The sequence below is a fragment of the Pantoea sp. E956-1 genome (assembly GCF_982223955.1).
The window spans coordinates 910,274-967,944 of record NZ_CEUYZP010000001.1 but is presented as its reverse complement, the minus strand read 5'-3'; the positions used below and the strand labels follow the sequence as shown (position 1 = coordinate 967,944).

54 protein-coding genes and 1 other annotated feature (2 of these 55 running past the window's edge) are annotated in these 57,671 nt (G+C 52.2%); of the genes, 29 read left to right on the top strand and 25 right to left on the bottom strand.

Annotated elements, in window-relative coordinates; translation table 11 throughout:
• The 15 genes from AC0T7J_RS04840 to gndA form a co-directional block, all read left to right on the top strand.
• A protein-coding gene (locus AC0T7J_RS04840; RefSeq protein ID WP_473792525.1) for a glycosyltransferase crosses the window boundary here: on the top strand, positions 1 to 1,168 show its 3' portion. The gene continues 56 nt to the left of window position 1, outside the view; the window shows 1,168 of its 1,224 coding nt (coding positions 57-1,224); the start codon falls outside the window, past its left edge; its stop codon occupies positions 1,166 to 1,168.
• On the top strand, positions 1,165 to 2,505 hold the full coding sequence (locus tag AC0T7J_RS04835; RefSeq protein WP_031591354.1) for a lipopolysaccharide biosynthesis protein: 1,341 nt from the start codon (positions 1,165 to 1,167) through the stop codon (positions 2,503 to 2,505). Before AC0T7J_RS04840 ends, AC0T7J_RS04835 begins: the two co-directional genes overlap by 4 nt.
• Before the next feature lie 278 nt (positions 2,506 to 2,783).
• Entirely contained in the window at positions 2,784 to 3,686 is a 903-nt protein-coding gene (galF, locus tag AC0T7J_RS04830; RefSeq protein WP_473792523.1) for a UTP--glucose-1-phosphate uridylyltransferase GalF, read from the top strand.
• A gap of 42 nt (positions 3,687 to 3,728) precedes the next feature.
• Complete coding sequence (galE, locus tag AC0T7J_RS04825) at positions 3,729 to 4,742, top strand: UDP-glucose 4-epimerase GalE (protein ID WP_010670976.1); 1,014 nt, start codon at positions 3,729 to 3,731, stop codon at positions 4,740 to 4,742.
• Between the two features lie 547 nt (positions 4,743 to 5,289).
• Complete coding sequence (locus AC0T7J_RS04820) at positions 5,290 to 6,705, top strand: mannose-1-phosphate guanylyltransferase/mannose-6-phosphate isomerase (RefSeq protein ID WP_473792521.1); 1,416 nt, start codon at positions 5,290 to 5,292, stop codon at positions 6,703 to 6,705.
• Between the two features lie 14 nt (positions 6,706 to 6,719).
• Positions 6,720 to 8,096 (top strand): phosphomannomutase CpsG, encoded by a 1,377-nt coding sequence (gene cpsG, locus AC0T7J_RS04815; RefSeq protein ID WP_473792519.1) that lies wholly within the window; start codon positions 6,720 to 6,722, stop codon positions 8,094 to 8,096.
• Between the two features lie 3 nt (positions 8,097 to 8,099).
• Positions 8,100 to 8,897 carry an ABC transporter permease gene (locus tag AC0T7J_RS04810; RefSeq protein ID WP_473792517.1) on the top strand — a complete coding sequence of 266 codons (798 nt, stop codon included), beginning with the start codon at positions 8,100 to 8,102 and terminating at the stop codon, positions 8,895 to 8,897.
• Positions 8,894 to 10,192: an ABC transporter ATP-binding protein gene (locus AC0T7J_RS04805; protein ID WP_473792515.1), complete on the top strand. Its 1,299-nt coding sequence runs from the start codon at positions 8,894 to 8,896 to the stop codon at positions 10,190 to 10,192. Before AC0T7J_RS04810 ends, AC0T7J_RS04805 begins: the two co-directional genes overlap by 4 nt.
• Before the next feature lie 9 nt (positions 10,193 to 10,201).
• Positions 10,202 to 12,391, top strand: coding sequence for a methyltransferase domain-containing protein (locus AC0T7J_RS04800; protein ID WP_473792513.1), 2,190 nt, complete (start codon positions 10,202 to 10,204; stop codon positions 12,389 to 12,391).
• 30 nt (positions 12,392 to 12,421) lie between these two features.
• Positions 12,422 to 14,938, top strand: coding sequence for a glycosyltransferase family 4 protein (locus AC0T7J_RS04795; RefSeq protein WP_473792511.1), 2,517 nt, complete (start codon positions 12,422 to 12,424; stop codon positions 14,936 to 14,938).
• A gap of 21 nt (positions 14,939 to 14,959) precedes the next feature.
• Entirely contained in the window at positions 14,960 to 15,994 is a 1,035-nt protein-coding gene (gene gmd, locus AC0T7J_RS04790) for a GDP-mannose 4,6-dehydratase (RefSeq protein ID WP_473792509.1), read from the top strand.
• Position 15,995: 1 nt separating this feature from the next.
• A complete protein-coding gene (locus tag AC0T7J_RS04785) occupies positions 15,996 to 16,898 on the top strand; it encodes a GDP-mannose 4,6-dehydratase (RefSeq protein ID WP_473792507.1) in 903 nt (300 codons plus the stop codon).
• On the top strand, positions 16,874 to 18,037 hold the full coding sequence (locus AC0T7J_RS04780; RefSeq protein WP_473792505.1) for a glycosyltransferase family 4 protein: 1,164 nt from the start codon (positions 16,874 to 16,876) through the stop codon (positions 18,035 to 18,037). The genes AC0T7J_RS04785 and AC0T7J_RS04780 overlap by 25 nt, the downstream gene beginning before the upstream one ends.
• Positions 18,034 to 19,149 (top strand): glycosyltransferase family 4 protein, encoded by a 1,116-nt coding sequence (locus AC0T7J_RS04775; RefSeq protein ID WP_473792504.1) that lies wholly within the window; start codon positions 18,034 to 18,036, stop codon positions 19,147 to 19,149. Before AC0T7J_RS04780 ends, AC0T7J_RS04775 begins: the two co-directional genes overlap by 4 nt.
• Before the next feature lie 135 nt (positions 19,150 to 19,284).
• On the top strand, positions 19,285 to 20,694 hold the full coding sequence (gndA, locus tag AC0T7J_RS04770) for an NADP-dependent phosphogluconate dehydrogenase (RefSeq protein WP_010248093.1): 1,410 nt from the start codon (positions 19,285 to 19,287) through the stop codon (positions 20,692 to 20,694).
• Positions 20,695 to 20,729: 35 nt separating this feature from the next.
• On the opposite strand, the gene AC0T7J_RS04765 is transcribed toward gndA, so the two are convergent.
• The 14 genes from AC0T7J_RS04765 to hisL all read right to left on the bottom strand — a co-directional run bounded on the left by AC0T7J_RS04765 (position 20,730) and on the right by hisL (position 32,589).
• Complete coding sequence (locus AC0T7J_RS04765) at positions 20,730 to 22,028, bottom strand: succinylglutamate desuccinylase/aspartoacylase family protein (protein ID WP_473792501.1); 1,299 nt, start codon at positions 22,026 to 22,028, stop codon at positions 20,730 to 20,732.
• Positions 22,029 to 22,134: 106 nt separating this feature from the next.
• Complete coding sequence (locus AC0T7J_RS04760) at positions 22,135 to 22,926, bottom strand: ABC transporter substrate-binding protein (RefSeq protein ID WP_039391545.1); 792 nt, start codon at positions 22,924 to 22,926, stop codon at positions 22,135 to 22,137.
• 66 nt (positions 22,927 to 22,992) lie between these two features.
• Entirely contained in the window at positions 22,993 to 23,469 is a 477-nt protein-coding gene (locus tag AC0T7J_RS04755; protein WP_473792499.1) for a YbaK/prolyl-tRNA synthetase associated domain-containing protein, read from the bottom strand.
• Positions 23,456 to 23,788, bottom strand: a complete 333-nt coding sequence (locus AC0T7J_RS04750) for a helix-turn-helix domain-containing protein (RefSeq protein WP_473792497.1) — start codon at positions 23,786 to 23,788, stop codon at positions 23,456 to 23,458. Before AC0T7J_RS04750 ends, AC0T7J_RS04755 begins: the two co-directional genes overlap by 14 nt.
• Entirely contained in the window at positions 23,785 to 25,101 is a 1,317-nt protein-coding gene (locus tag AC0T7J_RS04745; protein WP_473792495.1) for a type II toxin-antitoxin system HipA family toxin, read from the bottom strand. The genes AC0T7J_RS04750 and AC0T7J_RS04745 overlap by 4 nt, the downstream gene beginning before the upstream one ends.
• A gap of 113 nt (positions 25,102 to 25,214) precedes the next feature.
• Complete coding sequence (gene hisIE, locus AC0T7J_RS04740; protein WP_473792493.1) at positions 25,215 to 25,826, bottom strand: bifunctional phosphoribosyl-AMP cyclohydrolase/phosphoribosyl-ATP diphosphatase HisIE; 612 nt, start codon at positions 25,824 to 25,826, stop codon at positions 25,215 to 25,217.
• A complete protein-coding gene (gene hisF, locus AC0T7J_RS04735) occupies positions 25,820 to 26,596 on the bottom strand; it encodes an imidazole glycerol phosphate synthase subunit HisF (protein WP_010670962.1) in 777 nt (258 codons plus the stop codon). The genes hisIE and hisF overlap by 7 nt, the downstream gene beginning before the upstream one ends.
• On the bottom strand, positions 26,578 to 27,315 hold the full coding sequence (gene hisA / locus AC0T7J_RS04730; protein WP_473792491.1) for a 1-(5-phosphoribosyl)-5-[(5-phosphoribosylamino)methylideneamino]imidazole-4-carboxamide isomerase: 738 nt from the start codon (positions 27,313 to 27,315) through the stop codon (positions 26,578 to 26,580). Before hisA ends, hisF begins: the two co-directional genes overlap by 19 nt.
• A complete protein-coding gene (hisH, locus tag AC0T7J_RS04725; protein ID WP_473792490.1) occupies positions 27,315 to 27,905 on the bottom strand; it encodes an imidazole glycerol phosphate synthase subunit HisH in 591 nt (196 codons plus the stop codon). The genes hisA and hisH overlap by 1 nt, the downstream gene beginning before the upstream one ends.
• Positions 27,905 to 28,972, bottom strand: a complete 1,068-nt coding sequence (gene hisB, locus AC0T7J_RS04720) for a bifunctional histidinol-phosphatase/imidazoleglycerol-phosphate dehydratase HisB (RefSeq protein WP_010670960.1) — start codon at positions 28,970 to 28,972, stop codon at positions 27,905 to 27,907. The genes hisH and hisB overlap by 1 nt, the downstream gene beginning before the upstream one ends.
• On the bottom strand, positions 28,969 to 30,045 hold the full coding sequence (hisC, locus tag AC0T7J_RS04715; protein WP_473792488.1) for a histidinol-phosphate transaminase: 1,077 nt from the start codon (positions 30,043 to 30,045) through the stop codon (positions 28,969 to 28,971). Before hisC ends, hisB begins: the two co-directional genes overlap by 4 nt.
• The gene (gene hisD / locus AC0T7J_RS04710) at positions 30,042 to 31,346 is read right to left on the bottom strand and encodes a histidinol dehydrogenase (protein WP_064703702.1); all 1,305 of its coding nucleotides are present in this window, start codon (positions 31,344 to 31,346) and stop codon (positions 30,042 to 30,044) included. The genes hisC and hisD overlap by 4 nt, the downstream gene beginning before the upstream one ends.
• Before the next feature lie 3 nt (positions 31,347 to 31,349).
• A complete protein-coding gene (gene hisG / locus AC0T7J_RS04705) occupies positions 31,350 to 32,249 on the bottom strand; it encodes an ATP phosphoribosyltransferase (RefSeq protein WP_004571317.1) in 900 nt (299 codons plus the stop codon).
• A 196-nt stretch (positions 32,250 to 32,445) separates the two neighbouring features.
• Positions 32,446 to 32,566, bottom strand: a sequence feature (His leader region).
• Positions 32,542 to 32,589, bottom strand: a complete 48-nt coding sequence (hisL, locus tag AC0T7J_RS04700) for a his operon leader peptide (RefSeq protein WP_100396937.1) — start codon at positions 32,587 to 32,589, stop codon at positions 32,542 to 32,544. Its footprint overlaps the feature before it by 25 nt.
• A 179-nt stretch (positions 32,590 to 32,768) precedes the next feature.
• On the opposite strand from hisL, the gene AC0T7J_RS04695 reads away from it, so the two are divergent.
• A complete protein-coding gene (locus tag AC0T7J_RS04695) occupies positions 32,769 to 33,596 on the top strand; it encodes an SDR family oxidoreductase (RefSeq protein ID WP_473792485.1) in 828 nt (275 codons plus the stop codon).
• 168 nt (positions 33,597 to 33,764) lie between these two features.
• Here the strand turns inward: AC0T7J_RS04695 and AC0T7J_RS04690 are convergent, their stop codons facing one another.
• From AC0T7J_RS04690 to puuD, 3 genes are read right to left on the bottom strand one after another with little or no spacing between them, the layout of a single operon-like run.
• On the bottom strand, positions 33,765 to 35,042 hold the full coding sequence (locus AC0T7J_RS04690; RefSeq protein WP_473792484.1) for an NAD(P)/FAD-dependent oxidoreductase: 1,278 nt from the start codon (positions 35,040 to 35,042) through the stop codon (positions 33,765 to 33,767).
• Between the two features lie 17 nt (positions 35,043 to 35,059).
• On the bottom strand, positions 35,060 to 35,617 hold the full coding sequence (puuR, locus tag AC0T7J_RS04685; protein WP_010670955.1) for an HTH-type transcriptional regulator PuuR: 558 nt from the start codon (positions 35,615 to 35,617) through the stop codon (positions 35,060 to 35,062).
• Complete coding sequence (gene puuD, locus AC0T7J_RS04680; RefSeq protein WP_473792482.1) at positions 35,610 to 36,377, bottom strand: gamma-glutamyl-gamma-aminobutyrate hydrolase; 768 nt, start codon at positions 36,375 to 36,377, stop codon at positions 35,610 to 35,612. Before puuD ends, puuR begins: the two co-directional genes overlap by 8 nt.
• 204 nt (positions 36,378 to 36,581) lie before the next feature.
• Between puuD and AC0T7J_RS04675 the strand changes: the two genes are divergently transcribed.
• Complete coding sequence (locus AC0T7J_RS04675; protein WP_010670953.1) at positions 36,582 to 37,997, top strand: glutamine synthetase family protein; 1,416 nt, start codon at positions 36,582 to 36,584, stop codon at positions 37,995 to 37,997.
• Between the two features lie 405 nt (positions 37,998 to 38,402).
• On the top strand, positions 38,403 to 39,761 hold the full coding sequence (locus tag AC0T7J_RS04670; RefSeq protein WP_473792479.1) for an APC family permease: 1,359 nt from the start codon (positions 38,403 to 38,405) through the stop codon (positions 39,759 to 39,761).
• A gap of 48 nt (positions 39,762 to 39,809) precedes the next feature.
• Here AC0T7J_RS04670 and ygbI read toward each other — a convergent pair whose 3' ends face one another.
• On the bottom strand, positions 39,810 to 40,571 hold the full coding sequence (ygbI, locus tag AC0T7J_RS04665; RefSeq protein WP_033758363.1) for a DNA-binding transcriptional repressor YgbI: 762 nt from the start codon (positions 40,569 to 40,571) through the stop codon (positions 39,810 to 39,812).
• A gap of 267 nt (positions 40,572 to 40,838) precedes the next feature.
• Here ygbI and ltnD point away from each other — a divergent pair, with 267 nt between their 5' ends.
• From ltnD to AC0T7J_RS04640, 5 genes are all read left to right on the top strand, one after another.
• Positions 40,839 to 41,744, top strand: a complete 906-nt coding sequence (gene ltnD / locus AC0T7J_RS04660; protein WP_473792477.1) for an L-threonate dehydrogenase — start codon at positions 40,839 to 40,841, stop codon at positions 41,742 to 41,744.
• On the top strand, positions 41,744 to 43,006 hold the full coding sequence (gene otnK / locus AC0T7J_RS04655; RefSeq protein WP_473792476.1) for a 3-oxo-tetronate kinase: 1,263 nt from the start codon (positions 41,744 to 41,746) through the stop codon (positions 43,004 to 43,006). Before ltnD ends, otnK begins: the two co-directional genes overlap by 1 nt.
• Entirely contained in the window at positions 42,999 to 43,643 is a 645-nt protein-coding gene (gene otnC, locus AC0T7J_RS04650) for a 3-oxo-tetronate 4-phosphate decarboxylase (RefSeq protein ID WP_473792474.1), read from the top strand. The genes otnK and otnC overlap by 8 nt, the downstream gene beginning before the upstream one ends.
• Complete coding sequence (locus AC0T7J_RS04645; RefSeq protein ID WP_473792472.1) at positions 43,643 to 44,428, top strand: HPr family phosphocarrier protein; 786 nt, start codon at positions 43,643 to 43,645, stop codon at positions 44,426 to 44,428. Before otnC ends, AC0T7J_RS04645 begins: the two co-directional genes overlap by 1 nt.
• Positions 44,429 to 44,554: 126 nt before the next feature.
• On the top strand, positions 44,555 to 45,913 hold the full coding sequence (locus tag AC0T7J_RS04640) for a GntP family transporter (protein ID WP_143990375.1): 1,359 nt from the start codon (positions 44,555 to 44,557) through the stop codon (positions 45,911 to 45,913).
• Positions 45,914 to 45,971: 58 nt separating this feature from the next.
• On the opposite strand, the gene sbcB is transcribed toward AC0T7J_RS04640, so the two are convergent.
• Positions 45,972 to 47,399 (bottom strand): exodeoxyribonuclease I, encoded by a 1,428-nt coding sequence (gene sbcB / locus AC0T7J_RS04635; protein WP_473792469.1) that lies wholly within the window; start codon positions 47,397 to 47,399, stop codon positions 45,972 to 45,974.
• Between the two features lie 508 nt (positions 47,400 to 47,907).
• On the opposite strand from sbcB, the gene AC0T7J_RS04630 reads away from it, so the two are divergent.
• On the top strand, positions 47,908 to 48,102 hold the full coding sequence (locus AC0T7J_RS04630) for a hypothetical protein (RefSeq protein ID WP_473792468.1): 195 nt from the start codon (positions 47,908 to 47,910) through the stop codon (positions 48,100 to 48,102).
• A gap of 155 nt (positions 48,103 to 48,257) precedes the next feature.
• A complete protein-coding gene (locus AC0T7J_RS04625) occupies positions 48,258 to 48,569 on the top strand; it encodes a hypothetical protein (RefSeq protein WP_473792466.1) in 312 nt (103 codons plus the stop codon).
• 3 nt (positions 48,570 to 48,572) lie between these two features.
• Here the strand turns inward: AC0T7J_RS04625 and AC0T7J_RS04620 are convergent, their stop codons facing one another.
• On the bottom strand, positions 48,573 to 49,055 hold the full coding sequence (locus AC0T7J_RS04620) for a DUF4225 domain-containing protein (RefSeq protein ID WP_473793181.1): 483 nt from the start codon (positions 49,053 to 49,055) through the stop codon (positions 48,573 to 48,575).
• 14 nt (positions 49,056 to 49,069) lie between these two features.
• Positions 49,070 to 49,363, bottom strand: coding sequence for a hypothetical protein (locus AC0T7J_RS04615; protein ID WP_473792464.1), 294 nt, complete (start codon positions 49,361 to 49,363; stop codon positions 49,070 to 49,072).
• Positions 49,364 to 49,919: 556 nt separating this feature from the next.
• On the opposite strand from AC0T7J_RS04615, the gene dacD reads away from it, so the two are divergent.
• The 3 genes from dacD (at position 49,920) to tmaR (ending at position 52,896) form a co-directional block, all read left to right on the top strand.
• The gene (dacD, locus tag AC0T7J_RS04610) at positions 49,920 to 51,083 is read left to right on the top strand and encodes a serine-type D-Ala-D-Ala carboxypeptidase DacD (RefSeq protein WP_022624996.1); all 1,164 of its coding nucleotides are present in this window, start codon (positions 49,920 to 49,922) and stop codon (positions 51,081 to 51,083) included.
• Positions 51,084 to 51,350: 267 nt separating this feature from the next.
• The gene (locus AC0T7J_RS04605; protein ID WP_010670945.1) at positions 51,351 to 52,409 is read left to right on the top strand and encodes an FUSC family protein; all 1,059 of its coding nucleotides are present in this window, start codon (positions 51,351 to 51,353) and stop codon (positions 52,407 to 52,409) included.
• Positions 52,410 to 52,569: 160 nt separating this feature from the next.
• Positions 52,570 to 52,896 carry a PTS system regulator TmaR gene (tmaR, locus tag AC0T7J_RS04600; protein WP_004571340.1) on the top strand — a complete coding sequence of 109 codons (327 nt, stop codon included), beginning with the start codon at positions 52,570 to 52,572 and terminating at the stop codon, positions 52,894 to 52,896.
• Between the two features lie 102 nt (positions 52,897 to 52,998).
• Here tmaR and AC0T7J_RS04595 read toward each other — a convergent pair whose 3' ends face one another.
• From AC0T7J_RS04595 to AC0T7J_RS04580, 4 genes are all read right to left on the bottom strand, one after another.
• On the bottom strand, positions 52,999 to 54,060 hold the full coding sequence (locus tag AC0T7J_RS04595; RefSeq protein WP_473792460.1) for a LacI family DNA-binding transcriptional regulator: 1,062 nt from the start codon (positions 54,058 to 54,060) through the stop codon (positions 52,999 to 53,001).
• A 129-nt stretch (positions 54,061 to 54,189) separates the two neighbouring features.
• Positions 54,190 to 55,104: a ketopantoate reductase family protein gene (locus tag AC0T7J_RS04590; protein ID WP_473792458.1), complete on the bottom strand. Its 915-nt coding sequence runs from the start codon at positions 55,102 to 55,104 to the stop codon at positions 54,190 to 54,192.
• A gap of 185 nt (positions 55,105 to 55,289) precedes the next feature.
• Positions 55,290 to 56,063 (bottom strand): phosphate/phosphite/phosphonate ABC transporter substrate-binding protein, encoded by a 774-nt coding sequence (locus AC0T7J_RS04585; protein WP_473792456.1) that lies wholly within the window; start codon positions 56,061 to 56,063, stop codon positions 55,290 to 55,292.
• Positions 56,056 to 57,018 carry a fatty acid desaturase gene (locus AC0T7J_RS04580; RefSeq protein WP_473792454.1) on the bottom strand — a complete coding sequence of 321 codons (963 nt, stop codon included), beginning with the start codon at positions 57,016 to 57,018 and terminating at the stop codon, positions 56,056 to 56,058. The genes AC0T7J_RS04585 and AC0T7J_RS04580 overlap by 8 nt, the downstream gene beginning before the upstream one ends.
• Before the next feature lie 208 nt (positions 57,019 to 57,226).
• Between AC0T7J_RS04580 and AC0T7J_RS04575 the strand changes: the two genes are divergently transcribed.
• Positions 57,227 to 57,671, top strand: the 5' end (the start) of a protein-coding gene (locus tag AC0T7J_RS04575; RefSeq protein ID WP_010247994.1) for an LLM class flavin-dependent oxidoreductase. Its footprint extends 578 nt past the window's final position; 445 of the gene's 1,023 nt are visible here — the first part of the coding sequence; its start codon is at positions 57,227 to 57,229; its stop codon lies off the right edge, out of view.

Genomic DNA, 57,671 nt, shown 5'->3' with positions numbered 1-57,671 from the left:
AAATCAGGTAACCCATTTTATTGATGCCGGTTACGAGGTGGAGATTATTTCAGTCTTTCCCGGCGATTTAGTGAACCGGCATGCCGCTTTTGATGAGTATGGTCTGGCGGCGAAAACGCATTATCTGCTGCCGGAAGAGAAGGTCTCGATTGTCGATAAGCTGAACCAGCGCATTAAGCTGGTGCTGCCAAAAGTGACGAAACCGTCACTGCTGCGTTCGCTGAATGTGCGCCGTTATGGCGCGCAGTCCAGTAAACTGCTGCTGCCGTCGATTGTGGCGAATGCAAAGCAGACCTTCACCGCTGATGTGTTCCTGGTGCATTTCGGCTATGCCGGCGCCCTGGCGAACAAACTGCGTGAGCTGGGCGTGCTCCAGGGTAAACAGGCGACCGTGTTTCACGGTGCCGATATTTCCCGTCGCCACATTCTGGAAGAGCACAAACTCGACTATGTGAATCTGTTCCGCCAGAGTGAGCTGATGCTGCCTATCAGCAATCTGTGGAAGAACAAGCTGATTGAGATGGGCTGCCCGCCGGAAAAAATTCACGTTACGCGGATGGGCATTGAGCCGGAGAAGTTTAACTTCCAGCCGCGCCAGGCGTTTCAGACGCCGCTGCGTATCGTGTCGGTGGCACGTCTGACCGAGAAGAAAGGGCTGGATGTGGCGGTCAAAGCCAGCGCCATCCTGAAGCAGCGTGGCGGTCAGTTTCAGTACACCATTATCGGTAACGGCGATCAGGATGAGATGATGCGTAATTTCATCGCCCGCGAGGGAATGGAAGATTGTGTCAGCATGCCGGGCTTTAAACCGCAGGAGGAGATCCGTCGCGCGCTGAGTGAAGCTGACATCTTCCTGCTGCCTTCCAAAACCGCCGCAGATGGCGATATGGAGGGCATTCCGGTCGCACTGATGGAGGCGATGGCGGTCGGCCTGCCGGTGGTCTCAACCTTCCACAGCGGCATTCCGGAGCTGATTGAGAACAATGTTTCTGGCTGGCTGGTGGAAGAGGACGATCCTGAGGCGCTGGCGGAGACGCTGCTGAAGCTCTCTCAGGGTGAAGTGGATGTGGCGCCTGTGGTTGCCGCGGCACGTCACAAAGTCGAGACTGAATTTAATCAGCATATCGCCTACGGCGAACTGGCACAGATTCTGGAGCGACTGGTGTGAGTGGATTTAAGTCTCAGGCGATTTGGCTGTTCGGCAGCACCTGCTTTTCGGCGGTGCTGCAGGTTGCACAGCTGAGCTTTCTCGCCCGCAAACTGGAAACCCACGAACTGGGGCTGTTAGCCATCATCAACGCCATCCTGGCGGTAGCGGGTGTGCTGCAGGATATGGGGATGAGCAGTTATCTGGTGCATCGCCAGAACATTACCCGTCGTGAGCAGAGCACTATCTACTGGGTGAACGTCTCACTCAGCTTGTGCACCGGTCTGATCATGCTGCTGATCGCCTTCCCGGTCTCCTGGTTCTATCACCTGCCGGAGCTGGTGGGCCTGATCATGCTGACCAGCCTCAACTTCCTGGTGCTGGGGCATCTGTCGCAGTATCAGGCGCACTACATCAAAACCAAGCGGATGGTTTCGCTGGCGAAGATTGAGATGGGCACCAAGCTGTTTGCCTTCCTCTGTGTGGTGGCGATGCTGGAGTTCACCTCGCTCACCGTAGCAGCGGCGATTCTCGGTCTGTTCATCAACGCCTTTACCCGCATCCTCTGCATGATTGCGCTGGGTGAGAAGTCGTGGCGTCCGACCTGGGAGTTCGATAAAGCGACCTTTATCGGCGCGATTCGCTACGGCAGTTATCAGCTCGGCTCGCAGACCATTAACCAGCTGCGTACCCAGGCCGATGCGCTGGTAGTGGGTAAAGTGATGGGCGCCGAGATGCTGGGTGTTTACTCACTGGCGAAAGAGCTGGTGCTGCAACCGCTGAAGCTGGTGACGCCGGTGATTAACCGTCTGGCACTGCCGCGCTTTGCAGAGAAGCAGCACGATGCCGAGCAGCTGAAGAAGCTGTTCCTGAAGGGTACGCTGGGCATCATGCTGTTCAGCAGCGCGATGTACCTTGCGATTGGTATCCTGTCACCCGTCATTGTGCGTGTACTTTATGGCGCGTCGCATGAGCAGGTCTATCATCTGATCCCGCTGATGCTGCTGTTTGGTATGCTGCGACCGATGGGGGGTCTGACCGGCGCGATTTCGCAGGCCAACGGACGAACCAACGTTGAGTTCTACTGGAACATCGTGGCGAGTATTGTGGTTCTGGCGGTGCTGGCAACCACCTTTATCTGGCCGAACGTGCTCTATGTGGCGCTGACGCTCTCCATCTCGCAGATCCTGATCTCGGCACTGGCTCATCCGTTCTTCATCAAGCCGGTAATCGGCATTCGGTTTATTCCCTATGCCCGGCAATGGGTGGCGGTGTCGGTGGTATTTGTCGGCATAATGTTGCTGGTTAATCACTTTAATCTGTTTGTAATGCCGGAGTGGTTTGAAGGCTGGTTGTAATCACAATTGCGTTATATCAACGGGCGGCCTCAGGGTCGCCCGTTTTCATTTATGGCTGGTCTCAGCTGCGCGGCGACCCGGGGTGGAAATAACAGAGGCGATATTCGATTACTGATTGTCTTTATTCAGTTTATGCCGTTGCTGGCAATGGGCAAAATGCCGAATTTCCATGTTATGACAGAGAGTTACTGTCCGATTTTCAGATAAAGATTATACTTGCTCTTCCGGCCGATCCTGCATAATCGACCCACATCTTCATTTTATTAAACGGAATAAATATGACCAAGCTTAAAGCAGTAATCCCGGTTGCGGGCCTCGGTATGCATATGCTCCCTGCGACTAAAGCCATTCCGAAAGAGATGCTGCCTGTCGTCGACAAACCGATGATCCAGTACATCATTGACGAGTGTGTTGCCGCGGGTATTAAAGAGATTGTGCTGGTCACGCATGCATCGAAAAACGCCGTAGAAAACCATTTCGACACCACCTATGAGCTCGAAGCGCTGCTGGAAGCGCGCGTGAAGCGTCAGCTGCTGAGCGAAGTGCAGTCTATCTGCCCGCCAGGCGTTACTATCATGAACGTGCGCCAGGCGCAGCCGCTGGGTCTGGGCCACTCGATTCTCTGTGCCCGTCCGATGATCGGTGACAATCCGTTCGTGGTCGTGCTGCCCGACGTGCTGCTGGATGACTCCACCGCTGACCACATGCGTTACAACCTGGCAGCAATGGTTGCCCGTTTCGAAGAGACCGGCCACAGCCAGGTTCTGGCGCAGCATATGCCCGCGTCCAATCTCTCTGAGTACTCAGTAATCACCACTGAAGAGCCGATCGATCACCCTGGCGACATCAGCACCATTACCGATTTCGTTGAGAAGCCTGAAGATACCGCCGGCCTGGGCTCTGACCTGGCAGCGGTAGGCCGCTATGTCCTTTCTGCGGATATCTGGGCGGAACTGGAGCGCACAGAGCCAGGCGCGTGGGGCCGTATCCAGCTGACCGATGCGATTGCCAGTCTGAGCAAACATAAAACCGTTGATGTTTCGCTGCTGACCGGTCACAGTTTTGACTGTGGTCGTAAGCTCGGTTACATGCAGGCGTTTGTCTCTTACGGCCTGCGCAGCAACGCGCAGGGTCGCGATTTCCGCGAAGCTATCCAGACCATCCTCGCAAAACAACAGTAATTTATTTGCCGCGTCCTGCGCGGCAGATTGAAAGGAGCTCACATGGCAATTTTAGTCACGGGCGGAGCAGGGTATATCGGCTCCCATACGGTACTGGCGCTGTTGCAGCGCGGTGATGATGTTGTGGTGCTGGATAACCTCTGCAATGCCTCACGCGAAGCGATTAACCGCGTTGAGAAACTGGCGGGTAAAAAAGCGACCTTCGTTGAAGGCGATATCCGTGACCGCGCCTGTCTGCGTGACCTGTTTGCCTCCAACAGCATTTCAGCGGTAATCCACTTCGCTGCGCTTAAAGCGGTTGGTGAATCCACGCGTATGCCGCTGGAGTACTACGAGAACAACGTCGCGGGCACCGTGGTGCTGCTGGAAGAGATGCGTGATGCCGGCGTCTGGAACTTTATCTTCAGTTCATCAGCAACCGTTTATGGCGCAGATGCCCCGGTTCCTTACGTTGAGACCACCCCGATTGGCGGTACCACCAGTCCATACGGCACCTCTAAGCTGATGACCGAATTCGTGATGCGCGACTTCGCCAAAGCTGAGCCGAAGTTCAAGGCGATTGCGCTGCGTTACTTCAATCCGGTTGGCGCGCATGAGTCAGGCGAAATCGGTGAAGATCCGGCGGGCATCCCAAACAACCTGCTGCCGTATATCGCGCAGGTTGCGATTGGCCGTCTGGAGAAGCTGGGCGTGTTTGGCGGTGATTACGATACGCCAGACGGTACCTGTCTGCGTGACTACATCCACGTTGTTGACCTGGCGGAAGGGCACCTGAAAGCGCTGGATTATCTGAGCAAAGTTGAGGGCTACACCGCCTTTAACCTGGGCGGCGGCAAAGGCTTCTCGGTGCTGGAGATGATCAAAGCGTTTGAGAAGGCGTCCGGCAAGGCGATCCCGTTTGAGATCAAGCCACGTCGCGATGGCGACCTGCCTGCGTTCTGGGCCGATGCGTCACTGGCAAACACAACGCTCGACTGGCGCGTGACGCGCGGCATCGATGAGATGATGCGCGATACGTGGAACTGGCAGAGCAAGAACCCGGATGGGTTTCGGTAGTCTGCGATGAAATTCAAAAAACCCGGCTCAGGCCGGGTTTTTTTGTGCCTGCGTTAAGAGAAATTGCATATTCCTGCTCACTCTCCTCACCTCAATGCCAGATTGTGACTGAATGATGACTTAATACGGAATTATCCTGGTCTGGCTTCTGTAGCGTTTAATCACAATAGCGGCTTATCCGACTCTGTGAAGAGGCGCAAAGCGCGATTCCCTATACGCTACTATGCTGTTTTGCCAGTGATTACATTAACTCATGCAGAATGAGATCAATGTTTAGTCACTCTTAAGTTTTGTCAGTGGCAATGAAAGATTAGGCATATTATTTTTGCCGCACAAAATGTACTATTTGGTGTTATCCCGAAACCCGTATGCGATTGAATAAAATATAATCAGCGCATCGACAGGCTAACCTGTGAAGGCAAGATTGCTATCACACAGCGCATTGGTTGCTGCAAGCCAGGGGCGGTAGCGTGGCTGTTTATTCATAACGAATAAAAATTGACCCGCTTATATGCATAGCATGTTTAAATTTGTTAGAGGATGTGGAATGTTACTTCCCGTAATCATGGCCGGAGGAACCGGCAGCCGCTTATGGCCCCTTTCCCGCGAACTTTACCCAAAACAGTTCATCTGTCTGCACGGTGAGCACTCCATGCTGCAGGAGACGGTTAATCGTCTGAGCGGCGTCGAAGCGCGCGCACCGATGGTCATCTGTAACGAGGAGCATCGTTTCCTGGTTGCCGAGCAGTTGCGACAAATTAACAAGCTATCTCATAACATTATTCTCGAACCGGTAGGGCGTAATACGGCTCCGGCCATCGCGCTGGCTGCGCTGAACGCCGTAGAGCAGGGTGACGATCCTGTTCTGCTGGTGCTCGCTGCCGATCACGTGATTGAAGACCGTGCTGCGTTTCATCAGGCTATCAAAGTCGCCACCGCCTATGCCAAACAGGGCAAGCTGGTGACTTTTGGTATCGTGCCAACCGGTCCGGAAACCGGCTATGGCTACATTCAGCGTGGCGAAGCACTGCCAGGCGCAGAAAGCGGCCCTTATCAGGTTCAGCGCTTTGTTGAAAAACCGAATCAGAGCACCGCTGAGCAGTATCTTGAGTCCGGTGAATACTACTGGAACAGTGGCATGTTCATGTTCCGGGCTAAACGCTATCTGCAGGAACTGGAAAAATTCCGTCCGGATATTCTGGAAGCCTGCCGTCGCGCCATGGCTAACGTGAAAGAAGGGAATGATTTCATCAGTATTGATAAAGATGATTTTATCGCCTGTCCTGACGAGTCAGTGGATTACGCAGTAATGGAACAGACCGATGCCGCTGTGGTCGTCCCGCTGGCAGCCGGATGGAGTGATGTCGGTTCATGGTCTGCACTGTGGGAAGTAAACGACAAAGACACTCACGGCAACTCGCTGAAGGGCGATACCTTCCTGCACAACACCAAAAACTGCTATATCAACAGTGAAGATCAGCTGGTTGCCGCCATCGGCGTTGAAAACCTGGTCATTGTGAACACCAAAGATGCTGTGCTGGTTGCACGTAAAGACCAGGTACAGGATGTTAAGCGGGTGGTTGAGTTCCTGAAAAGCGAGTGCCGCAGTGAATATCGCCGCCATCGTGAAACTTACTGGCCATGGGGACGTTGCGATCTGGTGGTCAACACTGGACGCTTCAACGTTAACCGCATCACGGTTAAGCCGGGTGAAGCCTTCCAGTTGCAAATGCACTATCACCGCACCGAACACTGGGTGATCCTCTCAGGCACAGCGAAAGTCACTATCCAGGATAAAACCCTGCTGCTGACAGAAAACCAGTCAACCTTTATTCCAATCGGTCATCCGCATACGTTGGAAAATCCAGGCAAAATTCCTCTGGAACTTCTGGAGATCCAGTCGGGTTCTTACCTTGGTGATGACGACCTCATTTTAATTAAACAACAGTTTGCAAGTAAGTAAGGACAGACACGATCATGGCAGCACTGACCTGTTTTAAAGCTTATGACATCCGCGGCGAGTTAGGTACTGAACTGAATGAAGACATCGCTTACCGCATTGGCCGCGCCTATGGTGAATTTATCCGGCCAAAAATGATTGTGGTGGGCGGCGATGTACGACTCACCAGCGAGTCGTTAAAGCTGGCTTTAGCCAATGGACTGCGGGATGCGGGCACTGACGTGCTTGATATCGGTATGAGCGGCACCGAAGAGATCTACTTCGCTACTTTTCATTTAGGCATTGATGGCGGCATTGAAGTGACTGCCAGCCACAACCCGATGAACTACAACGGGATGAAACTGGTACGGGAAGGTGCTCGCCCGGTCAGCGGCGATACCGGTCTGCGTGACGTCCAGCGCCTGGCTGAAGCCAATGATTTTGCTCCGGTAGAAGAGAGCAAACGTGGCAGTTATAAACAGATTTCGGTACTGGATGCTTATGTCGATCACCTGATGGGTTACATCGACCTGAGCAACTTCACTAAACCAATGAAGCTGGTGATCAACTCCGGTAACGGTGCTGCAGGTCATATCATTGATGAAATTGAAAAACGCTTTAAGCAGGCGAATGCGCCAGTAACGTTTATCAAAGTGCATCATGAAGCTGACGGTAACTTCCCGAATGGTATCCCAAATCCACTGCTGCCGGAGTGTCGCAAAGACACTTCTGATGCGGTGCGTGAGCATCAGGCCGATATGGGGATCGCCTTCGACGGTGACTTTGATCGCTGCTTCCTGTTTGATGAGAAAGCAGAGTTCATTGAGGGTTACTACATCGTTGGGCTGTTAGCAGAAGCATTCCTCAAGAAAGAGCCAGGAGCGAAAATCATTCACGATCCGCGTCTGACCTGGAACACCATTGATGTGGTGACCAAAGCGGGTGGTATTCCGGTGATGTCTAAAACCGGTCATGCGTTTATCAAAGAGCGCATGCGTGAAGAAGATGCGGTTTATGGTGGCGAGATGAGTGCGCACCACTATTTCCGTGACTTCGCTTACTGCGACAGCGGTATGATTCCATGGCTGCTGGTGGCAGAGTTGCTGGCAGTGAAAGGGGAGACGCTCTCCGGGCTGGTTTCTGAACGAATGAAGGCGTTTCCTTGCAGTGGTGAGATTAATTCTAAAGTTGCACATGCTAAAAATAAAATTGAAAAGATAAAGCAGCGTTATGCTGAACAGGGAGCGAACGTTGATACGACCGATGGTATCAGTATGGAATTTTCAACTTGGCGTTTCAATTTAAGAACGTCAAATACAGAGCCACTCGTCAGGCTTAATGTTGAAACTGTTGAAAATACAGAATTGATGCTAGAAAAAACTGCTGAGCTAATGGATGCCCTGAATGGTGAGTAACTCATGATTAATGGTTTATTAACTGGAATAAATCGTTACCGCGGATTTATTTTTGATAGTATCAAGCGCGATTTCCAATCGCGCTATCAAAGCAGCTTTCTAGGAGCAATTTGGCTTGTATTACAGCCTGTCGCCATGATTTCGGTTTATACATTAGTGTTTTCTGAACTTATGCGTGCAAAGCTCTCAGGTATGTCATCACCTTATGCATACAGTATCTACTTATGCTCAGGTGTTTTGACATGGGGACTGTTCGCGGAAACACTTAATGGATTAATTAATGTTTTTTTAACCAATTCTAATATATTGAAAAAGTTGAGTTTTCCACGAATCTGTCTTCCTATAATTGTAACATGCTCATCAATATTAAACTTTCTAATTATATTCACACTCTTCTTGATGTTTCTCTTATTAACAGATAACTTCCCTGGATTAGTCATATTGAGTATGTTACCCGTATTAATCATTCAAATGATTTTTACAGTAGGCTTAGGTATCATACTAGGTGTGATGAATGTATTTGTGAGGGATGTAGGGCAATTAACGTCAATATTATTACAATTTTGGTTTTGGTTTACGCCTATTGTTTATGTTAGTGACACTTTACCAAAATGGGTTCAGGGTGCCTTAGCCTATAATCCAATGGCAACAATAATCAAAGCCTATCACAACATTTTTGTTTACAAACAACCACCTGAATGGGCAACTCTTGGGCCAATAACCCTAATATCAATTACCTTGTTCTTATTGGGGTGGGTCATGTTCAGAAAACATGCAGCTGATATTGTGGATGAATTATGACAACAAGTATTTCTGTTAAAAATCTATCGAAAGCTTATAAATTTTATTCATCGAAGTGGAGTCGAGTGTTTGAAAAATTTCTTCCTGATAAAAAGTCTCTTCATGAAAAAAAGTGGGTTCTAAAAAATATTTCATTTGATATAGCATCTGGTGAGTCAGTTGGAATAGTGGGTGTTAACGGTGCCGGTAAAAGCACTCTATTAAAGTTACTGACTGGTACTACTCAACCAACGCTGGGTACTATTTCGACATCAGGGCGAGTAGCAGCACTGCTTGAATTGGGAATGGGCTTCCATCCAGATTTTACGGGTAGGCAGAACGTATTTATGTCTGGTTTGATGATGGGATTAAGTCGAGAAGAGATCTCTGTTTTACTACCAGATATTGAGAAATTTGCGGACATTGGTGCCTATATTGATCAGCCTGTACGTATCTATTCAAGCGGTATGCAAATGCGATTAGCCTTTGCAGTTGCCACGTCCTCAAGACCAGATATATTGATTGTAGATGAAGCCCTATCGGTAGGGGATTCAAGATTTCAGGCGAAATGTTATGCGCGTATTGCCGATTTCAAGGCTCAAGGTACAACATTATTATTAGTATCACATAGTTCAGGTGATATTGTTCGACATTGTGATCGCGCCATTTTTTTAAAAAATGGCGAAATTGCTTTAGATGCATCTGCACGCGAAGTAACAAATCGATATCTTGATGAGCTTTTTGGAAAAGCTGGTATTGAGAAAACTGAGGCTCTGAATGATGATATCTCAATAAGCCTCAATTTGGCTGGTGAAGCCGATAATGATATCTTTCATACACGACCAGGATATAGACAAGAAGAATATCGATGGGGGCAGGGCGGGGCAAAAATAATAGATTATGATATTCAGATAAAAGCAAAAAGCTTTCCCTCGAATATTGTAAGTAATGAAGTAACCGATTTATATTTTAAAGTTATTTTCGACGATGATTATGATAATGTTGTTCCAGGTATTCTGATTAAAACATTAGATGGTCTTTTTTTATATGGTACTAATTCGTTTTTAGCTTCTGAAGGAAAAGAAAATATTTCTGTTAAAAAAGGTGATGTCAGGATATTCAGGTTTACCTTTCCAATGAATTTAAATGAAGGCCAATATTTAATCTCATTCGGTGTTTCATCAGGAAATCCTGAACTTGAAATGATCCCGCTAGATAGACGATATGATTCAATAATTATCCATGTGAGTAAATCCATGCAATTTTGGGGCATTATCGATCTTAGATCATCTTTCGAAAGCTATGACAAAAGGTAAGTTTTAAGAATGAATAATACTCTGCACGACCTTGTAACAGCGTTACCTGAAGTCTATCAAACAATCTTCGGCCATCCTGAATGGGATGATAATGTTTCTCGAAATTGTAACGAGCGACTGGATGTTATTTATGAGGTTTATACAACTCTTTCTAAAAAGCTAGGACGCCCTTTAAAAGTTTTGGATTTAGGTTGTGCTCAGGGGTTTTTTAGTTTGAGTCTCGCAAGTAGAGGAGCGACAGTTAAAGGTATTGATTTTCTTGATAAAAATATCAATGTTTGCCGTGCTTTGGCTAAAGAAAACACGAGTTTTGATGTTGAATTCGATACAGGTCGTATTGAAGATATTATCGAAAAAATTGAGCCTAGGAAGTATGATCTGGTAATAGGTTTAAGCGTCTTTCACCACATCGTTCATGAACATGGCATTGATAAAGTCAGACTCTGGTTATCGAAATTGGCAGACTCAGTTCATGCAATGATTCTTGAACTTGCGTTGAAAGAGGAACCTCTATATTGGGGTCCCTCTCTTCCCGACCAACCTGAAGAATTAATCGAAAATTGCAAGTTTTATAGAATCATTGCTGAATATCAGACTCATTTATCATCAGTGATTCGACCAATGTATGTGGTAAGTAATGATTATCTTATATTATATAATTATTGTGAAGAATTTACATATTCTTCTAGTGTACCATATAAAACCGACGTTGAAGTTCATGAAAATAGCCGGAGATACTATTTTAATGCTGACCACGTTTGCAAATATTATAACTTCAGCAAAGCTAACTTATCTTCATTTGAGCAAGAGCGAAGCAGAAAAGAGCTTCTTCAGGAAATAGATTTTCTCAATTCTCCCCCTTCTGGTTTTTCTGCGCCGCAATTAGTCGATAGTGGTACAGGAAAAAACGACGGTTGGGTTGTTATGGAACGTATTTCCGGCGATCTTCTTTCTGATTTGCTCGAAAAAAACAAAAAAATAGATTTAGACCATATTATTCGCAGTTTACTTGAACAGCTTGTGATCCTTGAAGAGAATGGTTATTACCATGATGATATTCGCTCGTGGAATATATTAATTGACATAAAAAATAATGTTAATTTAATTGATTTTGGTTCAATTTCAAATGATAAAAAAGATTGTGTTTGGCCTGATAATATATTTCTGGCATTTAACATATTTCTTAAAGAAGTTTTAATTCCTCATGAAATTTCTGATGGAGTTTTACGCTCCGCTTCTATCAGCCCGTTTAATCTTCCTGGGAAATATGAAAATTGGTTACACCAATTTTGGAGAAAGCCAGTTCGGGAATGGACTTTCAGATCCTTACTTGATCTTTTTAATAAATTAGACCAGCTTCCTGAGCTTACAGATAAACTGGGTAGTACTGATGAATGGATCAGAGCCCAGGAAAAGTTATTAATGAATAGTCAATCATACATTTATAAACTTTTAGCCGAAAATGAAGCAAATCATTCAAAAATCACACAGATTGAAAATCACATTGAATGTTCAATTGATAATAAGCTAAATGAATTAGAAGTTGAGTTAGAGCTTAACAATCAAAAGACTGAAATTCTTAAGACCAATTTCGAATATTTAATCAATACACTTGAGTTAAAGTTCGAAAACAAATTCAATGAAAATGTTGAAAATGTTAATAGTTTCAGATCAAGTTTCGAACAAACATTGGTTTCTTTAAAAGAGAGTCTAGTTAAAAATGATGGTGAAAAATCAGAGCGTCTTTCTGAAGAGAAACTTATAGGAATGATCGAAGATTTACAGCATAAGTATCATTTACAGGTCAACGAAAACGCTCGTCTTCATGCCCACATAGCAGCAATGACACACAGCAGTTCATGGCGAATTACAGCGGGTTGGCGTAAAACAGGACGATATGTTAAAGCTTTTCGTAGTAATACATTTGGTTCATTATATAAAAAAATAATTAAAATAACTGCATTTAAAACTCTTTCTTATCTAAATGAAAGGCCTCTCTTAAAAACAAAAATTGTATCACTCGCAATAAAGTTTAAGTTTTATGATGCTCTATCTAAAATGTATCGGCGTATTAATTATCGAAAAACAGGTGATGAAAATGGCACGACAGTAGTTAATGAAGATGTCATTGTTTCACAAGCCGATAGCAGTCAGTTACCTGCACCTGTTAAAGAAATTTACTCTAAGTTAAAACGTTAAAATATAAATCAATTTTAAAGGAGTATAACTTTGCACATTTTATTTGATATGCAAAGCTGCCAATCTGAAAGTCGGCTTCGTGGCATAGGGCGTTATTCATTATCTTTGGTTAAAGCTGTTATACGTAATTCTCCTGGGCACAGAGTCAGTATTTTATTAAACGGCCTATACCCAATAGACATAATTAATAGTGTTAGAAAAGAGTTCAAAGGTCTTATCCCTGAAGAGAATATTTATATTTTCTCGGCAACTGGACCGCTAGCATATTGCGATAAGAACAACCATGCTAGAAATAATATTGCTAAAATCTGCCGAGATCTTGCAATTGCAAACATTAATCCAGATGTTATTTGCAACACGAGTTTCAGTGAAGGATTTGTAGATGACTTTTTAGTGTCAATAGCAGATGTTAAAAATAAACCTAAACAATTTTCAATTATTTATGATTTAATACCCCTGCTAAATAAAGATGTATATCTTGTAGATGAGAATTTTAAAAACTTCTACATGAATAAATTACTAGAGCTTGAACAAGCTGATGGGCTACTTGCGATTTCCGAATCAGCGGCAAGAGAAGTCAAAAATAATACAGAAATTAGTCCAGAAAAAGTTACTAATATATCATCAGCAATAGATTCTCATTTTAAAAAAACCATCATTACTCACGATAGGAAGAAAGAACTATGTTTAAAATATAATATTCATAAAGATTTTGTAATGACTATTGGCGTACTGGAGCCCCGAAAAAATATTGAGGCATTAATCCACGCTTTCAGTATTCTGGATGAAGACGTCAGAATTAATCATATGCTTGTGCTGGCCTGTCAAATAAAACCACACGATAAAGAACGGTTGCTTATTATTGCGCGTAAGCATGGGCTAAATGATGATGATATAGCATTTACTGGTTTTATACCTGATGATGATCTTGTTTCACTGTATAACATATGCAAACTTTTCGTTTTTCCTTCAATTCATGAAGGGTTTGGATTGCCGCCGCTTGAAGCTATGTCTTGTGGTGCCGCAACTATAGCATCAAATACTACAAGCCTCCCTGAAGTTATGGGATGGCATGAATCTATGTTTGATCCGCGAAATGTGAATGATATTTCAGCTTTAATGCAAAAGGCTTTAATTGATGATCAATTCCGTCATGCATTAGCCAATAATGCCGAAAAACAAGCCTCTAAGTTTTCTTGGGATATTTCAGCACAAATTGCTATAGATGCTTTCGAAAAAAGTTTAAATAAAATTAGTATCGATGAAAATATTGGTGATAACTCATTAGAGGAAGCCATAGAAAGAATAATAAATAGTCCATCCCAACTAAATGATGACGTTGATGTATTGGGCACAGCATGGTCTCTGGCGAAAAATAATTTTCAAAAACATGAGCGTAAGCTACTAGTTGATATCTCTGTTTTGGTTCAACATGATGCTCGGACAGGGATACAAAGAGTGGTAAGAAGTGTTTTATCAAATCTTATCAGTTCCGGGTGTAATGGATATGTTATACGCCCTGTTTATTGCAGAATGGGTGAACTGTTCCACTATGCTAATGATTACTTAAAAGATAATTATGATATTGATTATGGCAATGATGAACCGGTTTTCTTTAGTAAAGACGACATTCTGCTTGGTTTAGATTTAACCGCACATTTGTTTCCATATCTCAACAATCAAATTAATACAATTAGAAAGAGTGGTGCTTTTGTTTATTATGTGGTTTACGATATTATTCCTTTGTTACACCCTGATTGGACTGATGTCAACGTCCGTGCAGCATTTCCACTATGGTTGAAATCAATTTCCGAAAATGCTGATGGTCTGGTTTGTATATCGCATAGTGTTGCGCTGGAAGTAGATAATTATTTAAATGAACATAAAGATTCAATAAACCGAAATCCTTCACTTGAATTGAAACATTTTCATTTAGGCGCTGATATTTCTGCGAGTAAACCATTTACTTGCCGACCAGATAATGCCGCTGATCTGTTAGATAAATTAAAAATTCAACCTACTTTTCTTATGGTAAGCACCATTGAACCCCGTAAAGGGCATGAACAGGTTTTGCTTGCCTTTGAAAAATTATGGAATGATGGCATACCCTGTAATCTTGTCATTGTGGGTAAAAAGGGATGGGGTGTCGATAATCTGATTGAAAGAATTGAAAATCATGTTCAAAAAGACCGAAATCTCCATTGGCTGAATAATATTGGAGATGACTTTCTTTCAGAATTATACGTTGAGACTAATGCACTTATCGTAGCATCTTATGCAGAGGGTTTTGGACTGCCCATTATTGAAGCAGCTCAGCAAGAATTACCAATCATCGCTCGTGATATACCTGTGCTACGTGAAATTGCAGGCGATAACGCTTATTATTTTAATGGAAGTGATCCTGAGAGTGTTTATTCAACAATTAAAGATTGGATAGAAATGGAAAGGATCGGCACTATTCCCGATTCTAGAAATATTAACTGGTGTACATGGAAGGAAAGTACAGTACAATTACTGCAACAGCTTCCATTAGTAAAACAAAACTGAATGTAGTTATTAGGAGTAGGTATGAATACGGCAGTTATTACAGGCATTACTGGTCAGGATGGCGCATATTTGGCCGAGTTGTTGCTCAATAAGGGTTACAAAGTCTTTGGTACTTATCGTCGTACAAGTTCAGTAAACTTCTGGCGCATCGAAGAGTTAGGCATTAAACAAAATCCTAATCTTCATCTGGTCGAATATGATCTGACTGACCTGTCATCAAGCATTCGTTTACTTCAGGAAAGCAAAGCGACCGAAGTCTACAACCTTGCGGCTCAGAGCTTTGTAGGTGTTTCTTTTGACCAGCCGCTTACCACAGCTGAAATTACAGGTATTGGTCCGGTAAACCTGTTAGAAGCTATTCGTATCGTTAACCCTAAAATTCGTTTCTATCAGGCGTCTACTTCAGAGATGTTTGGTAAAGTGCAGGCTATTCCGCAGAAAGAAGATACACCTTTCTATCCGCGTAGCCCGTATGGCGTTGCAAAGTTGTATGCCCACTGGATGACAATTAACTACCGTGAGAGCTACAACATCTTCGCATCAAGTGGCATTCTGTTTAACCACGAATCACCACTGCGTGGACAGGAGTTTGTAACCCGCAAGATCACCGATTCTGTAGCCAAAATTAAGCTCGGTAAGCTGGATGTGCTTGAGTTAGGTAACATGGACGCTAAGCGTGACTGGGGCTTTGCTAAGGAATATGTTGAAGGCATGTGGCGTATGCTGCAGGCTGATGAGCCAGATACATTTGTCCTGGCGACCAACCGCACTGAAACAGTCCGTGACTTCGTTTCAATGGCGTTCAAAGCGGCTGGCATTGAATTGCGTTTTGAAGGCAAAGATGACCAGGAAGTAGCCATCGATGTCGCCACGAATAAAGTGGTCGTTAAGGTCAATCCTAAGTTCTACCGTCCTGCTGAAGTAGAATTATTGATTGGTAATCCACAGCGCGCGAAAGACATTCTGGGCTGGGAGCCAAAAACTACGCTCGAAGAATTGTGTGCGATGATGGTAGAAGAAGATCTGCGCCGCAATAAACAAGGGTTCTCCTTCTGATATGACTAATGGCAAAAAAGCACTGATCACTGGGATCAAGGGCTTTACCGGCCAATATATGGCAGCGGATTTATCCGCTGCCGGATATGAAGTTTATGGTTTCGGTTCAACTCCTACCCAGCGTTCCTCACACTATTTTCAGGTTGATCTTACCAATGCAGCAGATGTAAAGAATGCTGTAGACAGTATTAAGCCAGACATCGTTGTTCATCTTGCAGCCATCGCTTTTGTTGGTCATTCCGACCCGAATGCGTTCTATAGTGTAAACCTTTGCGGTACGCGTAATCTGTTACAGGCTCTTAGCGAATCCGCAAAAATGCCGGATGCAGTTTTGATCGCCAGCAGTGCTAATGTTTACGGTAATAACACACCGGGAAAATTAGCAGAGTCAGTTCCTGCCAGACCTGCAAATGACTATGCGGTAAGCAAGCTGGCCATGGAGTATATGACCAGTCTGTTTTATGAAAAATTGCCGATTATTATTACCCGGCCATTCAATTACACCGGCGCCGGTCAGGCAGAAAATTTCCTGATCCCGAAAATCGTCAAACATTTTCGTGAGAGAAAAGATGTAATTGAGCTGGGCAACATAGATGTATGGCGTGATTTTTCCGACGTGCGTGACGTCGTTAAAAGCTATTCAGCGTTACTTCATTCCCGCTCATCTGGTCAAACTGTCAATGTCGCTTCAGGTAAAATGCATTCATTGAGGGAGGTCGTTGATCTCTGCCAATCTCTGACCGGCCATGATATTAAGATTGAAGTTAATCCTGATTTTGTCCGGCCTAATGAAATTAAAGAACTTTGTGGCGATATCACTTTGCTCAGTAGCTTAGTCGGTGAGACTTCGTCTAAAATCCCTCTTAGAGATACCCTGAAATGGATGCTGGAAGCAAAGCAATAAACGTCGTTTATTCTACGGACTGTATTAAATATCCTTTAACCGGTATTGGCCGTTATGCGTTTGAGCTTGCTAAACAGCTTCAGGAAAGAGATAACGTCGCGCTGACGTTTCTTCATGGCACTAAGACTCGCGACTCACTAGCAGTCGCGAGTGAGTCTGCTCAATCGGTTCAATCCCTAAAGCGTAAGTTACAAAGAAGCAAAACAGTAAGTGAAATATATCGCCTGACTTTTCCGGTAATGAAAATGATGGCGCTGAGGCATTTTAAGAATCATATATTTCATAGCCCAAACTATTATCTACCTCCTCGCGTGAAACACTGTGTTGCCACCTTTCATGACCTGTCAGTATTCCATTGGCCTCAATTTCATCCGGCTGGACGTGTTCACCTGATGCAAAAAGAGTTAAGGAATACCGTTTCGCGTGCATCGATGTTGATTACTGACTCTTATTACACAAAGAATGAGTTAATTGATTTCTTTGGTATTGAAGATAATAAAATTGCCGTAGCTCCTCTGGCTTGCAATGAACATTTTCATCCTCGAGACGAAGCTGAGACACAACGCGTACTTAAAAAGTATAATCTTAAGTGGCGATGTTTCTTTCTGTATACCGGCACGATTGAACCAAGAAAGAACATTCTGACGCTGTTGCAGGCCTATGACCGTCTGCCTGCACATGAGAAGTCTGCTTTTCCGTTAGTCATTAGTGGGTATAAAGGTTGGGAAAATGAGCAACTCTTTAAACTCTTTGATAAAGGCGAGAGAGAAGGCTGGTTAAAATATTTAGGTTTTGTGCCTGGTAACGATCTGCCGCATTTATTCAGTGCTGCGACGAGTTTTGTATTCCCTTCAATCTATGAAGGTTTCGGCTTACCGGTTCTTGAAGCAATGGCATCAGGAACGCCCGTAATTTGCTCAAATGCAACATCACTTCCTGAAGTCGCCGGAGATGCAGCACTAATGCATGACCCTCAGGATATTCATGCTTTGACAACTTACATCCAGATGATGATTGAAAACGCAGATGTAAAGCGCCGTATGATTGATACGGGATTAGCGCGTGCCCGCGAATTTTCATGGTCACTGTGTGCGGATAAAACCATTGAAGCTTATGAGCAGGTCGCAAAATATATATGATTAAAGTTTTACACTGTTATAAAACCTACTATCCTGATACTTTTGGCGGCATTGAACAGGTTATTTATCAGCTTGCAGAAGGTGGTTTTAAATCAGGTATTGAGTCTATTGTTTTTACTCATAGTCCCCAATTTGAAAACAAAAAAAACACGCTGGATAATCATCAGATTCATCGGGTCAAGACGCAGTGTGAGTTTGCTTCCACCCCATTCTCCTATTCAGCGATAAAAGAGTTCAGGGAACTGGCTCAGGATGCCGATATCATCCATTACCACTTTCCTTACCCATTTATGGACTTCATACATTTTGCCGCTGGAATTAAAAAGCCATCAGTAGTGAGTTACCATTCTGATATTGTTAAGCAGAAAGTACTGTTAAGGCTCTATACTCCATTGATGAACCGCTTTCTCTCCAGTGTGGACCGCATCGTTGCCGCGTCGCCAAACTATGTTGAAAGTAGCCCGGTCCTGCAGCAGTTCAAAGATAAAGTTGAAGTTATTCCTTACGGTCTTGATAAGCAGTTTTATCAAAATAACGATCCTGCCGTTCTGCAAAAATGGCAGGCAAGATTTCCGGATGGCTTCTTCCTCTTTATTGGAACATTTCGTTATTACAAAGGCCTGCATATATTAATCGAGGCGGCAAAGAACAGCCGTTATCCAATCGTCGTGGTTGGTGCAGGTCCCATCGAGGCTGAGCTGAAATCGCAGGCGCAGCAGTTAGGCGTGAACAATATTCATTTCCTGGGTGCGCTGGAAGACAGCGAAAAATCTGCCTTGCTACAGTTATGTACCTGTCTGGTTTTCCCGTCTCATTTACGTTCTGAAGCTTTCGGGATCTCTTTGCTGGAAGGTGCTCTCTATTCAAAACCACTGATCTCCAGCGAGATCGGAACGGGAACAACCTTTATCAATATTGATCGGGTCACAGGTTTAGTCGTCCCTCCCTCCGATCCCGCAGCATTACGACGGGCGATGGATGAAATCTGGCAGAACCCCGAGCTGGCAATGACCTTTGGTGCGGCTGCGCTGGCACGCTTTGAATCCCTTTTCACAGCGGATAAAATGATTCAAAGCTATACAAAGCTTTATAAATCCTTGTTAAATGTGTGATTTATTTTCAGATAATTTCATCTGTGCGACCGCACCATTCATTACCTTTAATCCGCTATCCTGAGTTAACATACTGATCACTTACAAAGTGGTGTTACGGGTAACACCATGCGAGACCACAGACAGGAGTATGTAATGTCCAAGCAACAGATCGGCGTTGTAGGTATGGCAGTGATGGGCCGCAATTTGGCTCTTAACATTGAGAGCCGCGGTTACACTGTTTCTATCTTTAACCGTTCACGCGAAAAGACTGATGAAGTCATCGCCGAGAACCAGGGCAAGAAACTTGCTCCTTTTTACACCGTTGAAGAGTTTGTCGAATCGCTGGAAAAACCTCGTCGCATCCTGCTGATGGTTCAGGCGGGTGAAGCGACCGATAAGACAATCGCCTCCCTGACCCCACACCTGGATAAAGGCGACATCCTGATCGATGGCGGTAACACCTTCTATAAAGACACCATCCGTCGTAACAAAGAGCTTTCTGACCAGGGCTTCAACTTCATCGGTACCGGTGTTTCCGGTGGTGAAGAGGGCGCACTGAAAGGCCCATCTATCATGCCTGGCGGTCAGAAAGAAGCCTACGAGCTGGTTGCACCGATTCTGGATAAAATTGCTGCACGTGCAGAAGATGGCGAAGCCTGTGTGGCTTACATCGGTCCGGACGGCGCGGGCCACTATGTGAAGATGGTTCACAACGGTATTGAATATGGCGACATGCAGCTGATCGCTGAAGCCTATGCTCTGCTGAAAGGCGCGCTGGGTCTGAACAACGAAGAACTGGCTGAGACCTTCACGGAGTGGAACAACGGCGAGCTGAGCAGCTACCTGATCGACATCACCAAAGATATCTTCACCAAGAAAGATGAAGAAGGTAAATACCTGGTTGATGTGATTCTGGATGAAGCAGCGAACAAAGGTACCGGTAAATGGACCAGCCAGAGTTCACTGGATCTCGGCGAACCTCTGTCACTGATCACTGAGTCTGTGTTCGCCCGTTACCTCTCCTCGCTGAAAACCCAGCGTGTGGCCGCCTCTAAAGTACTGAGCGGTCCACAGGCGAAGGCCTTCACCGGTGACAAAGCGGAGTTCATCGAGAAAGTTCGTCGCGCTCTGTATCTGGGTAAAATCGTTTCTTATGCTCAGGGCTTCTCACAGTTGCGTGCCGCGTCAGAAGAGAACAACTGGGATCTGCACTACGGTGAAATCGCGAAGATCTTCCGCGCTGGCTGCATCATCCGTGCCCAGTTCCTGCAGAAGATTACTGATGCTTACGCAGAAGATGCAGGCATCGCTAACCTGTTGCTGGCACCTTACTTCAAAGATATCGCCGATCAGTATCAGCAGGCGCTGCGTGATGTGGTTTCCTACGCGATTCAGAACGGTATCCCGACGCCAACCTTCTCTGCGGCGATCGCTTACTACGACAGCTACCGTTCAGAAGTGCTGCCTGCTAACCTGATTCAGGCGCAGCGTGACTACTTCGGTGCGCATACCTACAAGCGCATTGATAAAGACGGTGTGTTCCACACCGAGTGGTTAGACTAATCACTAAAAAGGGCTTCCCTCGGGAAGCCCTTTTTTTATCCCACCAGTAAATCCCCGCTCCGAATCTCTCGCTCACCTGCCAGCCTCACCACCAGCATGCCTGCCGTCGCAAATTTAGCCCAGTGTCTCGCATAGAGAATACCGCCATGTTCCGCCACCAGCGGAGTGATCTGGTCGGTTATCGGATCAACAATCTCTGCTAACACTTCTCCCGGCCGAATCTTTGCGCCCAGCGGTTTACGGTGCAGGATCAGACCGGATACCGGCGAATGAATGTACTCACAGCCCGCTAATGGCGTAGGTGGATTTTTCAGGGCAGAGGAGGCCGCCGCCGATCCTTCGCTGTGACGCGCTTTGATTACACCAGCTTCTCCCGGTGCTTCAGCGATATCTGGCACGTTTAAACCAATCGGCCCGTCATTGATTGCCACGATATCGTCTCCGCCCGCGCTCGCCGGGACCAGCTCATCGCCGCCAATCACGGGTGCCGCCACCTCCACGGAAATCGCAGGCTCGCTGTAGCCGATATAACCGCCTTCCTGTAGCGCCGAAATAATCGCATCCGCGTCTTTCTCCGCCTGTTCAGGCGAAACATCACGCACGCCCCGCAACTCCAGCGTCACCGGCAGCAATCCGCGTGGCATCGGATAATTTTTGCCAAACCGTTCCGCCAGCGTCAGCCAGGGTTCGCAGCAGGCTTCATCAAACGGCTCACCGCCAGAGATCTGTGCCAGCAGCTGCACCTCACTGCCTAACCATCGTGCAAACGGCTCAATGTCCGGCCAGGCGTGCGGTGTGGTGTAGAGGTGCGGCACGGCTTCCCAGTCACAGTGCATATCAATCATCAGATCGGCCTGACTGGCCATCCGCATCAGTGTATGGCGTTGCGCATCCAGCTCGGTTTTTGGCACGGTATCGCGATAGTGACGATCAATCGCCTCGCGGATCAGGCTCCGGTTCTGCGATTCACTTTGAGTCAGACTGTCAGCCAGGCCCGCCGCCAGGGTAGTGCCCAGTGACGGGAAACGGCGGTTGAAGTCCTGGCCAGAGAGCGTATGGAATCGGCCCAGATGGGTACCATGCCAGTGCTGTCCCAGCGCCAGCGGATTGGCAACCGGTACCAGGGTAAAGGCGGCTTTAAGTTGACCGGCGGACTCCAGTGCCTGCAGTCGCTGCTTTAAAAACCACGCCACTGCCATACCGGGCAGTTCGTCGCCATGCAGCGCAGCCTGGATATAGACCTGACGCTCGTTGTCTTCCGCGAAATGGAAACTGATGATTTCACGCTGGGTGCCTAAAGAGGCGCTTAACAGTGGATGATGTTGTTGATGCATACCGTGTTAATGTCCTTTAATCGGCAAAGGACGACAGCGCGCCGTCCTGAAAAAGTTAAAGTATAGTGCCGGATCGCGTTGAGGACGAAAAAGGGCGACCGCGAGGTTACTGCTGGATAGAGATATCCGTAGCAAAATAGCGCTTCTGAATCTGGTCAAACGTACCGTTCTTTTTGATTTCGACGAAGGCGTTATCCAGTGCGGTTTTCAGCTCGGTATCGCCTTTACGCAGGCCAATCGCCGTGCCGGGGCCGATGATCGGATCCTGAATAATCGGGCCGGCCAGTTCAAAATCTTTTCCCTGCGGATGCTTCAGGAAGCCGATGGCAGCCTGTGCCGCATCGGTGAATACCGCATCCAGTCGGCCTGAAACCAGATCGCTTTCAACCTGTGCCTGATCGCCATAAGGCACCACGGTCACACCGTGAGGCTGCCATTTCGCCAGCGCATAGCGCTCCTGAACCGTTCCCTGTTCTACGCCGACCGTTTTTCCTTTCAGGGATTCAACGGTGGGCAATATGCCAGCACCTTTACGGGCAATCAGCTGAGTGTGGGTGTCATAGAGCGGCGCGGTGAAATCAATCTGCTTCAGGCGCTCTTCGGTAATGCCCATGTCGGACAGAATGGCATCAAATTTACGCGCTTTAAGGGCCGGGATCATGCCGTCAAACTGGCTTTCAACCCAGACACATTTTGCCTGCATCTGAGTACAGAGCGCATTGCCCAGATCAATATCAAAGCCGACCAGCTTGCCTTGTGGCGTTTTCGATTCGAAGGGTGGATAGGTCGGATCGACCGCGAAACGCACCTGTTCGATCTTCGCCTGCGCGCCAAAAGCGCAGCCTGCCATAACCGCCACAGCCAGCGTCTGACGCAGGCGTTGAGTGAAAATGTTCATGATTTTGCTCTTATTCTGTCGTGATGAGTGATTATGCAGAGTATCGCCGGGCTGCCGGGATGGCAATTACTGCGTAATCTTCACCACGTCAGCCGCGCACAGCGCGCGATAATCTTCGGTATTCAGGATCACTGAGCGTTCCAGCAGACCGGCGTTAAAGGCGATCTCCGGATAACGTTCAAACAGCGCGGGGTCAACAACCAGTCTGAGGTCGGGATGAAAGCTGAACGGTGGAATCGCCCCGAATACGCAGCCGGTCACCAGATCGGTTTCCGCCGGACTGGCGAGTGAGGCGCGTCTTCCGCCAACCGCTGCCGCGACTTTGCCCAGATCGGCCTGCTGATCGGCAGGTAAAACCGCCAGTACATGCTGTTTAACGCCGTTGCCTTTCACATGACAGACCAGCGCTTTAGCACCCTGGCCGATTTCGGTGCCGCGTATCGCCGCGACGGCTTCACATTTACCGGTCGCCTCATGCTCCATCAGGCGATAGCGTGCCTGGTGCTGGTCGAGGAGGGCGATTAATTTCTCATGGGTGGTCACGGTTCTTTCCTGAGGTGAGTTGCAGCATCAGCGTCTGCAACATATGCGGTTGACGCGGCACGATGCCGGTTTTCAGACCCAGCGGTTTAAGCGCCCTGTTGAGCGTACTCAGCGTGGTATTTTCCCTGTCCTGCTCGATATCTGACAGTGTCCTTCGGCTGATACCTGCCAGCGCGGCATAACGTTCCTGAGAGAATCCCAGCACGTTTTTGCGAAGCTTCATAAGAAGCTCACCCTGTGACAATTTTTCTTCAAGAAACTGCTGAAGAAGGTTCAGCAGCATTGCCTCGCGTTCAAAAGGTGACAGTGTTTTTTTCATAGCTGCCAGCCTTCAATACGTTGATCCAGATAATCGAATCCCATCGCGGGCATAGTCAGTATCGATTCTGGCACGCCTCGCTGGATCAGGCGCTCTTTGAGTCCGGTAAGCAGGCGAGTGAGTGAGGCCAGTTCAGCCAGTAACCTGTCTGAGGGCACCAGATCACTTAATGCGTCTGCAATCAGTTTCCATTGATAGTGACCCCCTTCTTCAAAAGGTGATCCCCACTGCGTCGTTCGTACCACGCCTTCGGGATCCGCTTTCATCGGCGCAAAATCATAGATGGGAGCCAGCCACATGCCAGTGCTTTTTTTCAGAATTGCGCTGTTACGGCCGTGGTTGTCAGAATTGCCAAACACAATATTCAGCATGTCGCGTTTTACCCACTCAATAACGAACGCCTCCTGCGCGCACCTGTCAGGATTGAGTCGTTTGATTAACGTGCGGATCACCTCGAAATGATTGAGGTAGCTGCCTGGCGGCTTTTGCAATATCGAATAGACAGACTCCAGGCCATACATCACTTTCTGGCCATCGATATAAGCCACATCAAAGCGAGGCAACCATAAAGAAGGATAGCGGCTACCTTCACGCAACTTCATGTGTCCACAAGGAATTGTGTCGAAACCCATTGCCTCCAGCTCATGATAGTAGTGGTATTCGGCGCGAAGTATGTCGCAGTCGATTGCACTACGCGTACCGCGCGGATACTTCACCAGATAATGGGTATCCTGGTTGTCTGCGTCATCCTGCCAGGTATCTATCCACACCTCATGCTGAGGCGTACAGCGCAACAAGAGTTTTGGCGCTTCACCGCCAGCCCCGGTTGCTCCGCCGCTGGCTGCACCCATTTGCTGAGCATAGGCCAGAAAATCACTGTCACGCTCAATGACCCATTCAGACGGAAAACGCCGATCGCGTAACTGACTCTGAGCGGGCAATGCGGGTACCGACTCTTTAATGCGCAGGTTTCCCACTGGCGCAATCGTGCCAGATTTCAGCAGCCAGTAGTCCTGCTCAGCCGCCGATTTTCCCTGTAATCCCAGTTGCTGAACCCAGTAACGTCGACTGGCACCGGCAGGCATAATGTCATCCAGAAAGGTAAACCACGGACGCGCCGCATAGCTGCCAATAAGCATCACCGGGTAATTCAGACTGCAGCTGGCGTAATCATTGCGATCGAGATAATCAGCGGCATAGTCAAAGTCGTAGGCAAGTAAGGCGGCGCTTTCACGTCCCTGCGAGGGTTGCTGGATATTGAGTTGGGCAGCATCATGCCAGCGGCCTTTGATAAATAGCTGGATTGTGAGCATGGCAACACCTGTTGAGCAATATTATGCTCAACAATAGCGTTTAATTTTATTTTTGAGAAGAATTCTGCTCAGAATCCGCATAAGAACGGCATTCTGAGCAGCATATTGCACAATTACTTATGGCGGTCGCGCAGATTGTTGATCACGGCGCTAAAGTCGAGATCCTGATCCTGCAACAACACCATCAGGTGATAGACCAGGTCAGAAGCTTCGTTGGTAAGTTCATCCCGATCGTTGACCGTGGCGGCCAGTGCAGTTTCAACGCCTTCTTCACCCACTTTCTGCGCGATGCGCTTGGTGCCGCTGGCGTAGAGCCGTGCGGTGTAGGAGCTTTCAGGATCGGCGGTTTTACGGGACGCCAGCAGCTCTTCCAGCTGATAGAGGAAGGTCCACTCTGGCACGGCCGGCGAGAAGCAGCTGGTGGTGCCCAGATGGCAGGTCGGGCCAATCGGGTTTGCCAGCACCAGCAGCGTGTCGTTGTCGCAGTCAGGCGTGATGCTCACCACCTGCAGAAAATTGCCAGAGGTTTCGCCTTTGGTCCACAGTCGGTTTTTGGTGCGGGAGAAAAAGGTGACATTGCCTTCTGCCAGTGTTTTTTCCAGCGCGGCCGGGTTCATATAACCATGCATCAGCACTTCGCCTGAGACATTGTGTTGAACGATGACCGGCATCATGCCCTGTGTTTTGTCCCAGTCGAGCAGGGCCTGTTGTTGTTCAGTTAGCACGCGCGAATCTCCACTCCGTTGTCGATCAGAAAGCTTTTCAGCTCACCAATATTAATAATCTGCTTATGGAATACCGAGGCGGCTAAAGCACCATCCACATTTGCCTCAGTAAACGCGTCAAGGAAGTGCTGCATCGTGCCTGCGCCGCCAGAGGCGATGAGGGGCACGTTGCAGACTTCACGCATTTTCTTCAGCTGCACCAGGTCATAGCCATTACGCACGCCATCCTGATTCATCATGTTCAGCACGATCTCGCCGGCGCCCAGCTTCTGCACTTCCTGCACCCACTCCAGCGTTTCCCACTGTGTCACACGGGTGCGTGCTTCGTCGCCGGTATACTGATTCACCTGATATTTACCGCTGGCTTCATCAAACCAGGTATCGATCCCGACCACAATACACTGCACGCCAAAACGATCCGCGAGGCGGGTAATGAGCGTGGGGTCGGCCAGCGCCGGGGAGTTAATCGAAATCTTGTCTGCGCCAAACTCCAGAATACGCGCCGCGTCTTCCGGGGTTTTAATGCCGCCCGCGACGCAGAACGGGATATCGATCACTTCCGCAACCCGCGATACCCAGCTTTTGTCGACGACCCGGCCATCGGATGAGGCGGTGATATCATAGAACACCAGCTCGTCGGCACCTTCGGCAGCATAGCGCTGCGCCAGCGGCACGATGTCGCCGATGATCTCGTGATTGCGAAACTGTACGCCTTTGACCACCTGGCCGTCACGTACGTCCAGGCAGGGAATTATCCGTTTTGCCAGCATGCGATCGCCTCCGAAACAGTGAATTTATCTTCCAGCAGCGCACGTCCGACTATTACGCCCTGAACGCCGCTGCCGCGCAGGGCGGTGATATCATTGAGGTCGCCAATGCCACCCGAGGACTGAAAAGCAATCGCCGGGAAGCGCGCCGTCACTTCCTGATAGAGCGCAACATTGGAGCCGCTCAGGGTGCCGTCGCGGGAAATGTCGGTGCACAGCACGTGCTTCAGACCCACCTGCTGAAAGTCGGTAATCACCTCTTCAAGCGTGACGCCCGCCGCTTCCTGCCAGCCACTGATCGCCACTTCTTTGCGGTTACTGGCATCAATGCGCACATCTAACGCGAGCACAATCGCCTCTGCGCCAAACTCTGCAAACCACCGTTTTACCTCTTCAGGCTGTTTCACGGCGGTGGAACCGACCACCACACGACTCGCTCCGGCTTCAAGCAGCGCATGCACATCATCACGGCTGCGAATGCCGCCACCAACCTGCACCGTCACATCAACGCCATCCAGCAGGGTTTTCAGCAAAGCGATCTGGCGTTTCGCCGGATCTTTCGCGCCGGTTAAATCCACCAGATGCAGCACGGTCGCGCCCTGGCGAACGTAATCCTGCAGACGCGGCAGCGGATCGCTGCCGTAATCACGCTGCTGTCCATAATCGCCCTGATGCAGACGAACCACTTTGCCGTCAATTAAATCTAACGCGGGGATAATCATTACATCTCCAGGAAGTTTTTCAGCAGCTGCGCGCCCGCTTTGCCCGAGCGTTCCGGGTGGAACTGGACGCCAAAGAAGTTATCTTTCTGCACCGCGGCAGTGAAAGCTTCACCGTAGTAACACTGTGCGATGGTGCTGGCGTTGACCGGCATGGCATAGCTGTGAACGAAGTAGAAATAGCAGCCTTCGTCGATGCCACGGAACAGATGATTGCCCGCCTGCGCGGTAATCTGATTCCAGCCCATGTGCGGCAGCGGCAGGCCGTGCGTGTCCATTAACGACACCGGCTCATCAATAATCCCCAGCGTCGGCACGCCGCCGTTTTCATCGCTGCCGCGTCCCAGCAGCTGCATACCCAGGCAGATCCCCAGCACCGGCTGGGTACAGGCTTTCACCAGATCGATCAGGTCACGCTCTTCCAGCTGATTCATTGCCGCCTGCGCGGTGCCCACGCCTGGCAGGAACAGTTTGTCGGCGCGCAGCACCACATCGGGGTCGCGGCTCACTTCCGGAGTGTAGCCCAGACGTTCAATCGCCCATTTTACCGACGACAGGTTGGCGCAACCGGTATCCATGATCACCACGTTCATCACAGCACTCCCTTCGAGCTCGGCAGCGTATTGCCCTCAACGCGGATCGCCTGACGCAGCGTACGGCCAAAGGCTTTAAACAGGCTCTCGACGCGGTGATGGTCATTCTTGCCTTTGGTTTTAAGGTGCAGGGTGCTCATCATGGCGTAGGAGAGCGAGCTGAAGAAGTGCTCGACCATCTCGGTACTGAGGTCGCCCACGCGCTGATAGTTGAACTCCGCTTTGAACTCGATGTGCGGACGGCCGGAGATATCCAGCGCACAGCGTGCCAGACATTCATCCATCGGCAGCACAAAGCCAAAACGGCCAATGCCGCGTTTGTCGCCCAGTGCCTTCAGCAGCGCTTCGCCGAGTGCCAGACCGGTATCTTCCACCGTGTGGTGATCGTCAATATAAAGATCGCCTTTCACTTCGATGTTCATGCGGAACCCGCCGTGCACGGCAATCTGGTCCAGCATGTGGTCGAAGAAACCCACGCCGGTATTAATCTTGCTGCCGCCTTCGCGATCCAGCCACAGTTCGACCCGCACCTGTGTCTCTTTAGTGTTGCGCTGCACCAGCGCATGGCGGTCACGCTGGGTCAGACGCTGCTGGATGGTCTGCCAGTTCTGGCCGTCAGCGCCGTAGCGGATAGGCTGGATGCCCATGTTCTCCGCCAGCTGAACGTCGGTCAGGCGATCGCCAATCACGTAGCTGTTGGCGGTATCCAGCGCGCCTTCGGCCAGCCAGGCTTCCACCATTCGGGTTTTCGGCTTGCGACAGTCGCAGTGATCGTCCGGCATGTGCGGGCAGATCAGCACATCGTCAAACGCAATGCCCTGCGAGGTCAGGATCTGCATCATCAGATTGTGCGGGCCATCGAAATCGGCCTGCGGGAAACCCGGGGTGCCAAGACCATCCTGGTTAGTGATCATGACCAGGCGATAACCGGCGGCCTGCAGCGCCAGCAGCGCCGGGATAACATCTGGCTCAAACGCCAGCTTATCCATGCGGTCCACCTGATAATCTTCAGGCGGCTCCGAGATTAACGTACCGTCGCGGTCAATAAAAAGGGTCTTCTGGCTCATGCTTGCTCCACAGAAAAGGCTTTCAGCGCGGCGATCACTCGTTCGCACTCTTCACGCGTGCCGATGGAGATGCGCAGGCATCCCGACAGGCCCGGATTTTTGTTCTGATCACGCAGGATAATGCCCTGATCCCATAAGGTTTTGAAGACTTTTGGTGAATCGGTAAAGCGCGCCAGCACATAGTTGGTTTCACTGGAGAAAACCTGCTCAACGCAGGCCAGCTGCGCCAGTTCGGCCAGAAGCCAGCTGCGATTCTCATTCAGCTGTGCCACATGCTCACGCATCAGCGCAATCCCCTGGTCGCTCAGCGCCTGACCGGCGACATCGGCCACCGGTGTGGCCAGCGGGTAGGGCGCAATCACCTTCATCAGCAGGTCGATGACCGGCTTATTCGCCAGCGCAAAGCCGCAACGCAGGCCAGCCAGCGCAAAGGCTTTAGAAAGCGTACGCAGAATCACCAGATGCGGATAATCCTTCAGCCAGCCGGTCAGGGTCGCCTGCGGGCAGAATTCAATGTAGGCTTCATCTGCGACTACCAGCGCTTTACCGGCGGTCATCGCCAGCAGCTGACGGATGTCGTCCTGATTGATCAGGTTGCCGGTCGGGTTGTTCGGGCTGCAGAGGTAAACCACTTTGACGCCATCCAGCTGCTCTGCAATGGCAGGCAGGTTCAGCTGCCAGTCGGTCAGGGCCGGGACGGTGCGGTATTCAATGCCGATGGTTTCGGCGCTGACGCTGTACATGCCATAGGTCGGTGGACAGAACAGAATCGCATCCTGACCCGGCTCACAGAAGGCACGCATGATCAGTTCGATGGCTTCATCTGCGCCACGGCTCACCAGTACCTGCTCCGGCGTTAAGCCCGCATAAGCCGCGTAGCGCTCAATCACCCGTTTGGGCTGACACTCCGGATAGCGGTTCAGCGTCTGCTGCGACAGCTCAAACGGCACCGGCAGCGGAAACTCGTTGGCATTGAGCCAGACATCTCCGTTGCCACCCAGACGACGCGCCGACATATAGGGCGTCAGGGCACGCACATTGGCGCGCGCCAGCTGCTCAATATCCTGACTCATGCTTGCTCCTTCAGTGCGGCAACGCGCAGGGTGACGGCATTCTTGTGGGCATCCAGCTGCTCGGCGGCGGCCAGGGTTTCAATGGTGGCGGCCAGGTTCAGGAAGCCCTGCGGCGTCAGCTCCTGCACCGTCATGCGTTTCTGGAAATCGGCCAGGCCCAGGCTGGAACAGGTCGAGGTGTAACCGTAGGTCGGTAACACGTGATTGGTGCCAGAGGCGTAATCGCCCGCGGACTCCGGCGACCAGTCACCTAAAAATACCGAACCGGCGCTGGTGATCGACTCCACCAGATCGCGCGGTTGACGCGTCTGCAGAATCAGGTGCTCCGGGCCGTAGAGATTAGAGATCGCGATGCACTGCTCAAGGTCACGCGCCACAATCAGGCGGCTGCTTTCCAGCGCCTGACGCGCCGTGGCAGCCCGCGGCAACTGCGCCAGCTGCTGCTCAACCGCGACCGCGACCGCCTCGGCCAGCTTTAATGAAGGCGTCAGCAGAATCACCTGCGAGTCGGGCCCATGCTCTGCCTGTGAGAGCAAATCAGACGCGACAAACGCGGGCGTGGCGCCCTCATCCGCAATCACCAGCACTTCAGAAGGACCCGCCGGCATATCAATCGCCGCGCCATCAAGGCGCTGACTTACCTGACGTTTCGCTTCTGTCACCCAGGCGTTGCCCGGGCCAAAAATCTTATCCACGCGCGGCACGGTTTCGGTGCCGAAGGCCATCGCGGCAATGGCCTGCGCGCCGCCGACCTGGAACACCTCTTCTACGCCGCACAACTGGGCGGCATACAGGATCTCATCGGCAATCGGCGGCGGCGAACAGAGCACCACGCGACCACAGCCAGCGATACGGGCCGGGGTCGCCAGCATCAGCACAGTGGAGAAGAGCGGGGCGGAACCACCAGGAATATAGAGTCCGACCGATTTTACCGGACGGGTAATCTGCTGGCAGCGTACGCCTGGCTGGGTTTCCACATCCACCGGCGGCAGGATCTGCGCGTTGTGGAAGGTTTCGATATTGCCCACCGCGACAGCCATCGCCTGCTTCAGCTCGTCACTCAGACGTAAGCTGGCTTCTGCAATTTGCTGTGCGGTAACACGCAGGTTATCCACCTGCGCTTTGTCGAAGCGGGCGCTGAATTCGCGCAGGGCGTCATCACCATTCAGCTTTACCTGCTCCAGCACATCGCGCACCGTCAGCGTCACGTTTTCAGAGGCGGCGATAGCAGGACGTAGCAGCAGCGCCTGCTGCTGTTCGGGGGTGCACTGCTGCCACTCAATCGGGGTAGAAAAGGCCATGGCTTACTCCATCATCTTCTCAATAGGCAGCACCAGAATCGAACTGGCACCCAGCGCTTTCAGTTTTTCCATGGTTTCCCAGAACAGGGTTTCGCTGCTGACCATGTGCATCGCCACGCGGCTGACATCGCCTGCCAGCGGCAGCACGGTCGGGCGCTCTGCGCCAGGCAGCAGGCTGATCACTTCTTCCAGGCGCTCACTCGGCGCGTGCAGCATGATGTACTTCGATTCACGCGCTTTAATCACGCCCTGAATACGGGTCATCATCTTGTCGATCAGCTCCTGCTTGGCGGCAGGCATCTCGCCGTCACGCTGGATCAGCACCGCTTTTGAACGATAGATTACTTCAACTTCGCGCAGGCCATTGGCTTCCAGCGTAGCACCGGTAGAGACCAGATCGCAGATGGCGTCAGCCAGACCGGCGCGGGTCGCCACTTCTACGGAACCGTTCAGTAAACAGGTTTTAAAGCTGACGCCTTTTTTGTCGAGGTATTGTTTTAACAGGTGCGGATAGGAGGTGGCGATACGGGATTTATCCAGGCATTCCGGGCCGGTGTACTCGGCATCTGTCGCCATCGCCAGTGACAAACGGCAACCGCCGAAGTCGAGGCGGCGCAGCGTAAAGTAACGCGGATCTTCACCCTGGGCACGGCGCGACAGCAGCTCTTCTTCCAGCACGTTCTCGCCGATGATGCCTAAATCGACCACGCCATCCATCACCAGGCCAGGAATATCGTCATCGCGCACGCGCAGGATGTCGATCGGCATGTTCTCCGCAAACGCAATCAGGCGCTGTTGCTGAAGGTTGATTTTAACGCCGCAGCGCGCCAGCAGTTCGCGTGAATCATCACTTAAACGGCCAGATTTCTGCATAGCTATGCGTAAACGGGTGTTATCTAACATGGTTCCTGTCCTCTTAGAGCCTATTCCAGTAGGCGTATATTGTTGCAGTCAGTCTGGTCACGGACAGCGCGCAACAACCGGAACGTACACACAGTACGTGAGGATTGTGAGCACTGACCAGGGCCAGAGTGGCAAATAAAATAGCCTGATGGGGTAGGCTATTAATCCTGTCCTGAATGTGTGGTTACATCAGCCCATAAAAAAACCCCCGGAAGACGATCTTCCGGGGGTTCTCTTGCGTTCACACCACTGGAAGATCTTGAAAGTCTTCCAGCACCAATCGCCTGAAAGACTAGTCAGGATGATGGTGGTGATGATGGTTGAACTGAACGCGTGTCATAATAATCTCGTCGATGAATGAGTATTCATTTGTGGGGTTTAAGCTAGCGAAGATGGCTGCGCTTGGCAACACTTTTTTAAACGGGCGGTTCGGAAAGCGCTGAAACAGGTTGTTCTGGTTTGCAATCCGGGGGCAAACTACGGTGAAGTCAGGGTTGATGTTTCACGTCAGGAGTCAAAATGAAGAAGGTCGCGATTGTGGGACTGGGCTGGTTAGGCATGCCGCTGGCCACGGCGTTAACCGCGCGAGGCTGGCAGGTCACCGGCAGCAAAACCACACCAGACGGTGTAGACGCGGCACGCCGCTGCGGCATTGAGGCGTTCCAGCTGGAACTGACGCCGGAACTGCTCTGTGATGCCGCCGATATTGAACCGCTGTTCAACGTCGATGCATTGATCGTCACGCTGCCCGCCAGCCGCACCGCGGAAGGGGGCGAAGCCTATCTGCAGGCGGTGCAGAATGTGATTGATACTGCGCTGGTTTACAAGGTGCCGCGCATCATCTTTACCAGCTCCACGTCAGTTTATGGTGGCAGCTCCGGCATTAAGCGGGAAAACAGTCCGCTGACTGCGGAAACCATAGCCGGCAAGACGCTGGTTAAACTGGAGAACTGGCTGCACGATCTGCCGGGCACCAGCGTGGATATTCTGCGCCTGTCCGGTCTGGTCGGGCCAAAACGTCATCCGGGACGCTTCCTGGCCGGAAAACAGGATGTGGCGAATGGCTCGCAGGGCGTCAATCTGGTACACCTGGATGATGTGGTTGAGGCGATTACGCTGCTACTGCAGTCTCCGAAAGGGGGCCGGGTTTACAACCTTAGTGCGCCGAAACATCCGACGCGCGACTCCTTCTATCCCGCGGTTACACGCCAGCTTGGTCTGGAGCCGCCGCAGTTCGCGCCAGAGGCAGTGAAAGACAGCGGCAAGCTGATTGATGGTTCCCGCATCTGTAGCGAACTCGGTTTTGAGTACCGCTATGACGATCCGGTTAAGATGCCGCTGGAGTGATGTGCGGCAAACGTTGTTGCGGGGGCTGAGTGCTCCCGCTCTGATAGGTGAGCGTTCTGCTCTTTCTATAGTTACAACATACTAAGGTGGTTTAAACAACAGGGCAGAATGTGCCCCGCTGGAACACCTATGTTCAGCAGGCCAGGCAGCAAAGTCTGGCCCTCAGCCTCATACCCCTAACCGATCCCTCAACGCATACCACACCGCACCCATCGCCGTCAGCGGCACCTTAAAGCGTCGCCCACCGGGAAACGGCAGATGAGGCAGTCGGGCGAAGGCATCAAAACGCTCGGCATCGCCGCGTAACACTTCGCTGATCAGCTTGCCGGAAAGATGCGTACTGGTGACGCCATGACCGCTGTCACCCTGCATAAAATAGACATTCTTCTCCAGTCGGCCAAACTGCGGCATGCGCGACAGCGTCAGCAGGAAATTGCCGCTCCAGCTGAAGTCCAGCTTCACGTTCTGCAATTGCGGGAACGTGCGTCTCAGTTTGGGCCGGATCAACGCTTCAATATCGGCCGGTTCCCGAGCACCATAAACCACGCCGCCGCCATAGAGCAGCCGGTTATCCGCGGTCAGACGGAAGTAATCCAGCAGATAGTTACAATCTTCCACACAGTAGTTGTTCGGCATCAGCGACAACGCCTGGTCGGGTGACAGCGGCTCGGTTGCTACAATCTGCGATCCGCACGGCATGCTTTTCCTGCTCAGTCGTGGTTCCAGCTGTGGTGCCAGATAGGCATTCCCGGCGAAGATCACAAAGGTCGCGCTGACCTCGCCCTGGGCGGTTTTTACCCGGTTTGGTGTGCCATAAATCACACTGGTCGCCGCGGACTGTTCATAGATGCGTCCGCCATGTCGCCGGATCGCCTCCGCTTCACCCAGCGCCAGGTTCAGCGGATGCAGATGGCCGCCGCGCCGATCCAGCAACCCGCCAACGTAGCGTTCAGTAGCGACTTCACGTCGAATGGCTCGCTCATCCAGTAGTTCAAGATCATGGTTCCCATACTGCTGCCATAACGCTTTCTGTTTTCGCAGATGCGCCATCTGGCGCACATTCAGGGCTGCAAAAATACCGCCAGGCCGGTAATCACAGTCGATCGCGTACCGCTTAATGCGATCGCGGATAATCTCAGCGCCCTCAAACATCATGCTGCCCAGCATACGGGCGCTCTCTTTACCGTAGCGCTGCTCAATCACATCCACGTCGCGGCTGTAGGAGTTGACCACCTGACCGCCGTTACGTCCGCTGGCACCAAAGCCGACCCGCGCCGCTTCCAGCACGACCACGTCATAGCCCACCTCGGTCAGATGCAGCGCCGCCGAAAGACCGGTGAAACCGCCGCCAATAATGCAGACGTCACACTGAATGCTCTCCTGTAATGTCGGCCAGGGCGCATGCGGATTGGCGGTCGCTGCGTAATAACTTTCCACGTAATTCATAACAACCTCCGAAGCGCCTAAAAGTTGGCTGGCGTATGGGCACTGACAATGCGGCAGGGGATTTCAGCACGGTTGGTGAAACTGTGTGGTAAGCCAGTATCAATGACGTAGCTCTCTCCGGCGGAGAGATGATAGTGCTCTCCGTTGATGACCAGCGTAATTTCTCCTTCCAGCAGCGTACCGGTCTCTTCACCTGGATGACGCAGCTTCTCACCGGTGCTCGCGCCAGGTTGATAAGTTTCCAGCAGCATGCCCAGCGTGCGCTGTGCACGGCCATTGTCGATAAGCTTCAGCGAAACCCCCTGACTGCCAATCTCCAGCAGGTCGCTGGCGCGGACAATGACCTTCGGTTCCGCATCCGGTTTGGGTTCTGAAAAGAACTCTGACAGCGAGAGCCCATAGACTTTCAGCAGCTTCTGAAGGGTGCTGACCGCCGGACTGACCTTATCCTGCTCAATGGTGCTGATGGCGCTGTGGGTCAGTCCGGCCAGTTCGGCAACGCGGCGTTGCGACAGCCCCAGTGTCTGCCGGATTTGCGCCAGCCGTCGTCCCGGCGCCAGCGTGGCATCACTCATTTTCTTTTCCCTTATGATAACGAATGGCGGCCTGAATAAAGCCACTGAACAGCGCCTGCGAGCCTGCCGTGTGTTCCGGCTGCCACTCGGGATGCCACTGCACCGCCAGGGCGAAGGGATGATGGCGCAGACTCACCGCCTCAATCAGGCCATCTGGCGCGCGTGCTTCCACGCGCAGCTGCGGGCCCGGTTCGCGTACACCCTGATGATGCAGTGAATTAACCGTCAGCGGGCTACTGTAATCCAGCAGCGTCGCCAGCAGGCCGTCGGGTTCGATAGTGATTGGATGCGTCGGCGCATACTGCTGCTCCAGTGGCAGCGTCTCATCTTCATGGTGACGCTGAAACGGCGGCTGCCCGCTGAGCTCTCGCCACAGGGCGCCCCCATTCGCCACCACCAGCTCCTGCAGCCCACGGCAGATCCCGAACATCGGCATGTTGTGGCTGGTGGCCCAGGTAATCAGCTGAAAGACGAGATGGTCACGGCCCGGATCGGCATTAAGCTCCTCTCCTGACTCACCATAATGCCAGGGTTCGATATTGCTGGGGCTGCCGGTCAGCAGCAGGCCATCGAGAACAGCCATAGCGTTTTCTAATAGATGAGGCGCATTCATCAGACTGTGGGGCAGGGCCAGCGGTACGCCACCCGCTAGGACAACCGCATCGGTATACTTATTGTGAACCGTCTGGCTCGGATGGCCGCCCAGATCCTTCTGGCACATCACTACGCCAATCAACGGCTTGTCAAAAATAATGCCCATCTCACGTCCTCGCATCGCTGTTCGAAATATCTACCGAAAGGGCACGTCTGGCGGTTAAGTGTGCAATATTTTTTCAATCTAGCAATCTGCTGTTTGTTCTTCAAACGGATTTGTTACATTTGCACACTTTTTATGTTGGCGCTATGTTAGTGGTGTGGCTGTTATTTTGAGCATTACGCAAACCTAATAGGGGCGGGTGAGATCATGACTAACCTGGTAGAAGTGGAAGACTTCACGCTTCACAGTGAAGAGAAACGAACCAGCGCGTTCCAGCTTGAGGTGAAAACCTGGCTGGAGCGCCATCCTGACACGCAGTATGTCGACATCCTGTTAAATGATTTAAATGGTGTGTTCCGCGGCAAGCGTATTCCGGTCTCTGCGCTGCCTAAGCTGGAAAAAGGGTGTTATTTCCCCGCCTCGGTGTTTGCCATGGATATCCTCGGCAACACAGTAGAAGAAGCGGGACTCGGCCAGTCACTGGGCGAACCCGACAATCTCTGTCTGCCCGTCACCGGTACTTTAGTTCCCTCCGCGTCTGACCCTCAACACATTGCGCAACTGCTGTTAACCATGTGCAACCAAGATGGCACTCCCTTTGACGTTGAACCCCGAAATGTCCTTAACCGGCTGTGGCAACAGCTGCGTAACCGAGGTCTGTTCCCGGTGGTAGCGGTAGAGCTGGAGTTCTATCTGGTGGATAAAAAGCGCGATGCAGAAGGCTTTATCCAGCCGCCGTGTTCACCCGGCAGTGATGAACGCAATATGCAGAGCCAGGTCTACTCGGTAGATAACCTGGATCATTTCGCCGATGTGCTGCGTGATATCGACGATCTGGCCCGTCAGCAGGGCATCCCGGCCGATGGCGCGCTGGCGGAAGCCTCGCCCGGACAGTTTGAAATTAACCTGCATCATACCCGCGACGTGCTGCGGGCCTGTGACCATGCAGTGCAGCTAAAACGCCTGATTCGTCAGGTGGCAGAAAACCACGGTATGACCGCCACGTTTATGGCGAAGCCCTATGAGGAGTACGCGGGCAGCGGCATGCATGTGCATATCAGCATGCTGGATGCCGCCGATCACAACGCCTTCGCCTGCGATGACGGCAGTGATTCGCCGCTGATGAAACGGGCGCTGGCGGGAATGATCGATCTGATGCCCGCCTCAATGGCACTGCTGGCACCCAATGTGAATGCCTATCGCCGCTTTGTACCGGACGCCTATGTGCCGTTGCAGGCATCGTGGGGCCATAACAACCGGACCGTTGCGCTGCGGGTGCCGTGCGGGGATATCGACAATCACCGTATTGAGTACCGGGTTGCGGGTGCGGATGCTAATCCCTACCTGGTGGTGTCGGCGATCCTTGCCGGGATGCTGCATGGGCTGGATACCCAGTTGCCGTTGCCGCATCCGGTCACCGGCAACGGTCACCATGCCGAGGGTCTGGCACTGCCGATCCGCCAGAGCGATGCGCTGTATGAGTTTGACAACAGCTATCCGCTGCAGAAGTTACTGGGCGAACGCTTTGCCAGTGTCTGGCACAGCTGTAAGCATCATGAACTGATGCAGTTTGAACGGCTGATTACGTCTACCGAGATCGACTGGATGCTGAAAAATGCCTGACAGGTTTTTTTACCTGTAATCTGACGGGCTTTTTTTTGCATAAGATGCCCCGATGGCTTGTATTCCTGCCATGGGTTAGGGCAGAATACGCGGCCTGCAAAATCAGATGATAACCGACGCTTACCGCGCCGGTTATTTTTTTGCATCCAGTTTTATTAGAGCGTTTTTTGCTGACTTAACCGAGGCCGGGCACGCACCCGGATAGATAAACACTGAAAACACGCGTTAGCGTGAGATTGAGGATGACAAAGATGGGGATGTTTTACACTCTGCCAGCCAACGCTGGTACGCGTTTTCGTGATGACTACGGCGCCGCGTTAACCGCTAACCTTACTCCCTGTCGCTTAATGCGCAGTTGCCCTGTGACCCAGCCTGGCCAGGTTGTCGCACATGGGGGACTGAAGCATGTCGCTTAATACCGCCGCCGCACCGCAGCGTGCGCAACTCAAAAAAACACTCACGTTACTTCCGGTCGTCATGATGGGCTTAGCCTACATGCAGCCTATGACCCTGTTCGATACCTTTGGCATCGTTTCCGGGCTGACCGAAGGTCACGTCGCCACCGCTTATGCTTTCGCGCTGATTGCGATTCTGTTCACTGCCGTGAGTTACGGTAAGCTGGTACGCCGCTTCCCCTCTGCGGGCTCCGCTTATACCTACGCTCAGAAGGCGATCAGTCCGCACGTCGGCTTTATGGTCGGCTGGTCATCACTGCTGGACTACCTGTTCATGCCGATGATCAACATCCTGCTGGCTAAAAACTATTTCGAATCGCTGGTGCCGGGCATTCCGTCGTGGATTTTTGTGGTGTTGCTGGTCGGATTTATGACGCTCTCTAACCTCAAGGGCATCAAAACCGTCGCCAACTTCAACAGTGTGATTGTGGTGCTGCAGGTGGTTGTCATGGTCGGGATTACCGCGATGGTAATCTACGGTGTGGCAAGCGGCGTTGGTTCCGGCACGCTGGTGAGCAGCCGTCCATTCTGGTCTGAGAATGCGCATGTGGTGCCGATGATTACCGGTGCGACGATACTCTGCTTCTCGTTCCTCGGCTTTGATGGCATCAGTTCGCTGTCGGAAGAGACCAAAGATGCAGAACGCACCATTCCGCGCGCCATTTTTCTGACTGCGCTGATTGGTGGTGTGATCTTTATCGCGGCATCTTACTTCCTGCAGCTCTACTTCCCGGACATCACACGCTTCCAGCACCCGGACTCCTCGCAGCCTGAAATCATGCTGTTCGTGGCCGGTAAAGCGTTGCAGGTCGGCATCCTGATCTTCTCGGTGGTCACGGTGCTGGCATCCGGTATGGCGGCGCACGCTGGCGTATCGCGTCTGATGTATGTGATGGGCCGTGATGGCGTGTTCCCGGAGCGTTTCTTCGGTTACATCCATCCAAAATGGCGTACCCCGTCGCTCAACGTGCTGCTGGTGGGTGCGATTGCGCTGATGGCGATTAACTTTGACCTGGTGACCGCAACCGCGCTGATTAACTTTGGTGCGCTGGTGGCGTTTACCTTCGTTAACCTGTCGGTGATCGCGCAGTTCTGGATCCGTGAAAAGCGTAACCGCACGCTGAAAGATCACGTTCAGTATCTGCTGCTGCCGCTGCTTGGCGCGCTGACGGTGGGTGCGCTGTGGGTGAACCTGGAAGAGAGTTCTATGGAGCTGGGTCTGATCTGGGCCGCCATCGGGATTATCTACCTGGCGTTCGTAACCCGCAGCTTCCGTAATCCGGTGCCGCAGTTCAGCGAAGAAGTTTAATCGCGCTCACGTTGCCGCCTTCCCGGTCTCAGGGAAGGCGGCGACAGCTTAACCAGCCAGTACCAGTTCACAGCTCCCCGCACTTAACAATTCCCGCGCCGATTCACTCAGATGTGTGTCTGTCACTACCCGATCAAAGCTCTCCAGCGGTAACGCCAGAAACGTCGCAATCCTGTTGTACTTCGAACTGTCACTCAACAATACCCGTTTACTGCTCACCTCACTCACCGCCTGCTTCACCATCACCTTATCTTCGTCCGGCGTAAACAAGCCACGCGGCCCCCAGCAGGAGGCGGAAATAAAGGCAATATCAATCGCCAGATGACGCAGGCTGCGTGCCGCCGATTCCCCGACACAGGAACGGTTCTCACGGCATACGGTGCCGCCCGTGTGAATAACCCGGCACTGACTGGCCTCCATCAGCAGATTCGCCACCATAAAATCATTGGTCACCACTAGCAAATCATCGCGATCCACCACTTCTCTTGCCAGCGCTAACGTCGTGGTTCCGGCATCCAGATAGATGCAGCTGTTACGGGGGATCTGTCGGGCGGCGGTGCGGCCAATGGCCCGCTTTTCTTCGTTGTAGAGGGCACTTTTCGTCAGATGTGACGGCTCAGCCGCCAGCCGGTCGGCAGAGCGCACGCCGCCGGAAACCGACAACACGGCTCCCTGTTCCTCCAGTTTCTGCACATCACGGCGTATGGTCATGTGTGACACACCCAGCCGTTCAGTGAGTTCTGCAATGCTCACCACGCCACGATCGGCCACCAGCGCAAGAATCTGTTGATGACGTTCAACCGGAATCATATCGGCTCCCTGATAATTATCATTTTTTCACATTATAAAGTATCTGGCGGTTAACCAGAACAAATAATAACAGTTGTAATCCCGGCAATGGCGGCGGTAACCGTACTGCAACAAGGCCAGTGCTGACAGTCTGGCAATGTTAAAAATTGTTCGACTTCACATCGGGAATGTTTTTTTGTGAGGGATAACACATTTTTGCCAGCAGTAAGCTGGCAGGATTAACAGTAACAAACAAATAATCACTTAAATTAACAGTGGAGGCGTATCGTGCCAGCTGAAAACATCTGTGTTATCGGGTTAGGTTCCATGGGCATGGGTGCCGCAAAATCCTGTCTGCGCGCCGGTCTTAATACCTGGGGTGTCGATTTGAATCCCGCCGCGCTGGAGAACTTACGCCAGGCGGGCGCGCGTGATGCGCAGTCTTCAGCATCCGCCTTTGCAGACCAGCTTGATGCCGTTTTGCTGCTGGTGGTAAATGCGCAGCAGGTTAATGCCATTCTGTTCGGTGAAGAGGGCCTGGCCGCAAAACTGCGTCCCGGCACCGTGGTCATGGTCTCATCCACATTGTCCGCCCGGGATGCCCAGCAGATTGAACAACAGCTGGCGCAATATCAGCTGCTGATGCTGGATGCACCGGTCTCCGGCGGTGCCGCGAAGGCGGCCAGCGGTGAGATGACGGTGATGGCGTCCGGCAGCGACGCGGCCTTTGCACAACTGCAATCGGTACTGGATGCCGTGGCAGCCAAAGTGTATCGCGTGGGCAGTGAGATCGGCCTCGGGTCAACCGTCAAAATTATCCATCAGCTGCTGGCGGGTGTTCACATCGCGGTCGGGGCAGAAGCGATGGCGCTGGCGGCACGTGCCGGCATCCCGCTGGAAACCATGTATGAAGTGGTCACCAATGCCGCAGGCAATTCATGGATGTTCGAAAACCGCATGCGGCATGTGGTCGAGGGTGACTACAGCCCGAAATCGGCGGTCGATATCTTTGTGAAAGATCTCAACCTGGTGGCCGATACCGCGAAATCCCTGCACTTCCCGCTGCCGCTGGCCTCAACCGCCCTCAATATGTTCACCGAAGCCAGCAACGCCGGTTACGGCCGGGAAGATGACAGTGCCGTGATTAAAATCTTCAGCGGCATCACGCTGCCGCAGGCAGAGGAGAAAATCTGATGCGGCTTGGCGTGATAGCGGACGATTTTACCGGTGCGACTGACATCGCCAGTTTTCTGGTGCAGAACGGGCTGAGCACTATTCAGTTCAACGGCATTCCTGACAGCGAGGAAATCACAGAGGCGCAGGCGATTGTGGTCAGCCTGAAGAGCCGCTCCTGTCCGGCAGACCAGGCGGTTGCTCAGTCGCTGGCTGCGCTGGCCTGGCTGCAGACGCAGGGCTGTGAGCGCTTCTACTTCAAATATTGTTCCACCTTCGACAGCACCGCGCAGGGCAATATCGGCCCGGTAACCGACGCTCTGCTGCAGGCGCTGGGTGAAACGCAGACGGTAATCTGTCCGGCGCTGCCGGTGAATGGCCGCACCGTTTATCAGGGCCACCTGTTTGTCGGCGATCAGCTGCTGTCAGATTCCGGTATGCGGCATCATCCGGTCACACCGATGCACGACAGCAACCTGATGCGGCTGATGAGGTCACAGGCGACGGGCAAAGCCGGGCTGATCGCGGCGGCACAGGTCGATCAGGGCGCTGAGTCAGTGCGGCAGGCGCTGGGTCAGCTGGCGGCGCAGGGGATCAACTACGTCGTAACGGATGTCCTGCATCAGGAACATCTGTTGACGCTGGGCGAAGCACTGGGCGATCTGCGGCTGGTCACCGGCGGTTCCGGGCTGGCCATCGGTCTGGCACGGCAGTGGGCGACGGCTGAGAGTGATGCGAAAGCGGAGCAGGCTGGCCGTCCGCAGGGCGATCGCGCCGTGGTGCTTTCCGGCTCCTGTTCGCAGATGACTAATCGTCAGGTCGCCGCGTACCGCCAGCTGGCACCGGCCTGCGAAGTTGAGACTGAACGCTGCCTGGAGGACGCTGGGGCTTATGCCCGGCAGTTATGCGACTGGGTGGAAGCGAACAGCGATCAGGCGCTGGCCCCCCTGCTTTTTGCCACCGCTGACGCGCAACACTTGCAGGCGATTCAGCAGCGTTATGGTGCTCAGCGCAGCAGCGAAGCCGTTGAGCAGCTGTTTGCCGCCGTCACCCGCGAGCTGAAACAGCGAGGATGGCAGCGCTTTATCGTGGCGGGTGGCGAAACCTCCGGCGTGGTCGCGCAGAGCCTGGGTGTGACGGCCTTTCACATCGGTCCGACGATTTCGCCTGGCGTTCCCTGGGTGCGCGACATTCATCAGCCGCTCTCTCTGGCTCTGAAATCGGGCAATTTTGGCGATGAAGATTTCTTCCGCCGCGCGCAAACGGAGTTTACTGATGTCTGAATCTTTCTCTTTAACGGAACAGCAGGCGCGTGATGAGATGGTGCGTCTTGGCGCATCGTTTTTTCAGCGCGGCTATGCCACCGGCTCGGCGGGTAACCTTTCAATGTTGCTGGAGGATGGCAATCTGCTGGCGACACCCACCGGTTCATGCCTGGGTGAATTACAGGGTGACCGGCTGGCAAAAGTCACGCCTGACGGCGAATGGCTCTCAGGCGATAAACCCTCCAAAGAGATTGCGTTTCACCGTGCGCTCTACCTGAATAATTCCGACTGCAGGGCGGTGGTGCATCTGCATAGCCACTACCTGACGGCGCTCTCCTGCTTACAGGGTCTGGACACGAACAACTGCATCCGTCCGTTTACCCCCTATGTGGTGATGCGTGTCGGTGATGTGCCGGTTGTGCCTTACTACAAGCCGGGTGATGGACGACTGGCCGAGGATCTGGCGGCGCTGGCTCCACGTTACCGTGCCTTCCTGCTGGCGAATCATGGCCCGGTGGTGGTGGGGAAATCGTTGCAGGAAGCAGCAGACAACACAGAAGAGCTGGAAGAGACCGCCCGTCTGATCTTTACCTTAGGCGACCGCCCGATCCGTTATCTCAATGATGCCGAAGTGGCAGAATTAAGGAGCCGATAATGCCGAAGTTTGCTGCTAACCTTTCGACGCAATTTACTGAATTGCCGTTTGCTGAACGCTTCGCTGCAGCGGCGGAAGCTGGTTTCACCGCCGTCGAATTTTTGTTTCCTTATGACTATCCCGCCCCGCAGATAAAACAGTGGCTCGATGATAATCAGCTGCAACTGGTGCTGTTCAATACTGCACCCGGCAACGTCGCAGCGGGTGAGTGGGGCGTCTCCGCCATCCCCGGACGGGAAGCGGAAGCAAAGGCGGATATCGATCGCGCCCTGAGCTATGCGCTGGCGCTGGAGTGCCCTCAGGTTCACATCATGGCGGCGACGGTGCCGCCCGACGCTGACCGTCAGCGCTACGTTGAGACTTTTATCAGCAATATGCGTTATGCCGCTGAGCGCTTTGCACCGCACGGCATCATCCTGCTGATTGAGGCGCTTAATCCCACCACCAAACCCAACTATCTCTACGCCAGCCAGTACCAGACGCTGGAGATGGTCGAACTGATTGATCGACCCAATGTCTTTACTCAGCTCGACCTGTTCCATGCGCAACGGGTGGATGGCAACCTCAGCCATCTGATTCGTCACTATGCCGGACGCTATCGCCACGTGCAGATTGCGTCGGCACCGGATCGTCATGAACCGGATGAGGGTGAAATCAACTACCCGTATCTCTACTCACTGCTGGATGAAGTGGGCTATTCCGGCTGGGTCGGCTGCGAATATATCCCGCGCGGCAACACTACCGAAGGCCTTGGCTGGTTTGCTCCCTGGCGTACGCGCCGCTAATCACCTGTACGCCACTCACACCGATTGTCAGACAAACGGTGTGAGTTCTGCTGCAGCTTAATCACACCAGTGTTCAAAAAATAAAATATAACTTACTGAAAATTATAATTAATCAGAGGTCTGCCGATGTCCACTACGCTGCTGTTATCCATCGCGCTGGTCAGCGTGATTCTGCTGTTGCTGCTGGTAATCAAAGCCAAAGTCCATCCGTTTATTGCGCTGCTGGTTGCCAGCCTGTTTGTCGCCATCACCACCGGTATCCCGGCCGAAAACATCATGAAAGTGATCCTTGGCGGGATGGGCAGCCTGCTCGGCAGTATTGCCGCCATCATTGTGCTGGGTGCGATACTTGGCGCGATTATTGAAACATCCGGCGGGGCCGATCGACTGGCAAACCGCTTCGCGCAGTTATGCGGGCCGCAGCGTATGGTCGCGGCGTTAACCACCGTGGCCTTTATTCTGGGATTGCCGGTGTTTTTTGACGTCGGGTTTATTATCGTGGTCCCGCTGATCTATGGCTTTACCAAAGTGATGCGCGTATCGCCGCTGAAGTTTGGTCTGCCCATGGCGGGCATGATGCTGATGGTGCATGTTACGGTGCCCACTCATCCGGGACCCGCCGCCGCCGCCGGTCTGCTGAATGTCGATCCTGGCTGGTTAATGATGACCGGCATTGCCCTGTCGATACCGACCGGAATCGCCGGTTATTTCGTCGCCAAAGCGCTTAACCTTCGAAAATATCATCTTTCTGTTCAGGTACTGGAGCAGCTACAGCTGACGGAGCCGAACGCTAAGGGGCAATCCACCCGTAACCACGATGCACCGGGCGCATTGCTGATTTCAGGCTTAATCGTGTTGCCCATTCTGCTCATCATGCTGGGCACGTTGCTGCCGCCGCATCTTACGCCTGGCAGCCTGCCGCTGAAAATCCTGACGCTGGTCGCATCACCGGCGGTGGCGTTACTGATTACCCTGGCGCTTGCGGGGTGGTTGCTGGGGCTGCGTCGTGGCTGGACCACAGAGAAGCTGGAAACGCTGTCAAACAATGCGATATCCACTGCTGCCGGGGTGATTTTAGTCTCAGGAGCCGGGGGAGCATTCGGTAAAGTGCTGGTGGAATCGGGGGTAGGTAAAGCGCTGGCCAGTTCATTGCAGACAATTCATCTGCCGTTGATCCCCGCTGCGTTTATTCTTTCACTGGCGCTGCGTGCTTCACAGGGGTCGGCAACGGTGGCAATTGTCACAACCTGTGGATTGCTGAGTAGTGCCGTGACTGGGCTTGGTGAGATGCAACTGGTTCTGGTCGCCCTGTCAGCCTGTTTTGGTGCGCTGGGCTTGTCACACGTTAATGATTCCGGCTTCTGGGTCGTAACCCGTTATCTTGGTTTGTCAGTCGCTGATGGGTTACGCAGCTGGACAATACTGACCACGTTGATGGGACTGTTTGGTTTTGCGCTGACCTGGCTGGTATGGGTGATGATGTAACGCGGTAACGTGCCGGGACCGCGTTCAGTTGCGGTACCCGGCCTTAGCAGGCAGCCGACTAAGAGACCAGCTCCTGGGCATACAGATAAAGCGCTTTAAGCTGCGCAAGCTTTTCTGCATCTGCTTCGTGCAGATTCGCCAGACCTTCCAGTTCCTGCATAAATGCCTGCACCCGATCGGCATTCAGCACGTCGCGACGATGCTGCAACCAGCGTTGCTGCTCGGCATCATCCAGCGTGCCGGGAAAGTTACGCGCCCGGTAGCGGAACAGCAGTTTCGCTACCCGCGCACTCTCAAAGCTCAGGTCCAGCGCAGGCAGATTCGCGGGCGCGGTCTGGCGGATAATATTCATCCCCGCCCGGTCGGCATCACTGAAGAAGCCATCATAGAGTTGCGTGTCCACATCATCTGACGGTGTAAACGGCTCCGCTTCGGCAAATAGCGTGACCAGTTTTTCCCGCACGTCGGGCTGCTGACGCAGCAGCGCCAGATTCGCCAGGCAGTGCTGACGATCAATATTCAGCCGGGCTGCATCTTCCGGCCGCAGCGTACTGGCAGGCGCCAGCACCGGACACTTATTGATATGCACCAATTTGACCGGCACCGGTGGCAGATCGCCGAGATCGTTTTTCGGCGTGTAAAGACGCTCACGCAGCGTGTCGGCATCCAGTTGCAATAGCGGTGACATGTCGCCCGCCAGATCCACCACAATCAGCGCATTACGGTTATCGGGATGCCAGGCCAGCGGTACGATCCAGCTGGTGTTACCGCGCGCCGCACCGAACATGCCGGAGACATGAACCAGCGGTTTCATCTGCGGGATATCAATCAGGTTCATCAGCTTGTTTTTGTTACGATGGGTAAACAAAAACTCAAACAGTTTCGGCTGCTTCTCTTTCACCAGTTTTGCCATCGCCAGCGTAGCGTAAACATCCGACATGGCATCGTGCGCATTTTCATGGGACACGCCGTTTGCTTTGGTCAGATGCTCCAGCCGGAAGCTGGGAAAACCTTCTTCATTCTCCGGCCAGTTGATCCCTTCGGGCCGTAACGCGTAGCAGGCTCGCATCACGTCGAGCAGGTCCCAGCGTGAGTTACCGTTTTGCCAGGCCCAGCCATAGGGATCGTAAAAGTTGCGATAGAAGATATTGCGCGTCACTTCATCATCGAAACGCACGTTGTTATAGCCCACCACACAGGTTTGCTCCGTGGTGAACAGCGCATGGATGCGTTCAGCGAACTCTGCTTCACTCACGCCGCGACTCATCGCTATCTGCGGGGTGATGCCGGTGATCATCACCGCTTCGGGCTGTGGCAGATAGTCATCCGGCGGACGGCAGTAGAACACTTCGGGTTCGCCGACCGGATTAAACTCACTGTCGGTGCGCAGGCCGGCAAACTGGGCTGGCCGGTCACGAGACGGGCTGGTGCCGAAGGTCTCGTAATCGTGGAAGAGGAAAGTGGGCTTTACGCGGTCGTTATTCAAATTTCATATCCGTTCATTGCGTTCACTGACTTAATGAACAGAAAGCGGTAAAACGGCTTTCTGCTCGCTCTGTATCCCTGTGCGCAGGCAGAATTTAGCTCTGATCGTTATGTCTGATGCGCGCTGACTGCGGGTTCAGCCGTGCAGAGCCATTATAGCGGCTCCGGGCAACGGCTGACGCCATCCCTGTATGGTAAACCATATTCCGGTACGTCTGAAACTTCTGATGCTGGTGGGCTGGGCGTGCGTATTCGGCACCCGTCCGCGGGCTTTACCTTCGTATTGTTTGCGCCGTAGATGGGGCTTACTGGTCAATGTCTTTACCAGCGCAATTCTGGCCAATGTTTTGCCGCTGCAGGCATACATTGTGCATTAAACCAAAATCCTGACGGTTCGCGCTCCAGTCCAGATTTAACGCGTTAGTGATGAGCGGTTGACCAATAAATACTGAGGTCAAAATAGGCGTAATCTGCCTGAAAGGATTACATTTGACTCTCTTTGAATAGAAGTGGCTAAAGGAATTAGATTAGAAGAACAAGCCTTCGTGGCAGCATGTAATATTATGGGTGAGTCTGTCTGGAAAATTATGCCAATCGGAGAATTAGTTAAACTGGAGATAATTGCTAAATTTATTCTGACGCTTTCAGAGCATCGCGATGATCTGGCGGCCAGTATCGCTCTTTACGTACTGCTGCAGCTGTAAAAACTCCACAACGATACAGGCTCATTACCGCGCCAATTTCCGTAGACGGCGAGTTCTTCCGCAAGGACGCAAAGCTACTTTCATATTTCACCCCGCGTTAAAAAACACTATATAGAATAATCAATTCAGGTTAATATTGCCCTGAGCACTGGGGCATGGAAGAGAGGGACGTTATGGATAATGTGGACTTAAGCAAACTTAGTGAAAATGAACGGGTTTATATTGAACGTCTGTCAGAAGGTGAGGGCTTGACTATATCTGAGACTTTAAAACGCCTCCTCAGGATTTTTAAGGGCGTTCTGATATTCATTCTTCTTTTGGCCGCAGTTGGAATCTATGAGTTTGTCCGTTCCGAAAATGGTAGCTTTTACACATATCTTTTAATTTACTTTTTTACGGTGATGGTTTTTTGTTATATGGCCCCAGTGAGGCTGGGGGCAAAAGTATTTTATTACAGGCTAATATAATTCTTATTTTTGGTCATAAATACTCTTCAGAGTCATCGCATCCCCTGGCGCCTCCAGAGCTAATGAAGGCGCTCCGACTGTTTTTACATTCCTGATAAAATCTGATGGCAGATAGCGATAAAGTCGCCATGCGTCTGGTTTAAGAACCATCCTTGCTAAACCATATCCCGAAAGGGATAAGTCAGCGATACTGTAAGCAATGCGGCCTACAGTAGGGCTGAAACCGAGGAATTCGGCAGTTGCTGCATAGCCGCCACGTAAGAAACCCTCTGTATCGCTGCGATTCTCACTTATGTTTATATAGCTTTCGTATATATTGTTGATTCCATGTGAGACTATCATTGCTCCCGCAAAAGTACCTATTAAATTTCCGCTGAACAATGACGCGATCCCTATAGTTGCCCCTGCTATAATTTGCGCGGAGCCAATAATTACGCCAACGGCATTGAAAACATAACCCCATCCGTCAAGATGATTAGTTACCAGTTCAGCAGAGACAACTATTTTAGCTGCGCCTGTCCTGAGAGCAGCATCCTGCTGATGAAGGGGTTTTTTTCTTCCTGTAAATTATACAGACAAAGCTTGCATTCACGTTCATCAGTTGCTTTCTTAATTCCCTTAATCTGCGCCTCGATAAAACGATCTACTTCGTTATTAAAATTAATGTGAGATATAAGATTCTTAAGGTGCTGAGAGGAAAGTCTGCGTGCAGTCATCCTCAGATAGTGAGCAGCGTCATTTGCCTGAAGCAGGTAATAACTGTTAAATCTTTTCTTGTCCAGATAGTTATCCATAACATCAACTCCGATAAGTCACCGTGATTTAGTGCCGTCTACGTTTTACTACAAAGTAAAGAGTCACCAAAATTAAAAAAATATCGAATTTGTATAAACTGGCGTATTCAGGTCAGATAGTGGGATAATGATACGTTTACGCCACTAATGAATTTTTAAAACCTCGTTAAGGCGGGGCTTTATTGTTTTATGCCCTTCTCAAATTTACAAGCGGTCTGATCCCGTATGCAGAACTCAACTGTAAATGCTATCGGTATACGGACTCATAATCCAGTCCGTGCAGAAGCAGGGGCGGCAAACCCTGTACGGTAGTATTTACGTTGTGGTGAATGCGCATGTTACTCTCCGGTCCTTCCATGACGTAAAACCTGCTCTTCATCTTCTCTTACGCCGCCAGCCGACGGAGATAATCCCATAACGACGCTTATCAAAGTGCGTCGCAGTTCATACTTTTTTTCAATTTATTCAAACCTTCACAACGCTTTTGCCGTAAAACGTGCGGCTGTTTCCGTTTCGTTTTAGAAATTTTCTCTCCCGTGCAATTAAGGATGAAGTGTTGAAAAGGCGTCTGCTGTTCACCGTTACCGCTACTGTTTTTTGGGCCTCGCTGGCGCAGGCTGATGCGATTCCCTTTCCTGTGACGCCTCCGGCGATTGATGCGGCTTCCTGGGTGCTGATGGATGCCACCACAGGACAGGTTCTGACCGCTGGCAATCCCGATGAACGCCGTAATCCCGCCAGCCTGACCAAACTGATGACCGGTTACGTGGTCGATCGCGCCATTGACCAGAAGAAAATCAGCCGTGACGACATGGTTACGGTCGGAAAAGATGCCTGGGCGGCGGGTAATCCGGTGTTCAAAGGTTCCTCGCTGATGTTCCTGAAGCCAGGCGATAAGCTGAGCGTCCGGGATTTAAGCCGTGGCGTCATCATCGACTCCGGTAACGACGCCTGCGTTGCCCTGGCTGATTATGTGGCGGGCAGCGAAGCGAACTTCGTCGGCATGATGAATCACTACGTTGAGAAGCTCGGCCTGCAGAATACCCATTTTGAAACGGTTCATGGTCTGGATGCGCCGGGGCAGTTCTCCAGCGCGCTGGATATGGCGAAACTGTCACGCGCCATTATTGATGGTGAGCCTGACTTTTATGCCATGTACAGTGAGAAGACCCTGACCTGGAACGGCATTACCCAGAACAACCGTAATGGCCTGCTGTGGGATAATAATCTCCACGTTGATGGGCTGAAAACCGGTCACACTGAGACCGCGGGCTTTAACATCATCGCCTCGAATGTGGTGGGCAAGCATCGCCTGATCGCCGTCGTCATGGGCGGTAAAAGCCCGAAAGGCCGCGAAGAGCAGGCGCGTAAACTGCTGGTCTGGGGCCAGAACACCTTTGATACCGTTCAGCTGTTCCATGCCGGTAAGAAAATTGGCAGCGAAAACGTCTGGTACGGCAATCCTCATCAGGTGGATGTGGGTACCGCAGAAGATGTTTATCTGTCACTGCCGCGCAGTGAAGTGCAGAATGTGAAAGCGAAGTACGTCATCGATCGCAAAGATCTGGAAGCCCCGCTGAAAGCCAATGAGGTCATCGGTGAGATTCAGGTGATGGATAAAGATCAGCAGATTGCCCACTATCCGCTGGTGGCGCTGAGTGCGGTTGAACCCGCAGGTGTTATTACCCGCCTGACGGATTATCTCAGGCAGAAGTTCTGATTAGCCAATTGTCAGCACTAAAACGGGTAGCCTGCGGGCTGCCCGTTTTTACTTGCGCGCAGGCGTACTCTGAGCGTGTTACTGAGAGCCGATAAAGGTTAAAAAATCGCATTAAGTTGTTTTTAACTTCCGGGAAGATATGTGAGGCGGATGTTGATAATTGTAAGCGAACGTCAAAACTGTTTTGAAATATCTGACCGGCGCTAAGCCTGAGCCGCGTTCAGGGTTAAGATAGCCACATCATGTTCCCGCAACCGGAAAGTCACTTTGCGTCCTGATAAGCCCATATCAAAACTGGAGTTCTGGTTTTATCGCCATTACCGCTCCGTCCACGGCGTGCGTATTGCCATTGCCTTTTTGCTCTGCTTTATCTTTGTCCGGGCGACCGATATCCCTGAAGGCACCTGGCCGCTGATTACGCTGGTGGTGGTGATGGGGCCCATCTCTACCTGGGGAAATGTTTTTCCGCGCGCGCTGCAGCGCATCAGCGGCACAGTCGCCGGGTCAATATCCGGTCTGATTGCTCTGAAGCTGGAGCTGATCTCGATGCCGATGATGCTGGCCTGGTGCGGCATCATCATGATGATCAGCGGCTACCTGACACTGGGCAAACATCCCTATATGGCGCTGTTGATCGGGATTACATTGAGCGTGGTCGTGGGGGCGCCAACCGGCGATTTCACGATGGCACTGTGGCGCGGCGGTGATGTGATTCTGGGATCGCTGATGGCGCTGCTGTTTACCGCTATCTGGGCGCAGCGTGCCTATACACACTGGCGCATTCAGCTCTCCGACGCGCTGGCGGAAATGGCAAAAATCTATCACGCCGGCTTTTCACCCAACCTGGTTGAAAAGCCGCGCCTGAACAAGCCGCTGGGCAAACTGCTGAGCAGCGTGATCAAAATGCGGGCGCTGCTGGAGCCGTCAAGCAAAGAGACGCGCATCCCAAAATCGGTGCTTGAAGCGATTCAGACCATCAACCGTAATATGGTTTACACCATTGAGATGCAGATTAATGCCTGGTGGGCATCGCGCGAGAGCCATCTGATTATGCTTAACGCGCCCGCATTACGTCGCACTCAGCAGATGACTGAGAACACGCTGCGGGCGCTGTCGGTCATGGCGATTGAAGGGGAAACGGAAGAGGTAGTGGCCAACAGTCACGAGCTGACCGAAATCAGTGGCGAACTGCGGCGACTGATCGCGGAAGCGGGCAGCGAAGGTCTGGAGGAAACGCCGATCTACGGCTACGTGTGGCTGACGCTGGAACTGGCAAAACAGCTGGAACGGATGACCGACCTGATGCGGATGGCGCTGCGCAAATAATCACCTCAGACAATGACTTAATGTGAAACAGGGTTTCTTTGCGCTAAGATAAGAGCCAGTCTGAATTTAGCTGTGAAAATTGCTTACCTGGCGGGCTAGCCGCTAAGCTGATCGTTTTGACTCTCTCCCTGCGTCAGCAGGCTCAAAGAAAGGTGCCATCATGGAAAATGCCAAGCAATCATTTCAGGACGTACTGGAGTTCGTGCGTATGTTCCGCCGCAAAAACAAACTGCAGCGTGAAATTGTCGACAACGAGAAGAAAATTCGCGACAACCAGAAGCGCGTACTGCTGCTCGACAACCTGAGCGAATATATCAAACCCGGCATGAGCGTTGAGGCTATCCAGGAAATCATCGCCAGCATGCGTGTGGATTATGAAGATCGCGTAGATGAGTACATCATCAAAAACGCCGACCTGTCTAAAGAGCGCCGTGAGTTGTCGAAAAAGATCAAAGCAATGGGCGTGGGTGAACACCCGAAAGCGTAAGGGCAGATAGCTGCGCGCAAGCGACAAATCTCCCATGCCAACCCGCATCCACTCCGGTGGGGCGGGTTTTTTATTGCCTGCGTCAGCGCAGCGTGTGCAGGGTTATTTCCCCGCCAGCCTGCGGGCAATCGCCTGTAACTGCTGTGACAGCGCCACTAAATTAACCCCCTCATCAGCAGGCGGGGCAGTGGTCTCCCGGATTACCAGCGTGGTTTCCAGCGCGTTGTCTGACGCCTCTCTACCCTGAAGCCGGGCCAGCATCCGCTCGACGCTCTGCGCGCCAAGAGAGTGCAAATCCTGCCGCACCGTGGTCAGCGGTGGCTGATACCACGCGCTCTCGGCGGTATCGTCATATCCAATTACCGATATCTCGCCAGGAATGGCTACGCCATACTGATGCAACGCCCGCATCGCACCCAGCGCCATCTGATCGTTCGCTACCAGCAGCGCCTGCGGCAGATCGTCGGGAAGCTGCGCCAGCAGCGCCTGGTAACCCGACTGCGCGCTCCAGTCGCCGCGAAGAGAACAGTGCGGTGTCAGCTGATGATCGGCCAGCGCCTGACGCCATGCATTTTCACGCTGACGGGCCGAGACCGAGCGCTGCGGCCCGTTTAACAGGCCAATCTGACGATGACCCAGCGCCACCAGATGTTCAACGGCGGCGCGGGCGCCAGACTCATTCGGGTACTGACACTGCGCTACCGCCGCCTGGGGTTCGACATCCAGAAACAGCACCGGTTTGCTGCCGCAAAGCAACTGGATCTGTTGCGCCTCATCTGCCTCCAGCGGCAGGTTGATCAGCAATCCATCGACCCGCTGTGCCAGCAGTTCATTCACCGTTGCTGCCACATCGTTACCACTGTCCATGGCAATCACCAGATGATAACCCGCCCCGGCGGCGCGCTGCTGGATCGCCGAAGCGATCTGCGCAGGGGCCATCAGGGCCAGGTCGCTGGTGGCCAGACCCAGCGTGCGCGTTGCCTTACCGGCCAGCTGCTGCGCCACACGATTGGGCACATAATTGAGCTGCAGCATCGCCGCCTCAACCCTTTCCCGCGTGCGGGCTGACACCTGTTCAGAACGGTTTAAAACACGTGAAACGGTTTGATATGAGACGCCGGCCAGTTGAGCGACATCATCGAGGGTCACGGAGCGGGAAGTCATTGAACTCTCCAAAAAATGAAGCGACGAGTGTAGCAAATTTTCCTGCTGCACTGCTGCTGCACACCACACTTTCACGACCACAAAAACCGGGTCCGTTGCGGCACCCGGTCACGGTATCCGGCAAGGTCATTAACGCTGCTGCAGATAGACCTGAAGGTTCACATCCACCGCATTAAGCAGTGGCGTGGCGAGACTATGGCGTTTCGCCCTCAGCAGCAGGTCACCTATCACCTGATCGGCTTCGATATCAAAGCCCTGGGTGAGATCGCGGTACATTGAGGAGGTCATCGGGGTAGCCGGATCGCTTAACAGCTCAAGAATGCGGGCAGTGGCCGCCGGACGCGTCTGATAGCCTTCGGCAGTAATGACTGACAGAATCTCCGAGAAAACGCCCTGTAACAGCGCTTCGCCGCCACGCGAGGTGAGTATCTGTTGGGTATTTCCGCGCGCCAGGCAGCAGACCGCGCCGAGCGTGCTCAGCAGCAGCCACTTTTCCCACAGCTCATCCATGATGTTATCGCTGAATCGGGTATCGACCTGACAGTCACGCAGCGCCGCATCAACCCGCTGCAGTCGCGCATCGTTGTTGCCGTCCAGCGCGCCATAATAGAGCTGATGCAGCGGCGTCATCTGGATCACTTCGCCCTTATCACCCAGCGTCGCGTTGATTTTGCACAGGCCGCCGATCACCTTATCTTCGCCGAAACGCTGTTGCAGCGTCGCGATATGCCGTAATCCGTTCAGAATCGGCATGATCAATGTTTCCGGGCCCACTGCAGGTGCAATATCCTCCATCACCTGATCAAGGGCAAAGCTCTTCACCGTGACGATAATCAGATCATAGTGGCCCGTCAGGGTGTTAGCCTGCGCCAGTTGCGGCTGTAGCGTTTCAGTGCCCTGCGGCGTCTGCAACACCAGACCGCGGGCCTGAAGCTGCTGATAACGCCGTTCACGGACCAGAAAAGTCACGTCCTGGCCGGCCTGAGCCAGCCGTGCACCAAAATATCCGCCGGTCGCGCCGGCGCCTGCCATCAGAATGCGCATCCCACTCTCCCTCTGCTGAAAACCTCTACCTTAGAACGCCGTGAGCGGGCTTACCAGTCTTAGCCTCGGTCAGAGCGCATCGCGGAGCATGAAATGAGAGGCCGGGAAAGCGCGGGCAGGGAGGGGGCGATGCAGAGAAATCAGATTTTCCCTGCCCGGTCAGCAGGGCAAAACAGAGGCGTGTATTACAGCCGGGTAACGCCCAGCGCGGCGGCCTGCTGTTCCCACGCCAGCACGCCCTGATAATCGTCTCGCTGCACCGGGCTGAACCCGCCGATCAGGTTGTCGTCACAGACGGTGCGCCAGGCGGGATCGTTCACCAGCTGATGCAGCGCCGTGCGGAGTCTTTCCAGCCGGTCCACTGACGTCGGGGCTGCCGTAATCAATGGCAATCCGGGGGCGGCTGGCGTTTCACCGATGATATGCAGGCCGCGCAGCGCATCCGGCTCATAGCGCGCCAGCAGTGCCCAGCTGACGCAGTCGATAGCCGCGATATCCGCCTGTGAATCACGCAGCGCCGCCAGCGACTGACGATGGCCGCCGCTCAGCAGCAGCTGCGAAAACCTCACGCCCTGAAGCGCTGCCACAAACCGCAGCGCGTTATAGCCGGAGTGCGAGTCCAGGCTGTTAGCCACGGCCCGCTGGCCGTTAAAATCGGCCAGCGTCGCCCGTTTTTCCCGCGCCACCAGCCAGCTGCGATAGTCACGGCCGGTGCAGCCTGGGGCCTGATAGTGAAAGGTGCCGACCAGCTGAACCGCAGGAAGCTGGCTGACCAGCGGATAGCCGCAGGTCTGGCTCAGCAACAACCGGTTATCCTGCCAGTGTGTCAGCAGGTTCTCAGGCCAGACCGGCTGCGTAGCGATGCCGTGCTGCGTCAGCAGGGTAACCACAGCCTGCATCAGTGCCCGTGTGGCGGGCGGGTGAATTGCATACATCGGCAAGGCGAGCAGGTTATTCATGCGTTTTCTCCGCTGATCGTCCCGGATGGACATTGACCCCGACCGGTCTGGCCCAGAACTGACGCAGCCAGACCCGATAACCCGCCACGCGAAAGCCATGATTGCGCTGGTAGTAATGCTCGCGGTCGCGCAGATAGAGGCGACGCAGGCCATACCAGGGGACGCCGGGCAGATCGTGATGCACTGAATGGTAGTTCAGATTCAGGAATAGCATGCGCCACGGCCACGCCGCTTCATTATTCACTGACCGTGCCAGCGGATTGTCCGCCGCACGGTGCTCATAAAAGGAGCGCACTTTGGTCAGCACCAGCGCCGGATAACTCACCGCCAGCAGATACCACAGCGGCGAAAATCCCTGCCGCGCCATCCAGTAAAACAGCAGTGCCAGCAGCGTCCCATGCAGCAGCCACATTGCTATCGCGCGCCGATCACCACGGCGCAGTGCCTGCCACATCCCGCCGAAGGTCGCCGCCACATCCAGCAGCGGGCCGAGCAGCAACCGTCCAAAAAAAGTGTTACGCAGATGAATCAGCTGCTGCTGCCAGCGCGGCAACTGCGCCCAGCGAGCAGCGGAGAGGTAGTAGGTTTCTGGATCTTCATCCGGCTCGGTCAGGGTGTGATTACGATGATGGGCCAGATGAGAATCGCGATAGAGTCCGTAGGGATACCAGACCGCCAGCGGCAGCGTGCCAAATAGCTGATTCACCCGCGGCCAGCGCGTGGGATGGCCGTGGATCAGCTCATGCTGCAGCGACATATACCAGCCAGTGAAGCCGATCAGCAGCAGGGTGGCGGGCAGCCGTCCCAGCATCTGCGCGTTCAGCATCACCGAGAACCAGCCGCCGTAGATCACACCGATTAGCAGCCAGGTCGGCAGTTCGCTGCGCCAGAGCCAGCTGCGCGCGCGCGCTTTAAGCCAGGCGCGCTGCTGTAGAGAGAGATAACCGGTGTGCATGATTCACCTGACAGCGGAAGCGGGAATCAGAACAGTGAAAGAAAGGGCGGGCAAAGGCAAAGTGGATAATCTGCTTAGCTATGTCGAAATTCCTGAATATGGCGCTGAAAGATATTGACTATCAGTGGCGGCTCCGGGGGCGTAACCTTTCACTATCAGAAATCGCCTTGCATCCACGGGCGTTTACCGCCTGTCAGGAGAAATACAGATGAAAAATATTGGCTTCTTATCCTTTGGTCACTGGACGCCCTCATCGCAGTCCGCCACCCGCACTGCGCAGGATGTATTACTGCAATCGATCGACTTAGCGGTGGCCGCCGAAGAGCTGGGCGCAGATGGCGCTTACTTCCGCGTCCACCATTTTGCCCGCCAGCTCAGCTCGCCGTTTCCGCTGCTGGCTGCCGTTGCAGCGCGCACCAAAACGATTGAGATCGGCACCGGTGTCATCGACATGCGCTACGAAAACCCGCTCTACATGGTGGAAGACGCCAGCGCGGCAGACCTGATTTCCAATGGTCGTCTGCAGCTGGGTCTGAGCCGTGGTTCACCTGAGCAGGTCATCGATGGCTGGCGCTACTTTGGCTTTGAACCAAAAGCGGGTGAAAGCGATGCGGATATGGGCCGTCGTCACACCGAAGAGTTTCTGGAGGTGC

Coding starts and splice junctions, on each gene's coding strand:
- puuD (WP_473792482.1), bottom strand. CDS start 36,377: ATGGGCATTATTTTTGACAAGCCGTTGATTGGCGTAGTGATGTGCCAG.
- AC0T7J_RS04670 (WP_473792479.1), top strand. CDS start 38,403: ATGTCGCTTAATACCGCCGCCGCACCGCAGCGTGCGCAACTCAAAAAA.
- AC0T7J_RS04810 (WP_473792517.1), top strand. CDS start 8,100: ATGATTAATGGTTTATTAACTGGAATAAATCGTTACCGCGGATTTATT.
- AC0T7J_RS04805 (WP_473792515.1), top strand. CDS start 8,894: ATGACAACAAGTATTTCTGTTAAAAATCTATCGAAAGCTTATAAATTT.
- AC0T7J_RS04760 (WP_039391545.1), bottom strand. CDS start 22,926: ATGAACATTTTCACTCAACGCCTGCGTCAGACGCTGGCTGTGGCGGTT.
- AC0T7J_RS04750 (WP_473792497.1), bottom strand. CDS start 23,788: ATGAAAAAAACACTGTCACCTTTTGAACGCGAGGCAATGCTGCTGAAC.
- hisF (WP_010670962.1), bottom strand. CDS start 26,596: ATGCTGGCAAAACGGATAATTCCCTGCCTGGACGTACGTGACGGCCAG.
- AC0T7J_RS04780 (WP_473792505.1), top strand. CDS start 16,874: ATGGATGCTGGAAGCAAAGCAATAAACGTCGTTTATTCTACGGACTGT.
- otnK (WP_473792476.1), top strand. CDS start 41,744: ATGCGGCTTGGCGTGATAGCGGACGATTTTACCGGTGCGACTGACATC.
- hisD (WP_064703702.1), bottom strand. CDS start 31,346: ATGGCCTTTTCTACCCCGATTGAGTGGCAGCAGTGCACCCCCGAACAG.
- AC0T7J_RS04640 (WP_143990375.1), top strand. CDS start 44,555: ATGTCCACTACGCTGCTGTTATCCATCGCGCTGGTCAGCGTGATTCTG.
- cpsG (WP_473792519.1), top strand. CDS start 6,720: ATGGCAGCACTGACCTGTTTTAAAGCTTATGACATCCGCGGCGAGTTA.
- ygbI (WP_033758363.1), bottom strand. CDS start 40,571: ATGATTCCGGTTGAACGTCATCAACAGATTCTTGCGCTGGTGGCCGAT.
- gmd (WP_473792509.1), top strand. CDS start 14,960: ATGAATACGGCAGTTATTACAGGCATTACTGGTCAGGATGGCGCATAT.
- AC0T7J_RS04765 (WP_473792501.1), bottom strand. CDS start 22,028: ATGCATCAACAACATCATCCACTGTTAAGCGCCTCTTTAGGCACCCAG.
- hisC (WP_473792488.1), bottom strand. CDS start 30,045: ATGAGTCAGGATATTGAGCAGCTGGCGCGCGCCAATGTGCGTGCCCTG.
- AC0T7J_RS04580 (WP_473792454.1), bottom strand. CDS start 57,018: ATGCACACCGGTTATCTCTCTCTACAGCAGCGCGCCTGGCTTAAAGCG.
- AC0T7J_RS04800 (WP_473792513.1), top strand. CDS start 10,202: ATGAATAATACTCTGCACGACCTTGTAACAGCGTTACCTGAAGTCTAT.
- AC0T7J_RS04595 (WP_473792460.1), bottom strand. CDS start 54,060: ATGACTTCCCGCTCCGTGACCCTCGATGATGTCGCTCAACTGGCCGGC.
- AC0T7J_RS04625 (WP_473792466.1), top strand. CDS start 48,258: ATGGAAGAGAGGGACGTTATGGATAATGTGGACTTAAGCAAACTTAGT.
- AC0T7J_RS04645 (WP_473792472.1), top strand. CDS start 43,643: ATGCCGAAGTTTGCTGCTAACCTTTCGACGCAATTTACTGAATTGCCG.
- galF (WP_473792523.1), top strand. CDS start 2,784: ATGACCAAGCTTAAAGCAGTAATCCCGGTTGCGGGCCTCGGTATGCAT.
- AC0T7J_RS04615 (WP_473792464.1), bottom strand. CDS start 49,363: ATGGATAACTATCTGGACAAGAAAAGATTTAACAGTTATTACCTGCTT.
- AC0T7J_RS04695 (WP_473792485.1), top strand. CDS start 32,769: ATGAAGAAGGTCGCGATTGTGGGACTGGGCTGGTTAGGCATGCCGCTG.
- hisH (WP_473792490.1), bottom strand. CDS start 27,905: ATGAACGTGGTGATCATGGATACCGGTTGCGCCAACCTGTCGTCGGTA.
- gndA (WP_010248093.1), top strand. CDS start 19,285: ATGTCCAAGCAACAGATCGGCGTTGTAGGTATGGCAGTGATGGGCCGC.
- hisG (WP_004571317.1), bottom strand. CDS start 32,249: ATGTTAGATAACACCCGTTTACGCATAGCTATGCAGAAATCTGGCCGT.
- AC0T7J_RS04585 (WP_473792456.1), bottom strand. CDS start 56,063: ATGAATAACCTGCTCGCCTTGCCGATGTATGCAATTCACCCGCCCGCC.
- galE (WP_010670976.1), top strand. CDS start 3,729: ATGGCAATTTTAGTCACGGGCGGAGCAGGGTATATCGGCTCCCATACG.
- puuR (WP_010670955.1), bottom strand. CDS start 35,617: ATGAGTGATGCCACGCTGGCGCCGGGACGACGGCTGGCGCAAATCCGG.
- otnC (WP_473792474.1), top strand. CDS start 42,999: ATGTCTGAATCTTTCTCTTTAACGGAACAGCAGGCGCGTGATGAGATG.
- AC0T7J_RS04690 (WP_473792484.1), bottom strand. CDS start 35,042: ATGAATTACGTGGAAAGTTATTACGCAGCGACCGCCAATCCGCATGCG.
- AC0T7J_RS04775 (WP_473792504.1), top strand. CDS start 18,034: ATGATTAAAGTTTTACACTGTTATAAAACCTACTATCCTGATACTTTT.
- AC0T7J_RS04675 (WP_010670953.1), top strand. CDS start 36,582: ATGACTAACCTGGTAGAAGTGGAAGACTTCACGCTTCACAGTGAAGAG.
- AC0T7J_RS04785 (WP_473792507.1), top strand. CDS start 15,996: ATGACTAATGGCAAAAAAGCACTGATCACTGGGATCAAGGGCTTTACC.
- hisB (WP_010670960.1), bottom strand. CDS start 28,972: ATGAGCCAGAAGACCCTTTTTATTGACCGCGACGGTACGTTAATCTCG.
- AC0T7J_RS04820 (WP_473792521.1), top strand. CDS start 5,290: ATGTTACTTCCCGTAATCATGGCCGGAGGAACCGGCAGCCGCTTATGG.
- hisA (WP_473792491.1), bottom strand. CDS start 27,315: ATGATTATCCCCGCGTTAGATTTAATTGACGGCAAAGTGGTTCGTCTG.
- AC0T7J_RS04590 (WP_473792458.1), bottom strand. CDS start 55,104: ATGCGCATTCTGATGGCAGGCGCCGGCGCGACCGGCGGATATTTTGGT.
- tmaR (WP_004571340.1), top strand. CDS start 52,570: ATGGAAAATGCCAAGCAATCATTTCAGGACGTACTGGAGTTCGTGCGT.
- AC0T7J_RS04745 (WP_473792495.1), bottom strand. CDS start 25,101: ATGCTCACAATCCAGCTATTTATCAAAGGCCGCTGGCATGATGCTGCC.